Source organism: Chryseobacterium viscerum (genome assembly GCF_002899945.2).
GTDB lineage: Bacteria > Bacteroidota > Bacteroidia > Flavobacteriales > Weeksellaceae > Chryseobacterium > Chryseobacterium viscerum.
Window position 1 is genome coordinate 1 of record NZ_PPEG02000016.1, and the last position, 40,688, is coordinate 40,688.

Sequence of the window (40,688 nt, forward strand, 5' to 3'; positions counted from 1 at the left end):
AAAGCAGTGGCACATTGTCTGAAAATACAACAGTAGGACAGGGTATCCATACTCTTGCATTTACTTCGGGTGCTACCAATGGTTTTTCTGTAGATGGTGCAACTTTCTCTGTAGATGCTGCTAATGACCGTTTGGGAGTTGGTACAGTTTCTCCAAAGGTAACGCTTGATGTAGCGGCCAGAGCGACTGATGGTTCAGCTGCTGAAGGACTTAAGGTTCCTATGCTTACAGGGAATGCACTGTATGCTGCGGCAACCAACGGAAAGTATACTTCTTCACAAGATGGTGCTATTGTACACGTTACGACAGCAGCAGATTTAAGCAAACGTACGGGACAGACCGAATACATAGATTCTTCGGGGCTTTACTATTTCAATGTAGTAGAGGGGACTTCTGGAAAATGGATTAAGTTGGGTTCAGGAACAACTACTGCTTCAGTTATGGTAGATTGTAATGCGAATGCCTTTGTTGGCAATTATAGCAAAGGAATTGCAATGATGTCATCTAACAAGTTTTCAGTAACAATTACCAATAACACATTTTCAACAGCGAGTATTGCATTTCAAGCGTCTGATTTATCACTGAGTGGTGTTTCGGGCATTACGGTGGTATCTGTAACACCAGTATCTGCATCTTTGAATGGCGGGCAATCGCAATTGGTAGAATATACTTTGAGTGGTACACCAACTTCTTCCAGTTTATTAACAGGTGAATGGAGAAAATTGTCCCTAAACTGTGTAAAAACAGTTCCTGTAATCGATCCTACTGTTACTTCATTTAATTGTTCTGGAGCTACGAATACTGGATCTTTATCGTCAGGGGTTTCTGCCAGTGGAGTGAGTTCAGTTATTTCGTATACAGGAGGTAATGCTGGTGTTTACAGCGGTCAATCGGTAAGCTCTACGGGTGTTACAGGGCTAACAGCAACTTTATCCTCAGGAACATTAGCAAATGGTAATGGTAGTGTAAGCTATACAATTAGTGGTACACCATCCGGATCAGGAACAGCGAGCTTTTTGATTAGTATCGGTGGTCAAAGCTGTACATTCACGAGAACAGTTGCACTTTCAGGTGCTATCAGTTCTCTGAGTTGTTCTGGAGCTACGAATACTGGATCTTTATCGTCAGGGGTTTCTGCCAGTGGAGTGAGTTCAGTTATTTCGTATACAGGAGGTAATGCTGGTGTTTACAGCGGTCAATCGGTAAGCTCTACGGGTGTTACAGGGCTAACAGCAACTTTATCCTCAGGAACATTAGCAAATGGTAATGGTAGTGTAAGCTATACAATTAGTGGTACACCATCCGGATCAGGAACAGCGAGCTTTTTGATTAGTATCGGTGGTCAAAGCTGTACATTCACGAGAACGGTAATATCACCTATTCCTGCCAATATTACTTTGGCACAAAACAGGATGTATATGGTAGCTTCAATCTATGACAAGGATTATTTACCTTATACAGCACCAGCAGGCGCTGCAACAAGTTCTACACAAGCAGCTGATGGAACCAATGAATCAGTAACAGTAAACGTACAGGGGAATATTACAACAACAGGTGTAATGGTTACCATACCGGTCACTGCCACAGGGAGTGGCACCTTATCTGCATATTCAACCACAATTACAGTATCTGCAGATAAGACCGAAGATGGCATCAGCAGAGATCTAATGTTATCTTGGACATCACAGGCTTACACTTCAGTAACTACATCAATTACTGCTACAATTAAAGCCATAGGTGGTACATTAAATGCTAAAAAACTGGATATCAATGCCGGTATTGGTAATGACACTTTGGGAATATTACTAGGGCAGTTTATGTATCCTTATAACAATGCAGGGAATATTACCAACTATAATATAAGGGATATTGCTGGCATCCCGGATAAAGTGTTTGCTACGCCTCAACAGCGCAGGATGTTGTATTTACCGATTGTGGCAGAAGATGGAAATATTTGGTTAAACAACAATTTAGGGGCTTCTTACAGTAATGTCGATCACCCCAGTTTCAATCTGGCACAACAAGCCACTTCTTCTTATGATTTACTGTCATATGGCAGCCGATTTCAATGGGGTAGGAGACCTGATGGACATGAGTTAATTGATTGGATTAATAATAGTCCTCCAGGAGCGTATGTAGGAAAGCTTCGATTTGGTACAAGTACCTTTAGAAGTGATCTGCCAACCAATGTCTTCTTTATCATTAATGCTTTATGGAATGGTGATTGGAGAGTTACGACGGATCTTACGCTTTGGGCTTCAGAGTCAAGTCCTAACAATCCCTGTCCTTTAGGTTTTAGAGTGCCTAAGTATGAAGAATTCAAAAATTTATTTAGTTATTTAACAATCAATAATTATCCTATAGATGCAGCTTTTAATTCAACTTTGAAAATTTCCGTGGGGCCCAGCGTAACACATGAATATGGTGTTTTATCTGGTAATAACGGTTATTGGGCTAGCAATACACTAAATGAAGGGCAGAATTTTTCTGCATTGATGTATCTTCAACAACCATTTCCAGCTATGCAAATTGCAAAAGAACCGCGTGCAAACGGATTGGCAGTTCGTTGTATCAAAGATTAACCCTGAGCTCTTTTGTTGAGTCTGTCGAAATTTACATAATGGTATTGTACTTAAAAAAACAAATAAAAAATGAATAAAATACTGTATTTACTTTTATTTATAAGCAGTTATTCTTTTTCCCAGAAAATAGAAGGCCGCTTTAAAAATCTCAAAAACAATGAAATTGTTCTATCAGGCTATGATGGTACAAAAGAAAAAGAATTGGTAAAGGCAACCACCGATAATGATGGCCGCTTTATGCTCAATTATCCTCCTAATTATATTGGTGCAGCAATGCTTCAAACCAAAGGAATAGGTAGTGTCATCGTACTGCTCAACCACGAAAACTTTACGATGCAATGGGAAAACCCGCAGGATTTCAATACGCTTACTTTTACAGGTTCACCAGAAAATAATGCTTTTGCTCAAGGAATAAGTATCAATCAGGAAACAGAACAGAAGCTGACTGGATTAAAGTACCTGCGGCCTTTGTACAAGAATCAGACCGAAAAATTAAAATGGCTGGAAGATGAAATAAAGATTCAAGACCTTGTTTTTGAAAACTATTTTCACTCTTTGTCTAATCAATGTTATGCTGGAGAATATCTGAAGTTGAGAAAGCTTCTAGTCGATATGCATCTTACCCAAACCAGATACAAAGAGCTTTCCCGGGTAAAAGAACATGAAGAAACTTTTGAGAAAATAGATTTTACCAACGTGGCTTTATGGTACAGTGGTCTTTTAAAAGAGATCTTAACGGATTACTATCAATTATTAGAAAATTATAAAGATGAAAAAATAATTACAGAACATTGCATAGAATCCAACAATGTATGGCTGAAATCTTTGGAGAAAGAAGCTTCTAAATTGCAGGAAATAGCAGAGTTTTGTTTTACGATGCTGGAGAAAAAGAATCTAACCAAAGCATCAGAACACATTGCATTGGCTATCCTTAATAAAAAGAATTGTCAACTAACCGATAAACAATCCAATTTATTTGAGCAATACCGGAATCTGGCACTGGGAAAGATAGCTCCCAATATCAATCTAAAAAATAAAAGTACTCTTAAAGATCTGAAGAACAAATATAAACTTGTAGTATTTGGAGCAAGTTGGTGTCCGAACTGTCAGAACGATTATCCTTCTTTGTCAGGCAAATATAAAAAGCTTAAAGAAACGCATGATTTGGAAACAATTTATGTCTCAATTGACACAGAAAAAGTGGCTTTTGAAAACTATTATAAAGAAGCTCCTTTCAAAATGTATTTTGATGGCAAAGGCTGGGATACCCAGGCAGCAAAAGATTACCACGTTTTTGCAACACCCACTTATTTTCTACTTGATAAAGAGATGAAAATTATAGCAAAACCTAAGAATCCGGAAGAATTGGAAGGTTGGCTGATGAATATTAATTAAAAAATTAAGTGAGTTAAGAAGAAGACTTAATATAAGTTTGATTCATTAATTATTTTTTACGTTTTGTGTTTTCCGGGAAAGGAAGAATTTATAAAAAATGGTTTCATAGTGGTATCCTTTCCCGGTTTTATTAAAAATAGTAATCAATAAAGAATTTATATAGCGTTTGGGTGATTTAATTTAAGATTATAGCATTTTAAGGCTAGATGGAAAGATGAGAAGAATAAAGTAAGTATTATAAAAATAAAGCAAGAGTAAGAATCAGTCGATAACCCTTTTTTGACTTTATATATGTGAGATAGCAACAAATTCCCTTTTGTTCTCATTAATATATAAGTTGTAAAAATGGTTTCTAGAAACGCAAGTGTTTTATGTTTCTGCCTGGATAATTTAAGGCAACAACTTGTTATCCGGGCATTTTAATAATAAATATATGACTAAAGAAATAAAAGAAATCCATATCGGTGAGATACTTTTAAGAGCCGTTAAAGAGAGAGGAATCCATGAAGAACGAATTTGTAAATTCTTTGGATGTAGTAGTTCAGAAGTTTCAGAGATGTATATCAATAGGAGTATTAATTCTGAACTTCTTTTAAGATGGAGCAAGCTGCTGGAATACGATTTTTTCAGGATTTACAGCCAACATCTTATTTTGTATTCACCACAGGCGGCTATGATTACAAAGAATAAGACATATACCACCCTTCCAAAGTTTCGAAAAAATATATATAGTCATGAGGTAATAAAATTAATTTTAGAAATCATTAATACCGGTGAAAAGACCATTCAGCAAATAGTATCAGAGTATGGAATTCCGAGAGCTACAGTATATAAATGGATGAATAAGCATAGGTCTTTAATAGAACAATAAGAGTATCATTAATAGTAGTACATACTATATTTCTTGCTAAACTCGACGTTTTACACCAATAATTATTGCCTAAGAGTGATGATAATTTCATCAATACATACAGGAAAATATTTTATTATCCAGTGTTTATTGAATGGATCTATTATACGGATGAAGTAGTGTGTGAAAATAAGATTTATTAGTTTATGTGTTTTTGGGAAAATATTGTTATACAGGTAAATTTTATTAAGTTATGGGAATTTGCAAGCTAATTAAATTTTTAGAGAATCGTTTCTTGAACCATAAATTTTATAAGGATGAGTTCAAACAAGAATACTGGAAGGATGTAAAACGCAGGAGATATTATATTCGAATTATTAAGGAGAATCCTGAGTTTAGGGGTAAGACTAGATCGGAGATAGAATCTTATTTCGGGAGTAATGAATGTAAGCATCTGTATACCAATCGGTGGACGTATTTCATAATGATTAAGAGAAGAAAAGAATATATACTGGCTTTTTATTTTGAAAATAATGTTTTGATTGATATCCGGTATGAATACAAATATATCAAATGATTTTTTATACTATCTATTGTATGATCCAATATATGGATTTACAGGACAGTTTCTTTCTTGAGATTAAGATAATCCTCCCGTTATGAATCTTATACTGTGATCTTGCGTGAAGTTGTAGTTTTAAATAAACTCAGAATCAATACCGATACAGGAGGCAATTACTTAATCAGTGGAAAATTGCCTATTTAATTCAGTTTGAGATTAATGAAATAAAGGAAGTAATTAAAAAAATATGGATAATGAACGTTTTGTAACTTCTATTATGGATGAGTAGAGTGAATATAATTTTTTAACATATAAAGAAATAATAGATGATCGGATAGCTGATCTTTTTTAAACTTATAACAATGAAACATACACCTAATTACCGAAAAATTTACGAGGACATGATCTCAAAAAAATATCCTGAAAAGGCAGATGCTTGTAAAAGTATTTTAAGTAAGGAAATGCTTAAAGTGATAGATGTTATAACGTTAAATAACATCATTGTAGGATTTAATGAGCATCAGATAGAAACCAATCAAAAGCTTAAGTCCTATGATAAAGATACTATTTTTGATATTTTGCTATATCAGAAAAAACATCGACTGAATAATGTTCAGACAGCTAAGCATTTTAATCTCAGCCGCAATACATTGACCAGTTGGAAGAAAAATTTCATTGTTGGATATAAAACAGGATTACCAAAGCTATAGAATTAATTATTTATAATAGAGGAAAAGGGAGATTTGATCTCACATTTATACGCTTTTGAATGATTACAGAAGTATGGAATAAAATGTTATTTCACTTCTTGTGTTTATGATTTTAAATGCAAGAAGGGAGGGCTGCTTTATTTATAAAGTATAAAATTTACCCCTATTTGATTAGTTTACCCCAGTTTTTAATCAAGTTGAGAGGAGAGTAAGCAAATAGTAAAAAGTAGGCCTTTTCTTGGTTAATCAATATTAATAATAAGATAGACAGGGTTTATCAAGAATTTTTCATAGTTTTTTAAGTTGCTGGAGGAAGGTTTAAAAATACAAATGTTAAGTTAAAGAGTACTTCCTCCGGTTTTTATTGAAGAAGAGATAGGTATTGTGAGGGTTTTGATAAACAGCAAAATACATCTCCGATGTCTGGATATTTATAATACCCGAAAAGCGGATTCTCTAATTTCACTTTCAGCAATATATTTTTCCTTCATATAGTGGAAAAAACCAATTCAATGCTTAATGTATTTAGACAGGTACTCGGGGCTTGCTTATATTTTGAAGGTGAGGTCTGGGATATTCAGATTGTAAAAGATTATTATGTTTCTGCAATACCTACTTATTTTCTACTTGCTGAAGATAGGAAAGACCCAACAATCCAAAGAAGTGTAACATTGGCTGATGAATATTAATTAAAAAAAATTAAATAATGTAATTGAAGATTTGATAGTTAGCTGATTCATTACTTAGTATTTATGTTTTACGTTTCCGGGAAAGATAAAATTTATAAAAATTCATTTGATAGCAGTATCCTTTCCCAGTTTTATTAAAAAAATAATCAATAAAGAACATATGGAATTGTTAGATATTTAATTTCTGTGTTTGGTATGTACTTAAAGGTTGTAGCATTTAAATGTTACTTGGAAAAATGAGAAAAATGAAACTAGATAAGAAATAAAAATTGCCCTTTTTAGCTTATACGCTTGAGATCACCACAAATTCTTTCTTGTTCTCAGTACTTAAAACTTATAAGAAAGTTGTTAAAGGCGCAAATGTCTTTTTGTATCCGGCCCCGGATATTAGGTTAATAATTTGTTATCCGGACATTTTTAAACAATAATTAAAAAAAATAGAAAATTTATGACCCTTGAAATGAAAGAAATTCACATTGGAGAAATGCTTTTGCGGGCAGTTAAAGAGAGAGGAATCCATGAAGAACGAATTTGTAAATTTTTAGGATGTAGTAGTTTAGAAGTTTCACAGATGTATACCAATAGGAGTATTAATTCTGAGCTTCTTCTAAGATGGAGTAAACTACTGGAATATGATTTTTTCAGGATTTACAGCCAACATCTTATTTTGTATTCACCACAGGCGGCTATGATTACAAAAAATAAGACATATACCACAATTCCTAAGTTTCGGAAAAATATATATTCCCATGAGGTAATAGAGTTTCTTTTGGAGCTCATTAATACCGGAGAAAAGTCCATTAATCAAGTCATATTGGAATATGGAGTTCCTAGAACTACCATATATAGATGGAAGACTAAGCATGGATTTTGAAAAGAAGAAAAAATACTTTAATAGCCGTTAAATTAAATTAGGTTCTTAAAAGAGATCAATTTTATTGTTAATAGCAAGGATAAATTAATAGAGGTAGATTATAATGGAATTAAATATTATCTAAATATATGATTTGTTATTTGAGAAGAGTCAATAGAGAAAAAAGGATTCTTTCTCTTATCTATCAAAAATGGGCTGCTTGTATTTGATTTCATTCTTAGACTGTATTTTGTCCATCCATGAATTTCTAAAAAGGATAAAACATGATATGAGTAAAATAGATAAAATCATTAGCAGTCCGAATATGTTAATCAAGTATATAAAAATTTATAATGGAAAAAATTTCTATCCTTATCGTAAATTATAATAATGGAAAATATTTTGCTGATTGTTATTATTCTATAATAAATCAGACATATGATAATTGGGAGGTTGTTATCATTGATGATGCTTCAACTGATGATTCATTGGAGATTATACAGAAAATTATAGGGAGTGATTCTCGATTTAGGTTATACAAAAATCAGGTAAATAAAGGCTGTGGAACCGTTAAAAGAAAATGTATTGAATATGCAGTCGGGGAAATTGCTGCTTTTCTTGATCCTGATGATGCACTTTATCCGACAGCTTTGGAAAGGTCAGTTCAATCTTATAGTAAAAACGGGAATATTGTGGCTACATATACTCGTGTTATGATGTGTGATGAATATCTAAACCCACAGAAGCCTATGAAAGGTATCAAGCAGGTTTATAATACTCCTTATTTCTTCAATTGCCCCATCCAGGTCTCACATTTTTTTACGTTTAAAAAAGAAACATATTTAAAAACTCAAGGAATTAATCCTGATCTTAGAAATGCGGTAGATCAGGATCTATACTTGAAAATTCTTGAGCATGGGAACCCTCTATTCATTAATGAAAATCTTTATTATTACAGGTGCCATTCTAAGGGAATCTCTCAACATAAATCAAAACATAGCGCAAAAGAATCATTTGCTCGTGTTATATATGAAAGTATGGTTAGAAGAAATATAAATAAAATTAATTATAGTAAAATACCAGATAGATATAATAATTCAGCAGAAATTTATTCGCTCCTTAATTATCAACAAGATTTTTTTTACAGGTTGAAAATAAAATTTAAATTTTATTTTCAACAAAGGGGGCTCTTAAGTATTAGCTCTCTAATCCGATATTGCAGCGAAAAATTACAAAAAAATAGAAATAGTGAGTGTTGTGATTAAAGTTAAATATTTATTTATAAAGTTAATGAAATATACATTATATAAGTATGAAAATAAATAAAAATTTTATTAAGATAATTTTGATCAGTATCTTTACAACTATTATTATAGTTGCAGGTATTGCTATCTTTTTTCAGATAAGTCCTTGGCCTGATTCTATTTTGATTCGTCATACATTTAACGAAAATGGCAGGCGGGTGTCTGAAGAAATAGAGCCTTTTCTTCCTTCAGAAATTGGTAGCTTGTATGATCTTGAATATATTGAGAATGATAAAGATGCTCTTCTAGATGTTCATTTCCCTGACTCTATTTCAACCACTGGTCAAATGCTTCCTACCATTGTTTGGATTCATGGTGGGGCATGGGTTTCAGGAAGTAAAGAAATTGTTGCTAATTACTGCAAAATGTTGGCTGGTAAAGGCTTTACTGTCGTAGCGATAGATTATTCGGTCGCTCCTGAGTATACTTACCCAACTCCTGTTATTCAGGGTAACAAGGCACTTGATTACCTCAATAAAAATTGTGCTGACTTACATATTGATCCTTGCTCAATTATTATCGCAGGAGATTCTGGAGGCGCCCAAATTGCAGCCCAGTTGGCCAATATCATTTCTGAACCTTCTTATGCGGCTAAGTTTGATATAAAAGCTGCAGTGAAAAGAGAGCAGCTCCTTGCTGTATTGTTGTTTGGTGGGGCATATGATCTCAATGATATGAAGCTGGCTGATCTGGAAAGTTCTGATAATGGTTTTCTGAGAACCGTATTATGGGCTTATACCGGGAGTAAGAACTTTAATGATGATCCTGAATTGATAAGTGCTTCTGTTTCCGATTACGTTACTGATACATTTCCTCCTGCATTTATAAGTGTGGGAAATGGAAATCCTTTGGCCAGCCAGTCCTACATATTTGCAAGAAAGCTTGCAGGATTGAATGTTAAAGTTGATACTTTGTTTTTTTCAAATAACTATAAACCATTACTCTCTCATGAATATCAGTTTGATTATAAGACAGCAGATGGCAAAATGGCATTTGGAAAAAGTGTTGCTTTCTTGTCTTCAATAGTTAAGAATCACCGTGACTGAATTTATGATGCCTATTTTGCTTTAATTTTGAGTAATTTCTCTTAGAATAGATGTTCAGTCTTTTATCTAAATTTGAAAAATGTTTGCATTCGTGTCTATAATCTTTACATTCTTCAGTGATTTTGATAGCATTATGCAGGTCAGTCTGTAGAATCCTGCGAAATTGACCACCTGAAAAAGTGGTAAAGGGGCTGTCTTAGACATAACTTCGCAAAAAACGATTTATGGCTAACAAAAACTTTTCCTGTCTATAAAGGTTGACCATTCCGGTTTAGATAATGCCTGTAAAACAGCTTTGGGATATGAGATTATACGTCGGGCTTTCAAAAGAATTTGTGGCAATATCATGGCACAAATAATTTTGAAAGGCTGAAATGGTTTTAGTTGGGTAAATTCAAATCCCTCACTCTCCGTAGTTACCTTAGAACGGTTTTAATGGCGATGTGGTGGTGATCCGCTTATCCTTGAAAATGGGCTAAAACCAATTGTACAAGCCAATTTTCCTGCAGGTTTTGCGGGCCTTATGCTGATGATACTGTGTAGCGGAAAATCAGGCTCCTTTTCTGTTAAGCAATGGCTCATCCGCTCATATAAGGGCATAGTACCTCCCAGTTGTTTAACAAAATTCAGGATGCCTGTTCTGGCAGCAAGATTGGTAGGAAATAATTCTGGTATATGAAGGAATAAAGTGAGCTCAGGCGCGCTATGAGGCAAGGTTTTATAGCTCGCTCCTAAACTTAAGTCATTAAATTTTACCGAACCGGAAATACTGGACAGTGCATTAATCAGTAGGGGCAGCTGACCTGGGATTTCAGCTGTCAGAAGGAGCTGATGTAACCCTAGCGGATCACTCCGTTCTATTTTAAAATAGTACTCTCTTACATCAGGCATTCCCGGCACTAAACCAAGAAGCATTGGCCTCAAATATTTAAGATCAGGTAATCCCGGAATGCCCTGCATCATCTCCTTTTTAAAATGGGCATACATTGCGGGAACAACTTCCTGGTAGACCTTAAAAGCCTTTGTACTACCTTTGTGGCGCACGCTGACCCAGCTTCCGAAACATTGCAAGGGCTGTATCATCAGCGTTTCCAAAAAAGAATGGTCCTTGGGAGTAAAATAAGGAATCAGCTTTTGAATAAACTGGTATTTCTCTTTTGTTTTTCCATTGAAAAGCCCGGGTTCGGCGGTATAACAAATGTCATTTGAATCCGAGCTAAATGAAAATTCAAAAGGTAAGCCACTTGGAGTAAGCAGGCTCCCTGATGCCGGAAGCCCAGCGCCTGTAGCCTCCAGCCAGGGCTTACAGAATTTCTGCAGCATCGGCTGGATAGAAGATACAAGCACCGGATAGATTTCGGCTATTTCATTTATTGCGGTAACAAGCTCGGGTATTAACTGTTCTTTAGTTTTGATAAGCACTGTATTATTTTTGCTGCTCCTGTAAAGCTGGTTCCTGTTTCTGTTGAACTGAGGCAGAAGCTGGAATATCGAAAACTACATCCGTAAGGTTGCTGAAAGCTATCGTTTGAACCTTACTGTTACCGGCGATATAATTTACCTTACAATCGTAGCTTACGGTATTTCCATGCTGGATAGAAAGCGTCTGGAATTTATTTCCCATCTCTCCCTTGTTCCATGTAAAGATCTGTTGCTGATTGACGCCGGTTCCGTTGTTATCCGGAGCTGTCCCCTGAGCTACTGTTTGTGTGATCAGTACCTGTACAGAACTAAAATCTGCCTTATCCCAATCAATAGCCGAAGGATCAATTTCGAGCGTGTAATAACGTTGTTTTGGCGTTACCATGATAGAGGGTTGCGAATTCTGGATCTGCTGTGAATTGATGTCAATCTGACCACTGGCGCAATTGATAGATGCAGAATACATTAATGGCTGATCTCCGGAAAGCAATCCGGTAAATAACGCTCTTTTAAACAAACCTCCTGATGGACTTACATCCGGAGTGATATTGAATACCGCAGGAGAGGCTTTAGTTGGCTGGTTACTGCTATATCCGGGAGGCAAAGCAGGTGCTGTTTCATACCACATGTTTACAGTTGCGTCAAATACGGGGTCAGTAGCTGCATCCGCAGGGGAAACAAATACAATCAGGTTGCAGGTATGTACCGCATTGACTGCCGGTAAAATTTGCAAAAAGCCATTCTGATTTTGTACCAGCGGTGCATCAAACTTTACAATGCCTGGAAAGATGTAGGAGACCTGATAGTTATAGGTTGTACTAACGGGCATTGATTGCAAAGAGCTGATAGTTGTTTTCTTTAAAGAATCGCTGGCGAGTATTTTTACCACCTGCCGGATGGATTTACTCAACGGCTCGTCGGCATTTACATAGCTGAAATTGACATCCAGTTCAACAGGATTGGTGCCTTCCGACGTAAACGCCTGTGAGGCGTCAAAAACGACTGTCAGGATCCCGGCTTCCTCAACCTTAAGGTCAAATGAACCGCTGGTGATATTTTCTACTTTGCCGTTTACGGTAGCCATGTTGGGGTCTTCATAGTCTACAGCATATTCCAGCGACCAGGCCGGGCCTGCAACGGGTGAATAATCAGCAACAAATGTTTTGCTGCTATTACTTGTAAAGGTATAAGTTGCATTGGCCTCCGACAGGGTAGGGTACTGAAGCGTAACGGTTACACTTTTTACAAATGCAGGTTTTGAAAGTCCGTCTACCAGTACTGTTGGCACTGTTGCGATCTGATCCTGGCTGTCTGACGAAAAAGGAAGATTAGTGGCAACGGTCATTTGTTGTTGCTGCTCGTTAACGATACCGACAAAATTGTCAATATTGAGGCCCATATCTGTAAAAGTAGGCAAAGAAGCTGTAGGTTCGATCAGCCAGTCGACCACTACATTGTCAACAAAGCTGAAGCTGAAATTACTTACTTCATTGATGCTGAAATTCTTATCGCTCTTGGTGCTTTGCAGCTCAATTACTTTCTGCACTTCTGCAGAAACCATATTGGCCAGGGTAGAATTGGCCCAATCGGTAACAGACTGTATCAATTCGGCAGGTGGGTTAGCAATGCCCCATGTGAGCGTTACCTTGGAGGCAGCCGACTCTTTGAGCATTTTCTCTACAGATCCGGGGCTCGTTTGATCTCCCCAGCTGTTGTAACTCGGTTGGGTAACCTGGTATTGATAAGCGATGGAGGAATCGAAGTTGAGCAGGGCACTAACCCCTTGTAGTCTGGCCGGAACAGAAAGGTAATATTTGATGTCAATAGCACCACCGCTATTGGAGAAGTCGCCTTTTAGGGTATCTAATTGTTCCTTAGTTAGATCAATCAGAAAGGTGGCGACATTACTGCCAAAGTCAGAGGCAGTTGTGTAAATGGACGTGGTTACCCCGGCGCATAGAAAATCAAAACTCACGCTCGAACCTCTGTTGAGGGCCAGTGAGGTAAAAACCGGCTCGGAAACGTTGGGAAACCTGGTTGGATTAGCTTTAATTGCTGAAGCAATAGCCGCTTCTATTTTTTTGGGGACAGACAATTCTACATCGAAGCGGCAAGAACCACTGCCATTATCCGAACCATCTGTATGATAGGTAAGCATATGATAGGCTGGATTTCCGGCATTATCGACTACAAACTGAGGCTTGGGGATAATATAAAATGTATTCGGGTTTGGATTCGGATCGAGCTGATCATCACGGTAATAATCCCAGCTGTAGCCGGTTTCGTCTTTATAGGTTCCTTTTAATGCGAAATTTAACATGATAGTGATTTTTAAGAGCGTTAAAAAAATGGGTTGTTGGAAAATCGTTTTTAAGTTGTCATCAGGTTTTGTGCAAAATCTGCAAGTTGTTGCCACTGCCTTTGTGCGACCTCAAAATCAAGTTGTTTGAAACAACTTGCATAATCGTCGTCGGCTGCATCATTCAGATCTGAAATTACCAGCTCGAACTTTTTGTGGGTAATAGCCCAGGCATCCAATATGTTTTGTACTGCCAGCTGAGACAACCGCATATTGCCAAGCTGATTTTCCAGAATTGCTTTTGCGTAAATGATCGTAATCAAAGCCGGGTTAATATTTAAGCCACTCACTTTCAGAGAAATATTCATATTGATGTTCACGATCACACTGCATGGACCTAAAATGTTGTTATCAATAAAATTTTCTCCGATCACAGCCGTCATTTCAGCGACCGATTTGGCGCCATCTAGAAATTTCGAGGTTGCAATACTCAGATCGTTAGCCAGCATCTGCTGATTGTTGTTGACAGTAGTGACATAGGCACTTACCGCACTTAGGGTTTCTGTTACGTTTTTTTGCTGTGTGTTTACCTGTGCGAGGATGTCGCTGAGCAGGTCTGTTACCGATTTACGTTGTGCAATGGTCGGTTTGCCACTGGGCTGTTTACTGATTGCACCGAAGATATTCCCCAGGTTATGTCCGCTGCGCTGAAACTGTCCGTTAAAGTCGATAATGGTCTGAGGGATTTGCCTGGAAATACGTGGACAAATCTGGCTGATCCAGTTTCGTGAATTTCCCTGAACGGTCTTGATATCTGTATTTATCGGTACATACCAATCAGGCATATTCCTCAATACAGGAACAGCCGTAATCGATGCTTGTGCATAGTTGGTTACAACAGTCGCAGAAGAAGCGGTCTGTTTCAGATCTTCCTGCGAAATATCAGGATTCCTGAAGTCTGTATTCGTATTAACTATTTGTATCATGTTGAGAGATAGGAATAAATTAAAAGAATGGACTTAAATATGGTTATGCTGCCTTAGGATTTTTGACATCAATTACCTGGTTCTGAATCGTTGTAACGGTAGTCTGCATACCGCGTGCAAAACTTGCGAAGTCTGCCCAGTCTTTTTTTGCAACTTTGATATCCATTTCGAATTCCTCCCAGTCAGGTTTTACTTTTTTAGGATCACCCGAATGAATAGCTTCTGCGGCCTCGTCCAGATCTTTCTTTACACTTGTCAGTTTTGTTTTCATCATTGCCCACCAGTCAGCTATGTCAACAAGCGACTGGGCCATATCTTTATTCAGGTCCACAAGTTTGGTAATAGAAGTGTTCATTACGGTTAATGAAGCGAGTTGTTTTTGTTCTTCATCCAATTCTGCAGTATCGCTATTTAGCTTGTTTTGGGCATCCGCGAGTCTGCCTGCGTAAATAGATATCACTGTTGCCATTTCAGCGATAGAGCCAACAATGATAAAAGCACCTATAACCATCGCAACCGGTGCACCAGGCCCTGCTGATACAGCACCCAATCCTACTACAGCAACACCAACAAACAGGCCGATACCCCCTGCAAGACCGGAGGCTAAAATAACGGCATTATCTTTGGCAATTTCGGCATTCTGCTCCGCTATGTCGGCCGTAAGATCGTTAATAATCCTCTGATCATCGAGCTGAGCGGCCTGGATACTGTTATTTCCTGTGGTTAGATTTGTAAGATCAATACCTGCATTTACCTGAAATTCTGTAAACTGACCTTGCAGCTCGCTGATGTTCTTCGCTTGCTCATCGATGTGTTTTAAAATCCAGTTGAAATCTTTTTGGATCGTTTCTATTTGTTCGCTGGTTGGGTTGTCATGAGTTTCATCCAAGACCTTTAACATGCTGTCTGTGCCGACATCAAAACGGTTACCAATATCTATTATTGCCTGAGGGATCGTAGAAGTAATGGCAGGTTCCAGTACGTTAGTCCACATCTCTGCATGCTTTCGGGCCTCGCCCAAATTTGTATTCAGGGTGTTGAACCAGGAAGGAGGCGGATTAAGGATGGTGTGGATTTCTGTTTGTGTTACTGCAATGGAGTAAGCGCGTATTTTGGTTAGAATTTCTACATGGTTGGCCAGTAGGTCTTTTTGTCCGGTTACGTCTTCCGGAGCGAGAGATGCAATGATTCCCATAGTTTTGTTTTTTTGAGAGTGAAAATTTAATTAAGATTAAGAACACCACCGTTTGACATGCCGATGGCTGATTTTTGAATGTTAACAGCTGTTTGTGCAATCGTACTCCATGCATCGGCAGCTGCAGAAAAGGTTTTTATTTCAGGTATTGTTCTAAAATTCATATCACTGAAATTCTTCATGTTGTCAATTACCTCGCTAATTTTCTCAGTTTCTGATTTCCAGATTGGCGTAATATCTAAAGCTGTATTGACACTGAGTAGTGAATTTTCTACATTTTGGAGCATGACTTTAATATTTTGCAGGATTGCAATTGCCTGATTTTCTATCAATAATTTTCCCTGAAGTACTTTGATTTCCCTTAGATTATCTACGACTTTGCTCGAATTTATTGCATTGACAATAGCTGCATAAGTAAGTCCTCCTACAGCAACAACCATACTCACTACCGGAATGGCCGGATTAACTGTTGTTGCAACTGTAAATCCATATGATAACAAAGCAAATGACAAAGAACCACCGGAAGTAGCTACGCCAATCATCCCGTGACTTGCCTTTTCCGTTTCACCTGCAATATCCTGGTACAGTTTATTGATCTTATCAATAAAGACCTGTGCCTTCGCTTTGTCTTCTTTGATATCATTTTCTGCATCAGCTAATGATTTTTCGATGATGGTCTTGTAGGGCTTGAAGCTGTTGGAAAAACCGATTACAAATCCCTGTAATGTTTCCGTATCAGCAGGATTGTCTTTGATCCGTTTTTGAAGCCATTTAAAATACCCGGTGACTTGCTCTTTAGTAGTAGCAGTTTTCATATTCTCAGCAACAACCTGCATGCTGTTACTATAGCTGATAAAGTTTTGTGGGATCTGAGAAATCACCAGAGGGCCCTTGTTGATCAGCCAGTCGTTGGCAAGTTGCTGTGCTTTTCCAAGATTTTGTTCCAACTCCGTCATCCATTGTGGAGCCGGTTGAAGGGGAAAGAATTGCGATTGTTGGAGCGATATTGCCGCCAGTGTGATCGATTGATAAGACTCGAACAGGTTCAAAACCAGTTGATCCACGATCGTTTCATCGGGTGAGAGCATAATGTGAGCGTTAGATGATTAATTAAGATTCCATCAAATTTATTACTTTTGTTTGTTAATTAATTAGGTGTAAATACCTAATTATTGAAAAATACACAACATAATTACCATTCAGGCTAATTGTTTACTATTTGCTAATACTGGTGACCATACGATTGCCCTCATCTTTATAGGTGATGTCCCGTACAGGTATCCTATTATTTCCAGGAATTTTATGTTAAGACACGACAATGAATTAAAACCTATCCTTTAATCACCTATGAACACGCCATCAAAGAGAGAATATTTAAAGAGAGGTTAGATCAGCTGCGGGCAATGTATCCATCTGGCTAAAAACGATTGAGAAAGAATTCAATTAAAGTATTAGTCTATATTCTCACTTCGAAAAATGGGCAGCCATTGTAAACAATTATCTAGTTTCAAAGAACTCCAAGCAAAATCGTTCTGATCGATGTGGTTGTTAGAGACTTGTGATGTGACGCTATTACTATAATCTATTCATAAATTAAACTGCATCATATTGTACTGAAGACATTAGAGGTCAAATAAAGCCACAGGAAGCCAAATAGCATCAATTTAAGTGGTGTAATAGTATTTTGCAAGCTCTTACCAATATTGGTGATTATTCTCAAACCGACAAGTCTCAAATGCTGCTATGAGAAAGAAAAAGGACATTACTAAGTCTACTGCGGGGCCACATAACGTAAAGGACCTCGGGCATTTAATAACGATCAAAGAGATTCCGTTAGAAAAAGCCATGGACTTATTGCATAATGTCGGTATTGAGGTTGAGAAGGATGAAGCCGAAGAAATTATGGCATTTCTGTATTTATTAACTAAAATAACTTTAAAAGAATTTTTCTCACCTAAATGATATTTAGTAACTTAGCCATGAAATGTTGAGTACAATTGTCACAAATTTACCTATCCAAACTACATCTACAGCATACTAATCCACAGATCATTCGCTCACATTTCTTTCACTCTAATTTTTAACAAAATTTTGTATTATGATAATCGCCGATTTATACATCAGGGTTTCTACTGATGAGCAGGCGGATAAAGGCTATTCTCAAAGAGATCAAGAGGAGAGGCTCCGCAAGCATTGTTTCACACATAATATTACGATAGGAGAGGTTATAATTGAGGACCACTCAGCTAAGACTTTTAGTCGTCCAAAGTGGATTGATTACTTAAAATACCTTAAAAAGAGAAGTACTAAAACTAAACTGTTATTATTTACAAAGTGGGATAGGTTTAGCAGGAATACGAGTGATGCCTATCAGATGATTAGTCAATTGCATAAACTTGGTGTTTCGGCGCAGGCTATTGAACAACCTTTAGACATGTCTATTCCTGAAAACAAGCTCTTACTAGCGATCTATTTATCTACACCTGAGGTAGAAAATGACCGTAGGGCATTGAATGTGTTTTATGGAATGCGACGAGCCAAGAAGGAAGGGAGAATGATGGGGACTGCACCGTATGGCTATTTAAACAGAAGTATGGAAGATGGTAAGAAGTATGTTGCTGTAAAGGAGCCTGAAGCATCAAATATGATTTGGGCTTTTAACGAGGTCGCAAAAGGCTCTCTACCTTCAGAACACATCAGAATTCAAATGATTGAAAGGGGAGGACGGCAAATCACAAGAAATTCTTTTATTGAAGCGTTAAGAAACCCTGTGTATTGTGGCAGAATATATATTCGGGGACACAAACAAGAGGATGAATATTATATAAAAGGAAAACATGAAGCTTTGATTAGTGAAGCTTTATTTTACAAAGTTCAACAGGTTATGGATAGCAGGAAAAAGGTTGAAAGACCTGGCGGGAGAGTTTTATCGAATGAACGCTATCCGCTAAGGGGATTATTATCTTGTCCTAAATGTGGAAATAACTTAACTGCAAGTGGTTCTAAAGGAAAAGCAAAAATTTACCACTATTATCATTGCAACTGGAAATGTGGATTTCGTGTAAGTACAGAATTACTAAATGTAGCATTTGAAAAAGAGCTCTTGAAATATGAGTTTAATCCTGGTATTAAAGAAATATTAAAAACTCTATTATTAAATAATTATAAGGCTTTTACGGGAGGTATTGATGATACCAAGAAAGTAATAGTTCAAGAAATTGATGCGCTTAACGGAAAGATTACAAAAGCTAGGGATTTATTCCTGTCAGATAAAATAGATGAGGAGGATTATCGAGAAGTAAAGAAAGGCTGTAAAGAGCAGATTGAGCAATTAGAAGATAAAATTAGTTTTGTAACTACAGAATCAAAGCAACTTAATATACCTGCAAAATTAGATAAAGCATTAGATGCTATTGCAAATATATCAAAACTTTATGTACAGGGGGATTTGGAGACGAAAAGGAAAATCGCGTGTTCGATTTATCCTGAAAAAATGGTTTTCGACGGAAGTGTATTTCAAACACCCAAAATCAATACGATTGCAAATTATATTTTTATGATAAACAAGGAGTTAGGTAAAAAAAAAGACCGACAGAAAAATTTTAAAATTTCTACTGTCGGTCGTGTGAGCGCGAAAGGATTCGAACCTTTGACCGTCTGCTTAGAAGGCAGATGCTCTATCCAGCTGAGCTACGCACCCATTGAGTAGTTTTGAGAAAACTACTAAAACAGTCGGGGCGGCAGGATTCGAACCTGCGACCTCCTGGTCCCAAACCAGGCGCGATGACCGGACTACGCTACGCCCCGAGGGTGTCATCAGTAACGAATTTTACTTCGTTTTTGCGGTTGCAAAGGTACAATACTTTTTCAAATAAAAAAATAAAATGAAGAATAATTTTTAATTAATTTTTCATGAATACTTTTTCATTACCTTTACCTGATTAATAACCATTGACTTAACTTGTTTTAAAAATGATGAAAAATTTTTCATTTTTTTCCTCCTTTTTTCCCTTTTTGAAATTTGAAACCGTTTGTTCATGGTGTTTTGTTTTTAAAATAATAGACCATGAAAAAAGAGGATTTTTATAAAATATACCTTCCCGCACTGGAAAAAGCATTTCAGAATGATTCCATTAATTTCGGTTTTTATGTAAAATCTCCAGAGGATTATCTGGATGATGAACCGGCAGATAAAATTGAGCAGTATTTGAAAGAGCATAAAGCTGAATTTCCGGAAAAAGGCGCCTATTATTTTGATGCAAAATCTCACAATTTTCCTTCTGTTCAAGATCTTTCAATTGATTGCTATAAAGCTGACCTGATGGCAGAAATATCAAAGATCAAAAAGGAGTTTTCAATTAACTGAAAAAATCATTATTACAATGAAATATAAAAATATAAATGTGAAAACCGGATATTATTTTTCCCTGTTAAGCTGTCTTTTAATCCTATTATCATCCTGTTGTAAAAATCAGGAATTTGTTAACCATACTATTGTCAACGTATCACTTAGTTTGCCTAAATCATTTGCCATTAAGCAAGAACGCGCCGAAGATTCACGGGTATATAGCATCAATACTGGAAATAAATGTATTGGCTATATTTATTATGGTGATTATAAACCTTTTGAAGAAAATTCTTTTTTCATTACTGATGATAAAGAATTATATGAAAAATATAAAAACAGAGAGTTAAAAGCTTATTTCTCAAAAAATTCTGATAGAGATTACAAAAATGGAATTTATAATGTTAATTACTATTACTACGATACCCTCAATAAGCACAGGGCTCAGATTATGCTGCCTAAGAAAATGAATAAAGGATCCATCGGGATTCATTTTGACAGTGTGAATGTTTACAAAAGTAAGATGGCTATTATTGTTAACGACATTAGTGAAGAGAATAAAGAGGTATTTTTAAAAGTCTTTAAAACCATTAAAATCAATCCGTAAACATTAAAATTTATGAAATTAGGGTTATCATTTCTAAGTTCTATTATTACGCTTTTCGCGGTGTTTTGTTTTCTTGTTTCCTGTAATAAGGAATACTCAAGTTCATACGGATACGATCATGGTAAAGTTTATGAATATAATAAAAAGCCTTGGGACTCTGACGCTTCAAAAAATAAATTATACCTAAGTGAAGTATCTGACCAAGACCGTATTCTTTATCCGAAAATAGGAAAATTGAATTTTACCCTTATAGATTCTTTAAAGCCCAGCCAGAAAATTGACTCAATACTGTTTAAAGGAAAGTATGAAGAATACTTTCCAAGACCAAACTGCCCGGCGGGGAATAATCATATCTTACTATTTTACAAAGAAGGTATTTTAAAGTATGTTGCTAAGTTTAGTGATTATTGTGATGAGTGTTTTTTAATCAACCATAGTACAGGCCAAAGACATTATATGAAACTTGGTTATAATGACTTTATGAAGCTGGTGAAATCTGATCAATAAATACTAAAAGTCGATTATAATTAAAATTTTTAAACTTAAGTAAGACATGATCATTACTAAACTACATATAATTGATTGGTATGATGATATTATAACGTCGGTTATTTCATTTGAAAATGAGAGGTATATATTTAACTGTATTCAGAAAAATAGTAATGGAGGCAAAACATATTATTGTGTGAAAATAGATGAAGAATCGTTTAAACAAATTGGAAATATAATAGATAACAAGATTCTTACTAGAAGTGATTGGAATATTATAAATCTGATTTTTGAAAATAACAATAAAAAGGATAGTGTCTTTTTACTAAATACAGAATTATTATTTGTTGGGCTGGATATTATTTTTAGCAAAGCAGGGAATTCAGATATCATAGATATAAAGTTTCCTTTTGATATTTCAACGCTATATACTTGTCCGGGTATTAAAGATTTGTAAAAGCAGATAGCTGCTGACTAAAATAAGAATTAATGAAAGATATATTTGAGTTTAAGATTGTTATTCATGAAAATCTGTCGGAGAATCTAGTAAACTGTTTCCTTGCTTTTATTGAAGATCATTCTGTGTATTGGGGAGGCGGTTATGCTGACAATCAGATCAATGGAGGATTGTATACTGATGAGAGTGTAATAATTAATATCAATGATTTTGTGAAAGAATTTATTGCATTTTTTTTACATCTGGAAATTACGATCCATAAAATTGAGATTAATATGGAAGATTTTTATTTTTATCGTTTTGACCATGATGCTTTTGTTGAAAATTATTCTTTCCTACCTATAAATATTGGCTGTTGGGAGTTATAATTATTCCAGCGAAAACGGAAATAGCCACCAAAAAAGCATTAATGTTTTATGAAGAAATATAGAGATATCCATCATTATTACCTATTGAAACTTTTTAACTGTGAAGAACTCATTTATGATAGTTTTTGGTTGTTTTATAATCAGAAGGATGGAGTTCAAATAGCTGATCTTTTCCCTGACCAAAAGGTTTATTCTTTTTTATGGGAATATGCAGATACGGATATTTTAATAAAAATAGATGAATGGAAAAGAGCTTTCAGAAGAAATAATATTGAAATCACAAAAGAATCTAAACTGCATACTCAGAACTACTTATCAGCTGATAGAAAGGTGTATCTGGATTGTCTGGAAACTGATCTTACAGTTGCTGATAAAAAATTTAAAGATCTTACAGCATATGATATCGGACAACGCTTTGTTCAAATTGTGACTGATCAAAATATATCTTTTACTGATATTGATTTAGATTTTCTGGAATTAACAGATAGAGTTGATAAATTCAAAGCATTTATCAGGATTTTAGATAAAGAAGGTATTCAGTCATTAATTTTAAATGGCTATCGTCATCGTGGAGAATTACTTAAAGTCTGCATTGTTAAAACTGATAAAACTGACTTAAAAACAGTAGAAGCTTTACCCTTAAATATTTTTGAAAATACTTATGTAGCCATGCCATTTAACTGGTAAAATTAAAATGATAGCTGGCGTAAAAATTAGTCTCTGATGATGGGTGTTTTATCTGACAGATACAATGTTTGAAGTGTTTTTGTTTTTATATAAATACTATCCTAAATCCCTATATTTGGACCTTACCAACAAAAGATTTTTTATTCAATCCTATAAAAATTAAATAATTGTAAAATGAAATTTAAAATATTTCTAGTCATAATCATATCATTAGGAGTTTTCTTTGTTATAAGAGTTTTTCTGTCAGATTTCTTTGCAAATAAGCATGAGGTTCATATTGTTGATAAATATTTTGTAGTAGAGATTAACGGAGAATATAATTTAATGCATAAAGAGGAACATGGATATAGTTTAATAGTTCCAAGTGTTTTAGATGTATATATCAAACAAAATGAAATTATTGCTATATCAAGTTTAGAAGGAAATAAATTCATAAACAATAATTATAAAAATCAATATGTAACTCGTGATAATACTTATTATTATCATGTAAAACAATACAAGGTACAAGAGGTTAGTGAGGAACAATTTTTAAAACAAAAAAAAATGTATAGTTTGATATGGCAATTAGAATAAATAATAACATTAAAAATACGAGCTCCACAAAGTCTCTTGACTTTGAGGCAAAAAAATAAAATAGTTCAATTTGACATAAAAAAAACCTAGCATTTTTGCGAGGTTTTTTTAATTAACAAACCCCACGAATCCCTATATTTGCCGCATGAAACGATTAATGCTGCTGTACGTACTTTTCCCTGTATTCCTATTCTCACAGACAACCGGAAAAGTGATCAAAATTTCAGACGGAGATACCATTACTTTACTGCTTAAAGGAAACCAACAAAAAAAGATCAGACTGGCCGAAGTCGATTGTCCGGAAAGCGGGCAGGCATTTGGGAAAAACGCCAAACAGTTTACTTCTGCTCAGGTATTTGGGAAAACGGTAAGTTTTGTTGAAACCACTACAGACCGTTATGGAAGGTCTATTGCGAAGGTGTATTATGACAATGGAAAATACCTTTCCAAAGAGCTTATCAAAGCTGGATTGGGATGGTGGTATTTCTCTTATTCTAAAGATACTTCTTTGGGGAAGCTTCAGGAAAATGCACAGTATAGAAAAGCCGGTCTTTGGCAGGATGCTAATGCTGTAGCTCCTTGGGAATACAGAAAAATGAAGCGTGAGCTTAGAAAACAAAAATACGAAGCATCCAAAAACGAAACAAAAGTAAAAGGTGCCGCTTAAATATTCGGGTTAGGAAGCTTTAAAATGGGAGTTAATTGACATCAATTTCATTGGCCTAATACTTCCATCCTCCAGCTCCCATCTTCTATCCTTTTATCCCCCTTTCTTCCTTATAAAAAGATAAAAACTAGTGACCATGAATATAAATAGGGCGGCTATGTTAACATAATCCATTCTTTCAAAAGCAATATTTTCGTTCAGAAAATTCTCCATTGATCTGTACCCTCCGATATAAATCAAAAAATCGGCGGATTCTTTCTCATGAATAATCGTAGTAAAGAGCAGCATGAATACTCCAAATCCGATAGGATAAATAAAGTTTTTGAAAAGAAGACTTAACGTAAGCTGAACCATTGAGATCGCAGAAAGGGTAGTGAAAAATTTCAGGAAAACATAAAATAGTACTTCCCTGAAGTCATAATTCTGAAAGCCAAGTTGTGGAAAAGCGATACCTAAAAGATATCCGCTTAGAAGTAAAGCGAGATAAGATAAAAGGACAGAGAAAAAAACAGTTAGCTGTATGAATACTGCTTTTGAAAAAAATATTTTCGTCTTGGAGACGGGAAGGGTAAAAAGAATTTTATAATTATTATTTCGGTATTCCACATCACAGCAGGCATGTACAAAAAGGGCAACCAAAATAGGAAATAGCAGATAAAAGAACATAAAAACAGTTCTTCCCAATGTCGATTTCCATGGATTGACGGTTCCTTCTGCGGTTTCAACCCCTGAGCGGATGACATCATACGAAATATAGAAAGCAACAGCAAAGATGATGAGAACAGGAATAAGTAATATTCCGAAAATCTCTTTGTTTTTGGAAAGTTTATATTGCTCGGACGAAAAAGCTTTTAAAAAAGTATTGGTATTAGTCATTTTTTTTAGAAATTAAATTAATGAAGATCTGCTCAAGATTGGTGCTTTGAGATTCTATATCATAGACCTCAATGTTGTTTTGAATCAGATTTGAGAGGAGTCCATTGAATTCTTTGTCATCGTTGATCTTTACAGAGATTTTGTTCGGACTGTTTAGAGCTGCAGAAAAAGATTCATGGAGAAGAGATAAAGCTTTTTCGGTATCATTCACTTTCAGAACAACCTCTTTCTCAACCTGGCTTAGAAGTTCATTCTTTGTCCCCTGAAAAACCATTTCTCCACCTTCAATAATTCCGATATGGGTAGCTGTTTTTTCAAGTTCACTCAAAATATGACTCGAAAGAAAAATGGTTTTTCCCTCTTCATTCAGATGCTGGAAAAGTTTTCTCATTTCAAAAATTCCCTGTGGATCAAGCCCGTTGAGAGGCTCATCCAGAATCAAAAGTTTCGGATCATGAAAGATGGCCATGGCAATTCCCAAGCGCTGCTTCATCCCCATCGACAGGGCGCTTGCCTTCTTTTTCTTTTCGTTATGCAGATCTACCAGTTCCAGCACCTCATCGATTCTTTTGTTTCCTTTTCCATAGATAATATCCAGATATTTCAGATTTTCAAAAACAGTAAGTTTGGTATAGAAGCAGGGGGATTCAATCAAATTTCCTGTATTGGCAAGAATCTCTGTCCGGTTTTGTTTTAAACTTTTATTCTGAATAAAAATAGAATCTCCCCTGGATTCCAAAAGTCCTAAAAGAAGTTTGATAGTCGTAGATTTTCCAGCTCCATTTCTCCCCAGATACCCGTAGATACTGCCTTCAGGAATATTGAGATTGATATTGTTCAGAATGGTTTTAGAACCTATCATATAGCTGAGATCCTTAGTTGTAATGCTTTCCATTATTGGGTGGGTGTTAAAAAAGTATTGGTATCGATGTAAAATATTCCGTCAAAAAAATGGCTCCAGACTTTTTTCTGGTCTGTTCCCTGATTAATGGTGGATACAAATTCCTTTTTTAAGACAGAATTTTCCGGAATAGTTCTTAAGTTGATAAAAAAGTAAGGGGTTTTCATGGCGTGAAATGTATTTTCAATCGCCAGTTTTCCAGGTTTATCAGTGAGATTTTTCGTGGTGTTCAATTTGGCATAAGATGAAAAATCAATCATGTAGGAGGCGTTTCCATATTTACTTTTGATATAGGCTCCCAACGGCAGATAACCTTTGTTGTATCTGTTGGCAAAAGTGTGAATATTAGCGCTCCATACAATTATCTTTTTGCCCTGATAAACGGAATCAATCTGGTGAATAAGATTTTTAGCCATCAAAGAATCTCTGAACTGCATACTCTGCATAGATCCGGCTTTATATTTCCATTTTTTATCAAAGTTATTCCTCATGTCGTACAGGTACCGGGCATAGATGTCATTCTCAGGATTTTTTTTCAGCTTTAAAACTGCCTGTTCAAGCTTGCTGATTTCCGTAAGAAATTCTTTTTTTTGGTTTCCTGTCAAAGTTCTCTTAACAAAACCATCGTACATAAAATAATTAAGCTTATCAATATATTGAGTCAGGATTGGAAAGCGTTTGAGATCAATATCATTTTTATGTAAAAAATCTTTCAACAGTTTACCACGTCGCTCATACATAATATCTCCTGAAAACTGAATGTCAAATCCGCCCAGTTCTATTGGGTTTGCTAAGGTTTTCGTTTTTTGATAATAACTGATCAGGGGTTGGGTTTCCTTATTGTTCCACCAGAATTCGAAAAGACCAAGTCCGCCTATAGAATCTGCAGGAACTTTCATATTGTGGTTTTTCATTTCCTCATTCATGATCCAAGAGTCATATTGCCCGGCTTCGTAGAGTACAACGTGATATCCCAGATTCTCATGAAGGTATTTTATCAGCCTGCTTTTGGCCTGCATGGTAGCACCATCATCATGAACGTTTTCTCCAAGCATCACAATTCTGTTGCCCTTAAGTACAGAATCCAGAATCTTCAGGTCGCTGTCATCCGGGTATTCCATAGAAATACTGTTGATGGTATGTTTATACTGCCGGACATCCTTCAGAAGTTCCTGTTTTTCTTTTTCGGGTATTTCTTTGAAAACAATGGTATTCAGAATTAAAATTGCAGCAATAGAAATTATAAAAATGTAAAATATTTTTTTCATCCATTCAAAATTACACAGTTATTGAATATCTATTTACTATTTTGTTTGGTTTTAAATATAATAGTAAATATTTGTTTTTCATGAAAACTATTTACTGTTAGGTCGAAAATAATGCCATTAGTAAAATGGTGTCATTTCGTCACTTTTGTCCTGATGTTGGGATATATTCTGATCTTCTATTGCATGAAAAATGAAAGTTGTCTCAAAAAAATAAGACAGACAGATTGATAACTCTTATAAAAGAAAGAATAGGGAAGTGCTATTTATGAAAAAAGAAAAAACCTCACAGCAAAGTTGTGAGGTTTTTAAGTTTAATCGAACTGCCCAGTTCTTTGTTATAAGAACTTAATAGGAGATCGAAAAGTATTTTTTAAGGATTAGATTTCACAGCATCGTACATCATTGAATCTTTTTGCTGATCGGTGTAATCGTATTTGTAATTATAAAATGAAGATTCCCAGTCTCCGTAACCTACATTGGGAATGATAATGAATTTTTTACCGAAATCATCTGCTGAATTTTTCACAGCAGCAGATCGTTCCGTCTCCGATTTTTTGTCAAATATAGCTGAGAAGTCGGCAAGATTATCTCCTAACAGTAAAACAATATTGTAATTTTTAGCAATATCCTTTCTTCTGTTTTCCTTACTGCTTTCTTTTGATCTAAGGATAAGGTTGGTATCGTTTTGAAGGGGAAAATTGTATTGTTTTAAGTTCTTCAGGGTTCCTTCACGTTCCTGTTCAATACGATTGGTCACATAAAAAACCTGAATTCCCTTGCTTGCAGCATACTGATAGAATTCCTGAGAACCGGTAAGGGGCTTGGCAATCCCTTTTGCTGTCCATTCTTCCCATGTTTTCTGATCGTAATTCTTTCCCATCTTTGAACGTTCAACAGCGTAATAAGAATTATCTAAAAAAGTCTCATCAATATCTGAAACGATTGCTAAAGGTTTCTCTGATTTTTGAGCTAGAGCTTCATCCAGACGAAGTTTTGCAATGTTGTATGCCTGAAGACACAAGGCTTCATATTCTGCTGCTCTTTGCTGATAAAATGCAGCATATATTTTTCCGTCACGTCCAAGGTTTTGATAGGGCGTGCTTTGGATGGAAGCTGTTGAAACTGGAGCTGTTGACGTACACGATAGTATCGAGATAAAGAAACAGCTTGCGATAATGAGATTAAAATTTTTCATTGAATTTGAATAGGAAAAGCAAAATTATAACAATTTGATTTTTATTACAACTATTTGTAGAAGTAAAAAGGAGACCGGTCATAAGAATATGCCGACCTCCTAAAAATCAAATATATCTTTTAAAATTTTGTCTTTCTACTTTAAATCTTTCTTTCCCCCATTTTGCCAAGACTTTCTGTAATACTTCTAAGCCATGGTTGACTTCCAAATAATGATGTAATGAAAGTAAAAGAGCATTCAATTTCTCAACAGGAATTTTTTTGCGGTTCTTACTTTCAAATAGATGTTGTGCTCCTCTTCTGGATAAGATAAAATCATTCAGATAGGGCTGGTCAGGTTGAATAGGAAATATAGAAAGAATGCCTAACAGACTTAAATATTTAAACTTAACAAGCTTATTAAAACTGGTTTTAGCATCCATTGATCTATACAGCTCCTTAAATATTTTAGTAGGAATGATTTCTGCTTGATTGGATAGGAGGGTATGATGATTTCCAAATTCCTGTATCCAAAGAATATATTCCTGTATATCCCGGCATATGACAATTGCTTTGGAGTCGCTCAGCTCAGAATATTTGTGATGCTCACCCAGTCCTGCATTCTCTTTTATGGCAGGGATATTTTCCAGAAACCATTCCTGAAAAACCTCATAATGAGTACTTATATTTTCCCATTTCCAGACCTCATTATTGCCAGTGTTGAAATACATCTTTCTAAGCAGATTCCATTCATAATTGGGATGTTTTCCAATATAGGAGTATAAAAAAAGCAGCCAGCATGCATCATCTGTTTCGCCATTCTGAAAATACTGAACTGCTAATTGTAACGGATCAAATGATGTGCTTCCAGGATCTGAAAATTTTTGATCAATAGGATGTTGATTGGTTGTTTCCGATACTTTTTTTATCTCATGGGCCTCAAAGGTCATTAATGATACAAAATATTTCAGCTCTTCTGCATTATTTCCTATACTGATCGGGTGTACATTCTGATGGAATGACCTTATTTTTTGTTCTAGTTGTAGTCCAAATTCACCCCATAATACCTTCTCATTCTTTTCCATAATATTTTTCACCCAATTTTATTTTCTCTCTTCCATTTTCTAGTCTCCATTTGTTGGTATCCCGTAAAGAATAAGCACAGCCACAATATTCCTGCATGTAGAATTCTTCTTCTTTACTTATTTCCAGCATTCGTTTTGAGCCGCCTTTTTTCCTCCAGTTATACGTCCAGTATGTAATTCCTTCATAATGGCTGGCTGCCTGTATACCGGAATCGTTGATTTGTTCCATATTTTTCCATCGGGAAATTCCCAACGAGCTGGAAATGATGTCAAACCCGTTTTCGTAGGCATATAATGCAGTACGTTCAAAGCGCATATCAAAACACATGGTGCAACGGATTCCTCTCTCAGGTTCCCATTCCATCCCTTTGGCTCTGGCAAACCAATCGTCAACATCGTAATCAGCATCAACAAAAGGAATATTATGCTTTTCTGCAAAACGGATATTTTCTTCTTTCCTTAGTTCATATTCTTTCTTTGGATGAATATTGGGATTGTGGAAAAAAATAGTAAAGTCAATATCCGAAGCGATTATGGCTTCCATGACTTCTCCCGAACAAGGAGCACAGCAGGAATGCAGAAGAAGCTTTTTACCCCCTTCCGGTAACACTAATTTCTCTCTTTCAAAATTCATTTTCTTTATTATTCTCCTTTAAAATCAGGACTTCTTTTTTCTATAAATGCTCCAATACCTTCATTGTGGTCTTGCGTATCAAATAATTCTCCGAATAAAACGGCCTCCTGTTGTAAGCCTTCTGTAATATGTAATTCAATCCCTGTATTCAATGATTGCTTTGCTTTTGCTACAGCTACAGGACCTCTTGAGGCAATCGTTGCCGCTAGTTTGTGAGCTTCATTCAATAGTTCTTCAGGAGTAATAACACGGTTTACAAATCCAAATTCTCTACAAGCTTCTGCTGAATAGAACTCACCGGAAAATACCATTTCCCTTGCTTTGTACAATCCGATGGCTCTTGGCAAGCGCTGGGTTCCCCCAAAACAGGGTAATAGCCCAAGGGTTACTTCCGGTAATCCGAACTTAGCTTTTTCGCTTGCCAGAATAATATCACAAGACAATGCCAGTTCACAACCGCCGCCCAATGCAAAACCATTTACAGCTGCTATAACAGCGAACGGTAATTCTTCAATGGAATTGAAAGCGGTTTGAGCCATAATCGAGAATTCTGTTGCTTCTTTTGGAGTCATACCCTGCATTGCTTTGATATCAGCTCCTGCAACAAAAGCCTTTTCGCCTGATCCGGTAATGATCAAAACACGAATATCTTTGTTCAATTTGATTTGATCGGCAAATGATTTCAGTTCTTTTAAAACCGTTTCATTCAAAGAATTCAAAGCTTGTGGACGGTTTATGGTTAATGTGCCGATATGTCCTTCCTGCTGATATAGTAATGTTTCAAAATTCATGATTATTGATGTTTGTTTAAGAATTGAATAATGCTCGAAAAATCAGTTGTACCATTTCCGGCTTCACTCCATATTCTATAGAGGTTTAAAGCAGCATTTCCCAATGGAGTAGAGGTTCTGGTTTCCAGCCCTGCTTCTGCTGCCAATCCTAAATCCTTTGTCATTAAGTCTACTGCAAAACCTCCCGAATATTCTCTTGAAGCGGGCGCATTTTCCATAACTCCAGGGTATGGATTGTAGACTTCCAGCGACCAGTTTCTGCCAGAGCTCTTCTGCATTATTTCACTTAATATTTTAGGGTCTAAACCATGACGGACTCCTAAGTTGATGGCTTCAGAGGTTCCAATCATGTGTACAGCCAATAACATATTGTTACAGATTTTGGCAACCTGTCCCGCTCCAGAATCTCCTGCATGGAAAATATTCTGTCCCATACATTTTAATATCGGTCTTGCTTTTTCATAGTCTTTGGTCTTGCCCCCTACAATAAAAGTCAAGGTTCCAGCCTGAGCTCCTGCGGTACCTCCGGAAACGGGTGCATCAATCATTTTACAGCCTTTTGAAGCTGCCAGCTGAGCAACAGAACGGGCGGTAACAGCATCAATCGTACTGCTGTCAATCAATAAGGTATCGGGTTTCAGCTGGCTGATGAATTCTTCAGAATACAGTTCAGCAACGTGTTTGCCAGATGGCAGCATAGAGATCACCACATCTGCGTCTTTAGATGCTGCTAAAGCTGAATCGGAGATGCGCCCGCCTGCAGAAACCAATGCTTCTAAAGCAGAGCTGGAAAGGTCAAATCCAATAACGCTGTGACCATTTTTTACCAGGTTTGCGGCCATTGGGCCACCCATATTTCCTAATCCTATAAATGCTATGTTCGCCATATTTATTCTTTTTTTCCTAAATTTTTTAATGGATGTTCTTCGTGAGACCAAAGTGGAGTAAAATAAGTGTCTACCCATTCTTTCGTAACATCATTTAATGTAGCCGGGTGCCATTGTGGAGATTGGTCTTTATCTACCAATAAAGCTCTTACGCCTTCTGCAAAATCAGGATGAATGCAGCATTGACAAGACAAGTTCAGTTCGGATTGAAATACTTCCTCCAAACTTATATTTTCACCTTGCTTCAATTGTCTGAAGATGATATTAGTTGAACTTGGAGAGCCCGCTTCAAAGCTTTTAAATCCATGATTAATCCAATCATCTTTGTCAGGATGATTGACCAGTATTTCGCTGAATTCTTCTAAAGAATTAACATCTTCAAATTGTTTAATGAAGGAATGGTGTAGCTGTGCCTGTGATTCCGGAATATCTGTTTCTTTAGAGATATTTTCCAGGATAGCAGAAATGGTTTGATGATTATTTCCATTCCATTGAGCTTTTTCAAGAGCATCAAGGATGATTTCTTTTGCAGAAGACGGCATGTAATAATCTGCCAATCCCAGAAACTTACAGTCTGCACCGTCTAATCTTGCTCCAGTTAATCCTAAATAAATTCCATAGGCGGAGGGCATTTTATTTAAAAACCAGGTTCCCCCTACATCCGGATACAAACCAATGGTGATTTCCGGCATTGCCAGTTTGCTTCTTTCTGTAACAATCCGGTGTGATGCCCCGACCATAATTCCGATTCCGCCCCCCATAACAATTCCGTGTCCCCAAACGATGATCGGCTTCGGATACGTATGAATGGTATAATCTACCTGATATTCTTTTGAAAAGAAATCAAAACATTGCTGAGGTACTTTTGTTCCATCATTGCTTTGTTGTTCAATAATAGCATCGTGCAACTTTCTTACATCTCCTCCGGCGCAGAGGGCTTTTTCACCTGCTCCCTGGATGAATAAGCAGGCTACTTCATCGGATGTTTTCCAGTCTTCCAAAACGGTTTTCAGTTCTTCGATCATTTCTAATGAAAGAGAATTGAGTGTTTTTTCGGAATTCAGGGTAATAATCCCGACTTTATTTTTTATTTCTGTTAGTATTAAGCTCATTTTTAATCTTTTGAATTAACGGATTTGTGATATTTCCCCTTCTTCTAAAATCTTTCTTGAAATTACCAGTTTCATAATTTCATTGGTTCCTTCTACCACCTGATGAATTCTGGCGTCACGCATAAGGCGTTCTACCGGGAAATCCTGGGTACATCCATATCCACCCAATATTTGCAAGGCTTCATTACAGATATTAAAGCACATATCGGTGGCCAGACGTTTTGCCATGGCACAGTAAGTCGTGGCATTGGGATCTTTGGAATCTAATTTGAAAGCTGCTAAATGGACCATTTGTCGGGCGGCAACCAGTTCTGTTGCCATATCAGCGATCTTAAATTGCATCGACTGAAATTGTGCCAGTGATTTTCCGAACTGCAGTCTTTCATGCATATATTTTCGGGCCTGATTGATCGCTCCCTGTGCTGCTCCTACAGAACACGTTCCGATATTAATACGTCCGCCGTCCAAACCTTTCAATGCTATTTTAAATCCTTGTCCCAATTCACCTAAAAGGTTTTTTTCATCCACTTTCACGTGATCAAAGAAAACAAATCGGGTAGGCTGAGTGTTCCACCCCAGTTTCTTCTCTTTCTCACCGAAACTGATCCCTTCAGTATCAGCATGTACAACAAAAGCACTGATCCCTTTAGACCCGGAATCTCCTGTACGGGCCATGACAATAAGTATATCACTTTCACCTGCTCCGGAAATAAATGCTTTAGTCCCGTTGATGATATAGTTGTTATCTGCTTTTACGGCGTTTGTTTTTAAGGCTGCCGCATCTGAACCTGAACCCGGTTCTGTAAGGCAATAGGAACCTAATAATTTTCCTGAAGCCAACCCCGGGCAAAGTTGCTTTCTGATCTCATCATTTCCAAATTCATCAATCATCCATGAGACCATATTGTGTATCGTAATGTAGGCGGTAGTGGAAGGGCAGGCTGCTGCCAGTTCTTCAAATATAATGGTTGCGTCTAATCGTGATAATCCCAAACCTTCTGCATCTTCACTGGTGTAAACACCACAAAAACCTAATGCTCCGGCTTTGGCAATCGCTTCTCTTGGGAATATCTTTTGAGCATCCCATTCCGAAGCATAAGGTGCCAGTTCTTTTTCAGCAAATTTTCTTGCTGCGTCCTGAAACGCCAGTTGATCTTCATTTAGGTTAAATTCCATGGAAAATTATTTTAAACTGATCGTCATATTCAAATCGCCTGCAGGGATATCTTCTTCAAACCAACGCGCTGTAATGGTTTTGGTTTCCGTATAAAAACGAACGCCTTGTTTTCCGTAAGAATGCAGGTCACCAAAGAAAGATTTTCTCCATCCTGTAAAAGAGAAAAACGGTAATGGAACAGGAATCGGAAGGTTTACCCCAATTTGTCCCACTTCAATTTCGTGCTGAAATTTTCGTGCTGCCGCTCCTGAATTCGTGAAAATGGAAGTTCCGTTTCCGTAAGGGTTTGCATTGATTATTTTAATGGCTTCGTCTAATGTTTCCGCCTTTAACAGTAATAAAGCAGGTCCGAAAATCTCTTCTTTATAAATGTCCATATCTGTTGATACGTTATTGAACAACGTTGCACCTACAAAATATCCGTTCTCGTAACCTTCTACTTTACAATCACTGCCATCCAGTAATACTTCGGCACCCTGATCATAAGCACTTTGTATCAATCTTAAAACTTTATCTTTTGACTGTTTATTGATCAGTGGACCAAATGCTGCAGATTCATCAGACCAGACTCCCGGTTTAATGGTGCTTAGAGCTTTTTTGATATCATCTACCCAATTTTGTGCTTCCCCTACCAAAACAGCCACACTGATTGCCATACAACGCTGTCCGGCTGCCCCGCAGGAAGCTCCTACCAGGTTGTTAATGACCTGTTCTTTATTGGCATCCGGCATGACTACCATGTGATTTTTTGCTCCGCCAAAAGCCTGAACTCTTTTCAGGTTATCTGTCCCTGTACGATAAACATGTTCTGCAACAGGAACGGAACCCACAAACGAAATAGCTTTGATTTCCGGATGGTTCAGAATATGATTTACCTGATCTTTTGATCCGTGAACAATATTCAATACGCCTTTAGGAAAACCTGCCTGTAAAAATAATTCTGCCATTTTCATTGAGGTCATAGGGGTTTGCTCAGAAGGTTTCAGGATAAAGGTATTTCCGCATGCAATGGCCATAGGGAACATCCATAAAGGGATCATTGCCGGAAAGTTGAAAGGGGTAATTCCTGCACAAACACCCAGTGGCTGGATATAGCTGTAGGTATCAACACCTCTTGCAACATTTTCTACCGTTTCTCCCATCATGAGCGTCGGAATATTGCAGGCATGTTCTACGACTTCAATTCCGCGCCATACATCTCCCATTGCATCAGGAAAAGTTTTTCCGTTTTCTTTGGACAGGATTTCGGCAATTTCTTTTTGATTTTCCTTTAAAAGCTGCTGGTATTTTAAAAAGAACCTTGCTCTTTCCGGAGTCGCAATCTCTTTCCATATTTTGAAGGCTTCTTTGGCTGCTTCTATGGCTTGGTCTATTTCAGACAGTTCAGTCAGGGGGACTTCTGCAAGAATTTCCTGTGTAGCAGGGTTTTCTACGGGAAGATAGTCTGTAGCTTTACTTTCTATAAAATCCCCGTTGATTAATATTTTTACTTTTTGTGACATGTTTTTTAAATTGAGAGTGAAAAGCTGAGAGTGAATTTTCATTTTCACTCTCAACTTTTTATTATTAAATTACCAGTAAGTCAACAAACTCGTTGACATCGAGATTCACCAGGGTGTCATATTCTAATGAGTTTTCTAGTACAATTCTCTGTTGTTTTTCAGGGAATATTCTGGCAAGATTTACTTTATATTTCTTGATCAATTCCGGAATACCTTCATCTCTTCTGCGTTTGTGGCCAATTGGGTATTCTACAACGATTTCGTCTAAAACAGTTCCGTCGTTTAGCTCTACAGTTAAAGCATTGGCAATAGAACGTTTTTCAGGATCATGATAATCTGTGGTGAACTGTACGTCTTCTACACACTCAATTTTATCACGAAGAATGTCGATTCTTGGATCTGATGCTACGTTATCTTCATAATCAGCTGCTGTCAATCTTCCGAAAATCAAAGGAACTGCCAGCATGTACTGAATAGCATGGTCACGGTCAGCAGGATTGTTCAATGGTCCTTTTTTATCAATGATGCGGATGCAGGCTTCGTGGGTACGGACTGTTATTTTTTTGATGTCTTCAGATGATTTTCCTGATTCTTTTAATTGGTGATGTAAAGTCATTGCAGCTTCTACAGCCGTTTGGGAATGGAATTCTGCAGGGAAAGAAATTTTAAACAATACATTTTCCATTACATAAGAACCATAATCTCTCTGGAATTTGAATTCATTTCCTTTGAAAGACACATCATAGAAACCCCATGTTTTGGCAGTCAGTACAGATGGGTAGCCCATTTCGCCTGTTTTAGCAATTAATGCCAAACGTACAGCTCTTGATGTGGCATCTCCGGCAGCCCATGATTTACGACTTCCTGTATTGGGAGCATGACGATATGTTCTTAAAGATTGTCCGTCAACAAATGCTAATGAAACGGCATTGATCAACTCATCACGGGTCAAACCAATTAACTTTCCGACAACGGCAGTAGATGCTAATTTTACCAATAATACATGGTCTAACCCTACTTTGTTGAATGAATTTTCTAATGCGATAACTCCCTGAATCTCATGAGCCATAATCATAGCCTCCAAAACCTGTTTCATTTTTAAAGGAGACTTTCCTTCTGCAATATTTGTTCTTGAAAGCCAGTCAGCTGTCGCTAAAATTCCTCCCAGGTTATCTGAAGGGTGTCCCCATTCGGCAGCTAACCAGGTATCATTGAAATCCAGCCAACGGATAATAGCACCGATGTTAAAAGCTGCCTGTACGGGATCTAACTGAAATTGTGTACCCGGAACTTTAGCACCATTCGGAACTACTGTTCCTTTTACAATAGGTCCTAAAAGCTTAGTACATGCTGGATAAGTCAACGCTTCCAATCCGCATCCGATGGTATCTAATAAACAATAATGAGCTGTTTTCCAGGCTAATTCATTTTTAATTTCATAGTTTAATACATAGTCTGCAATATCTACTAATACCTGATCTGGTTGTGGTCTTTCGTTTGAAATGTGTGATGACATCTTTATTTTTTAAGTTTAATTATTAATTGAATTTTTTATTATCTGTTTTCGATGGAGACAAAGTCTTTATTTTCAGGACCTGTATAATTGGCGCTTGGACGGATGATTTTCCCATCCTGTCTTTGTTCAATAATGTGGGCGCTCCATCCTGTAACTCTTGAAATAACGAATAACGGCGTGAACATCAAGGTAGGAACTCCCATTTGGTGATAAGATACTGCGGAGAACCAATCTAGATTAGGGAACATTTTCTTTTCTTCCCACATGACACTTTCCAACCTTTCAGCGATGTTGTATAACAGCATATCTCCGGCTTCTTCGGAAAGTTCTTTGGCTACTTTTTTTATGACTACATTTCTTGGATCTGATATTGTGTAAACAGGGTGCCCAAATCCAATAATGACTTCTTTGTTGGCAATACGTTTTCTGATATCTTCTTCAGCTTCATCAGGAGAATGATAACGGCTTTGTATTTCAAAAGCCACTTCATTGGCTCCTCCATGTTTTGGACCTCTTAAAGCTCCGATAGCACCTGTGATACAGGAATAGAAATCTGAAGATGTACCAGCAATAACACGGGCCGTGAAAGTAGAAGCGTTAAACTCATGTTCAGCATACAGATTAAGAGATATCTCCATTGCTTTTATCCATGAATCAGGAGCTTTTTTGCCATGTAACAAATGAAGGAAATGTCCACCGATAGTATCGTCATCAGTCTCAACATCAATCTCTTTACCATTGTGGGTATAGTGATACCAATATAACAGTCCGGAACTGAATGATGCTAATAATTTATCAGCAATATCTCTTGCTCCTGCGACATTATGGTCATCTTTTTCAGGCTGAATACTCCCAACCGCTGAAACCATTGAACGCATAACATCCATTGGGTGCGCCGCTGCCGGAATACTTTTTAAGATATTTCTTACAGAATGAGGAAGACCTCTCAAAGATTTTAATTTGGCTTTATAGTTTTTCAACTGTGCTTCGGTAGGTAACTGACCATAAATAAGAAGGTAAGCCACCTCTTCAAATTGTGTTTTTTCTGCAAGATCCAAAATATCGTAACCTCTGTAATGAAGGTCATTTCCGCTTTTCCCGACACTGCAAAGAGCGGTATTGCCTGCTGTAACCCCGGAAAGAGCTACACTTTTTTTAGGTTTAAATGTTGGTTCGCTATTCGTTGACATGAGTATTTTGTTTAAAAAGATTATCTAATTTTTGTTCATAATCGTGGTAGCCGATACTGTGGTAAAGTTCTTCTCTTGTTTGCATGGTATCCAGTACGTTGGCTTGTGTTCCGTCTTTGCGGATATGATTGTATACATTTTCTGCCGCTTTATTAGCAGCCCGGAAGGCAGAAAGAGGGTAGAGGATGAGCCCGACACCTGCGTTTTTTAGTTCTTCTACCGTGTACATTTTAATCATCCCAAATTCCGTGATATTCGCAAGCACAGGAATTCCGGTAGCATCAACAAATTTTTGATAAAAATTTAAATCGGGTACTGCTTCAGCAAAAATGAAATCTGCACCCGCTTCTTTATAGGCCACGGCTCTTTCTAAAGTTTTTTCCAGTCCTTCATTGGCAAAAGCATCTGTTCTTGCGCCGATAACAAAGCTTTCATCGGTACGGGCATCTGCAGCAGCCTTAAGACGGTCTACCATTTCTTCTTTGCTTACGATTTCTTTTCCAGGCCTATGTCCACAACGTTTTGCACCCACCTGATCTTCGATATGTACCGCCGCTGCTCCGGCTTTGATCAATGATTTAATAGTTCTGGCGACATTAAATGCGGAAGGTCCAAAACCTGTGTCGATATCTACCATAAGTGGCAAATCACAAATATTGGTAATACGCTGAACATCTATGAGCACATCATCCAGAGTGGTAATTCCTAAATCAGGAATTCCTAAAGACCCTGCTGCAACACCTCCTCCTGAAAGATAAATGGCATTAAAGCCAGCCTGCTGTGCCAATAAAGCATGGTTTGCGTTAATGGCTCCAACAATCTGAAGGGGATTTTCTTTTTCCATTGCCTCCCGGAATTTCATGCCGGGAGATTTCCAATTTTCATTTTTGGTCATTATAATATTTTATTGTTGAGTTGAAATTTGTTTGCGAATGAGCAGAAGAGCTGTAGAAGCTTATCTTTTTAGTAAAAAAGGAAGGGTAGGAAAGTATTTTAGTAATCTTAAAATCACATTGATATTGAGAATTTTGCAAAGTTATTGCTGTACAGGTCTGTAAAATAGAACTGTTGTTACTGCATGAATAATTAAGATTGTTTCGGTACACCTTATAACTTTTTACATTGATTAAACCTTATAAAAAGTTCTCAGTAAACTTCGCGGTGCTTTATTAGAAAAGAAAAATTACGGAAAGGGGGATACGAATTTGAGCCATGGAATAATGAGAACAACCTAATGCTCACTCGTAATCCATCTCAAAAAGTAATACAGATTGACAAAACAGTTTTATCACACTATATCCATAACGTATCATACCTGACTATAAGCTTCAAATCGCGAAAGCATCGTCAATGCGAAATAGGCAGGTCTCCTGACTTGTAACGGTTTTTATCATCCTTCCCATATATGAAATATACAGTGGATATCAATTGATAAAAACTTTATGTGTTACTTACAGTTGCGCGACAGTTCGTGATTTGCACACGATTCCCTTTTAATGCACACCTAAGTGTAACCAATTTCGGTTGATAAAGAAGGTTTTAAGAACTCCTTGGTGGTAAATATAGGTATTTTATAATAACGAAAAAGATATTTTATGTAATCAATAATTGTTTTGATTTAATGTGCTGATAGCGTTGTTGTTATGGAGTTTATTTATGAGATAAATGGATTAATTATATTGTTAAATTGATATAAAAGATGACCGGAAAATTAAAGATAGTTAATAAATTTGTTATTCTTTTTTCATTTTACTAATTTTATTAACTAGACATAATTGACCAATGATAGACATTATAGAATTTAAAAAAAACTTAGGTTTGGGAGAGATTCCTGTAGAACTTGAGAAACTGATCTATTTCCAGAATACTATTTCCTCGTTTGGAAATTATTCACAAGATTTTGGTGTTTTAATCGATAGTAAGTCCGGATTGAAAAGCTGGAGTGATGATGAAAGTTTTTTGAATAGTATGTTGCCTTTTGCTCAGGCAAATGGTTCCGGTTCATTCTATGCAATCTGGAATAACGGAACAGATCAGCCTTTAAATAAAATGCCAGTTGTTGTTTTTGGAGATGAAGGTGGTGTTCATATTGTTGCTGAAAATATTTTACAGCTTTTACATTTACTAACTTTTGATACTGAGATTTCAGTAGAGTTTGATGAAGCTTATTTTTATAAAGATGAAGATGATTATGAAGAGAGTGAAGATTTAAGTAAATATTTGACTTGGATGAAAGGAGATTATGGCTTAAGCCAGATCGAAGAACCTGATTTACTGATTAAAAACGCTCAGGCTCAATATAAAGAAAGTTTCGATCAATGGTTTGGGCAATATTTTACAGATAATTAATTCTTGTATTAAGAGCCTGTTTAAATTTTGTTCAATAATATTTTAATAGCTGATAGTTTGACCATATTTTCAGAATTTTCCATTAGCAATTCATAATTTCGGCAAAGTCTTCTGTCATTATCAAACCAAGAAAAAGTT

36 protein-coding genes, 2 tRNA genes, 2 pseudogenes and 1 riboswitch are annotated in these 40,688 nt (G+C 36.5%); of the genes and pseudogenes, 19 read left to right on the top strand and 21 right to left on the bottom strand.

The genetic code is table 11. From position 1 onward, the window contains the following. The 8 genes and pseudogenes from C1634_RS25145 to C1634_RS25180 form a co-directional block, all read left to right on the top strand. Positions 1–2,582: pseudogene (locus C1634_RS25145) on the top strand (hypothetical protein); the annotation flags it as partial. Positions 2,583–2,651: 69 nt separating this feature from the next. Then, positions 2,652–3,977 (top strand): TlpA family protein disulfide reductase, encoded by a 1,326-nt coding sequence (locus tag C1634_RS25150; RefSeq protein WP_109739349.1) that lies wholly within the window; start codon positions 2,652–2,654, stop codon positions 3,975–3,977. Positions 3,978–4,410: 433 nt separating this feature from the next. Next, positions 4,411–4,848, top strand: coding sequence for a helix-turn-helix domain-containing protein (locus tag C1634_RS25155; RefSeq protein WP_109739350.1), 438 nt, complete (start codon positions 4,411–4,413; stop codon positions 4,846–4,848). A gap of 903 nt (positions 4,849–5,751) precedes the next feature. After that, positions 5,752–6,099 (top strand): helix-turn-helix domain-containing protein, encoded by a 348-nt coding sequence (locus C1634_RS25165; RefSeq protein WP_103232487.1) that lies wholly within the window; start codon positions 5,752–5,754, stop codon positions 6,097–6,099. A gap of 512 nt (positions 6,100–6,611) precedes the next feature. After that, positions 6,612–6,788 (top strand): hypothetical protein, encoded by a 177-nt coding sequence (locus C1634_RS26195; RefSeq protein ID WP_165835405.1) that lies wholly within the window; start codon positions 6,612–6,614, stop codon positions 6,786–6,788. 448 nt (positions 6,789–7,236) lie between these two features. After that, on the top strand, positions 7,237–7,662 hold the full coding sequence (locus C1634_RS25170) for a helix-turn-helix domain-containing protein (RefSeq protein WP_103232486.1): 426 nt from the start codon (positions 7,237–7,239) through the stop codon (positions 7,660–7,662). A gap of 332 nt (positions 7,663–7,994) precedes the next feature. Further along, positions 7,995–8,906 carry a glycosyltransferase family 2 protein gene (locus C1634_RS25175; protein ID WP_228410170.1) on the top strand — a complete coding sequence of 304 codons (912 nt, stop codon included), beginning with the start codon at positions 7,995–7,997 and terminating at the stop codon, positions 8,904–8,906. Between the two features lie 47 nt (positions 8,907–8,953). Then, complete coding sequence (locus C1634_RS25180) at positions 8,954–9,991, top strand: alpha/beta hydrolase (RefSeq protein ID WP_103232484.1); 1,038 nt, start codon at positions 8,954–8,956, stop codon at positions 9,989–9,991. Positions 9,992–10,423: 432 nt separating this feature from the next. Here C1634_RS25180 and C1634_RS25185 read toward each other — a convergent pair whose 3' ends face one another. The 5 genes from C1634_RS25185 to C1634_RS25205 are packed head-to-tail and all read right to left on the bottom strand — an operon-like array spanning position 10,424 to position 16,981. Next, the gene (locus tag C1634_RS25185; RefSeq protein ID WP_109739351.1) at positions 10,424–11,413 is read right to left on the bottom strand and encodes a hypothetical protein; all 990 of its coding nucleotides are present in this window, start codon (positions 11,411–11,413) and stop codon (positions 10,424–10,426) included. A gap of 4 nt (positions 11,414–11,417) precedes the next feature. Further along, on the bottom strand, positions 11,418–13,733 hold the full coding sequence (locus C1634_RS25190) for a hypothetical protein (protein ID WP_103232482.1): 2,316 nt from the start codon (positions 13,731–13,733) through the stop codon (positions 11,418–11,420). Between the two features lie 50 nt (positions 13,734–13,783). Next, the gene (locus C1634_RS25195) at positions 13,784–14,698 is read right to left on the bottom strand and encodes an HBL/NHE enterotoxin family protein (protein ID WP_103232481.1); all 915 of its coding nucleotides are present in this window, start codon (positions 14,696–14,698) and stop codon (positions 13,784–13,786) included. Positions 14,699–14,741: 43 nt separating this feature from the next. Then, a complete protein-coding gene (locus C1634_RS25200) occupies positions 14,742–15,893 on the bottom strand; it encodes an HBL/NHE enterotoxin family protein (protein ID WP_109739352.1) in 1,152 nt (383 codons plus the stop codon). A gap of 26 nt (positions 15,894–15,919) precedes the next feature. Then, positions 15,920–16,981: an alpha-pore-forming cytotoxin MakB gene (locus tag C1634_RS25205; protein ID WP_123921585.1), complete on the bottom strand. Its 1,062-nt coding sequence runs from the start codon at positions 16,979–16,981 to the stop codon at positions 15,920–15,922. A 655-nt stretch (positions 16,982–17,636) separates the two neighbouring features. On the opposite strand from C1634_RS25205, the gene C1634_RS25210 reads away from it, so the two are divergent. Together C1634_RS25210 and C1634_RS26390 are read left to right on the top strand one after the other, a co-directional pair. After that, positions 17,637–17,855, top strand: coding sequence for a hypothetical protein (locus C1634_RS25210; RefSeq protein WP_103232478.1), 219 nt, complete (start codon positions 17,637–17,639; stop codon positions 17,853–17,855). A gap of 136 nt (positions 17,856–17,991) precedes the next feature. Further along, positions 17,992–18,927: pseudogene (locus C1634_RS26390) on the top strand (recombinase family protein); the annotation flags it as partial. A 592-nt stretch (positions 18,928–19,519) separates the two neighbouring features. Here C1634_RS26390 and C1634_RS25220 read toward each other — a convergent pair. Both C1634_RS25220 and C1634_RS25225 read right to left on the bottom strand, forming a co-directional pair. Next, positions 19,520–19,593 (bottom strand) — tRNA-Arg (locus C1634_RS25220). A 32-nt stretch (positions 19,594–19,625) separates the two neighbouring features. Continuing rightward, positions 19,626–19,700, bottom strand: a tRNA-Pro gene (locus C1634_RS25225). 259 nt (positions 19,701–19,959) lie between these two features. Between C1634_RS25225 and C1634_RS25230 the strand changes: the two genes are divergently transcribed. The 8 genes from C1634_RS25230 (at position 19,960) to C1634_RS25265 (ending at position 24,089) form a co-directional block, all read left to right on the top strand. Then, entirely contained in the window at positions 19,960–20,259 is a 300-nt protein-coding gene (locus tag C1634_RS25230; RefSeq protein ID WP_103235492.1) for an apurinic/apyrimidinic endonuclease family protein, read from the top strand. A gap of 16 nt (positions 20,260–20,275) precedes the next feature. Next, positions 20,276–20,845, top strand: coding sequence for a hypothetical protein (locus C1634_RS25235; protein WP_103235491.1), 570 nt, complete (start codon positions 20,276–20,278; stop codon positions 20,843–20,845). 12 nt (positions 20,846–20,857) lie between these two features. Next, a complete protein-coding gene (locus C1634_RS25240) occupies positions 20,858–21,352 on the top strand; it encodes a hypothetical protein (protein WP_103235490.1) in 495 nt (164 codons plus the stop codon). A gap of 46 nt (positions 21,353–21,398) precedes the next feature. Next, the gene (locus C1634_RS25245) at positions 21,399–21,791 is read left to right on the top strand and encodes a hypothetical protein (RefSeq protein ID WP_109739353.1); all 393 of its coding nucleotides are present in this window, start codon (positions 21,399–21,401) and stop codon (positions 21,789–21,791) included. 32 nt (positions 21,792–21,823) lie between these two features. Beyond that, positions 21,824–22,159, top strand: a complete 336-nt coding sequence (locus tag C1634_RS25250; RefSeq protein ID WP_103235488.1) for a hypothetical protein — start codon at positions 21,824–21,826, stop codon at positions 22,157–22,159. A 48-nt stretch (positions 22,160–22,207) separates the two neighbouring features. After that, positions 22,208–22,846, top strand: coding sequence for a hypothetical protein (locus C1634_RS25255; protein ID WP_123921587.1), 639 nt, complete (start codon positions 22,208–22,210; stop codon positions 22,844–22,846). Positions 22,847–23,020: 174 nt separating this feature from the next. Then, on the top strand, positions 23,021–23,422 hold the full coding sequence (locus tag C1634_RS25260; RefSeq protein WP_109739355.1) for a hypothetical protein: 402 nt from the start codon (positions 23,021–23,023) through the stop codon (positions 23,420–23,422). Between the two features lie 145 nt (positions 23,423–23,567). Further along, entirely contained in the window at positions 23,568–24,089 is a 522-nt protein-coding gene (locus C1634_RS25265) for a thermonuclease family protein (RefSeq protein ID WP_103233362.1), read from the top strand. Between the two features lie 93 nt (positions 24,090–24,182). Here C1634_RS25265 and C1634_RS25270 read toward each other — a convergent pair whose 3' ends face one another. From C1634_RS25270 to prpB, 14 genes are all read right to left on the bottom strand, one after another. Then, positions 24,183–24,965, bottom strand: coding sequence for an ABC transporter permease (locus C1634_RS25270; RefSeq protein WP_103233361.1), 783 nt, complete (start codon positions 24,963–24,965; stop codon positions 24,183–24,185). Next, positions 24,958–25,860 (bottom strand): ABC transporter ATP-binding protein, encoded by a 903-nt coding sequence (locus tag C1634_RS25275; RefSeq protein ID WP_103233360.1) that lies wholly within the window; start codon positions 25,858–25,860, stop codon positions 24,958–24,960. Before C1634_RS25275 ends, C1634_RS25270 begins: the two co-directional genes overlap by 8 nt. Next, the gene (locus C1634_RS25280; RefSeq protein WP_109739356.1) at positions 25,860–27,134 is read right to left on the bottom strand and encodes an erythromycin esterase family protein; all 1,275 of its coding nucleotides are present in this window, start codon (positions 27,132–27,134) and stop codon (positions 25,860–25,862) included. The genes C1634_RS25275 and C1634_RS25280 overlap by 1 nt, the downstream gene beginning before the upstream one ends. Before the next feature lie 370 nt (positions 27,135–27,504). Then, positions 27,505–28,329 (bottom strand): 5'-nucleotidase, lipoprotein e(P4) family, encoded by an 825-nt coding sequence (locus tag C1634_RS25285; protein WP_109739357.1) that lies wholly within the window; start codon positions 28,327–28,329, stop codon positions 27,505–27,507. A gap of 106 nt (positions 28,330–28,435) precedes the next feature. Next, entirely contained in the window at positions 28,436–29,392 is a 957-nt protein-coding gene (locus C1634_RS25290; protein ID WP_109739358.1) for an alpha-glutamyl/putrescinyl thymine pyrophosphorylase clade 3 protein, read from the bottom strand. Continuing rightward, on the bottom strand, positions 29,379–30,026 hold the full coding sequence (locus C1634_RS25295) for an epoxyqueuosine reductase QueH (RefSeq protein WP_103233356.1): 648 nt from the start codon (positions 30,024–30,026) through the stop codon (positions 29,379–29,381). The genes C1634_RS25290 and C1634_RS25295 overlap by 14 nt, the downstream gene beginning before the upstream one ends. A gap of 8 nt (positions 30,027–30,034) precedes the next feature. Continuing rightward, the gene (locus tag C1634_RS25300) at positions 30,035–30,817 is read right to left on the bottom strand and encodes an enoyl-CoA hydratase/isomerase family protein (protein WP_109739359.1); all 783 of its coding nucleotides are present in this window, start codon (positions 30,815–30,817) and stop codon (positions 30,035–30,037) included. Positions 30,818–30,819: 2 nt separating this feature from the next. Further along, positions 30,820–31,704, bottom strand: coding sequence for a 3-hydroxyisobutyrate dehydrogenase (gene mmsB / locus C1634_RS25305; RefSeq protein WP_228410171.1), 885 nt, complete (start codon positions 31,702–31,704; stop codon positions 30,820–30,822). Positions 31,705–31,706: 2 nt separating this feature from the next. Then, a complete protein-coding gene (locus C1634_RS25310) occupies positions 31,707–32,816 on the bottom strand; it encodes an enoyl-CoA hydratase/isomerase family protein (RefSeq protein ID WP_109739360.1) in 1,110 nt (369 codons plus the stop codon). A 15-nt stretch (positions 32,817–32,831) separates the two neighbouring features. Beyond that, a complete protein-coding gene (locus C1634_RS25315) occupies positions 32,832–33,992 on the bottom strand; it encodes an acyl-CoA dehydrogenase family protein (protein WP_103233352.1) in 1,161 nt (386 codons plus the stop codon). 6 nt (positions 33,993–33,998) lie between these two features. Further along, positions 33,999–35,495 carry a CoA-acylating methylmalonate-semialdehyde dehydrogenase gene (locus tag C1634_RS25320; protein ID WP_109739362.1) on the bottom strand — a complete coding sequence of 499 codons (1,497 nt, stop codon included), beginning with the start codon at positions 35,493–35,495 and terminating at the stop codon, positions 33,999–34,001. A 64-nt stretch (positions 35,496–35,559) separates the two neighbouring features. Next, positions 35,560–37,011: a bifunctional 2-methylcitrate dehydratase/aconitate hydratase gene (locus C1634_RS25325; protein WP_103233350.1), complete on the bottom strand. Its 1,452-nt coding sequence runs from the start codon at positions 37,009–37,011 to the stop codon at positions 35,560–35,562. 38 nt (positions 37,012–37,049) lie between these two features. Next, entirely contained in the window at positions 37,050–38,201 is a 1,152-nt protein-coding gene (gene prpC, locus C1634_RS25330; protein ID WP_103233349.1) for a bifunctional 2-methylcitrate synthase/citrate synthase, read from the bottom strand. Next, the gene (prpB, locus tag C1634_RS25335) at positions 38,188–39,096 is read right to left on the bottom strand and encodes a methylisocitrate lyase (protein WP_109739361.1); all 909 of its coding nucleotides are present in this window, start codon (positions 39,094–39,096) and stop codon (positions 38,188–38,190) included. The genes prpC and prpB overlap by 14 nt, the downstream gene beginning before the upstream one ends. A 448-nt stretch (positions 39,097–39,544) precedes the next feature. Next, a riboswitch (cobalamin riboswitch) is annotated at positions 39,545–39,735 on the bottom strand. A gap of 248 nt (positions 39,736–39,983) precedes the next feature. Here prpB and C1634_RS25340 point away from each other — a divergent pair. Beyond that, positions 39,984–40,550 (top strand): hypothetical protein, encoded by a 567-nt coding sequence (locus C1634_RS25340; RefSeq protein WP_103235571.1) that lies wholly within the window; start codon positions 39,984–39,986, stop codon positions 40,548–40,550. The last annotated feature ends 138 nt before the right edge of the window (positions 40,551–40,688 follow it).

What these genes read in the sequence shown, in the direction of transcription:
- C1634_RS25180 (WP_103232484.1), top strand. Translation starts at nt 8,954, where the DNA reads ATGAAAATAAATAAAAATTTTATTAAGATAATTTTGATCAGTATCTTT.
- C1634_RS25285 (WP_109739357.1), bottom strand. Translation starts at nt 28,329, where the DNA reads ATGAAAAATTTTAATCTCATTATCGCAAGCTGTTTCTTTATCTCGATA.
- C1634_RS25245 (WP_109739353.1), top strand. Translation starts at nt 21,399, where the DNA reads ATGATCATTACTAAACTACATATAATTGATTGGTATGATGATATTATA.
- C1634_RS25320 (WP_109739362.1), bottom strand. Translation starts at nt 35,495, where the DNA reads ATGTCACAAAAAGTAAAAATATTAATCAACGGGGATTTTATAGAAAGT.
- C1634_RS25155 (WP_109739350.1), top strand. Translation starts at nt 4,411, where the DNA reads ATGACTAAAGAAATAAAAGAAATCCATATCGGTGAGATACTTTTAAGA.
- C1634_RS25210 (WP_103232478.1), top strand. Translation starts at nt 17,637, where the DNA reads ATGAGAAAGAAAAAGGACATTACTAAGTCTACTGCGGGGCCACATAAC.
- C1634_RS25295 (WP_103233356.1), bottom strand. Translation starts at nt 30,026, where the DNA reads ATGAATTTTGAAAGAGAGAAATTAGTGTTACCGGAAGGGGGTAAAAAG.
- C1634_RS25270 (WP_103233361.1), bottom strand. Translation starts at nt 24,965, where the DNA reads ATGACTAATACCAATACTTTTTTAAAAGCTTTTTCGTCCGAGCAATAT.
- C1634_RS25275 (WP_103233360.1), bottom strand. Translation starts at nt 25,860, where the DNA reads ATGGAAAGCATTACAACTAAGGATCTCAGCTATATGATAGGTTCTAAA.
- C1634_RS25205 (WP_123921585.1), bottom strand. Translation starts at nt 16,981, where the DNA reads ATGCTCTCACCCGATGAAACGATCGTGGATCAACTGGTTTTGAACCTG.
- C1634_RS25170 (WP_103232486.1), top strand. Translation starts at nt 7,237, where the DNA reads ATGACCCTTGAAATGAAAGAAATTCACATTGGAGAAATGCTTTTGCGG.
- C1634_RS25280 (WP_109739356.1), bottom strand. Translation starts at nt 27,134, where the DNA reads ATGAAAAAAATATTTTACATTTTTATAATTTCTATTGCTGCAATTTTA.
- C1634_RS25200 (WP_109739352.1), bottom strand. Translation starts at nt 15,893, where the DNA reads ATGGGAATCATTGCATCTCTCGCTCCGGAAGACGTAACCGGACAAAAA.
- C1634_RS25235 (WP_103235491.1), top strand. Translation starts at nt 20,276, where the DNA reads ATGAAATATAAAAATATAAATGTGAAAACCGGATATTATTTTTCCCTG.
- C1634_RS26195 (WP_165835405.1), top strand. Translation starts at nt 6,612, where the DNA reads ATGCTTAATGTATTTAGACAGGTACTCGGGGCTTGCTTATATTTTGAA.
- C1634_RS25190 (WP_103232482.1), bottom strand. Translation starts at nt 13,733, where the DNA reads ATGTTAAATTTCGCATTAAAAGGAACCTATAAAGACGAAACCGGCTAC.
- prpC (WP_103233349.1), bottom strand. Translation starts at nt 38,201, where the DNA reads ATGTCAACGAATAGCGAACCAACATTTAAACCTAAAAAAAGTGTAGCT.
- C1634_RS25315 (WP_103233352.1), bottom strand. Translation starts at nt 33,992, where the DNA reads ATGGAATTTAACCTAAATGAAGATCAACTGGCGTTTCAGGACGCAGCA.
- C1634_RS25340 (WP_103235571.1), top strand. Translation starts at nt 39,984, where the DNA reads ATGATAGACATTATAGAATTTAAAAAAAACTTAGGTTTGGGAGAGATT.
- C1634_RS25310 (WP_109739360.1), bottom strand. Translation starts at nt 32,816, where the DNA reads ATGAGCTTAATACTAACAGAAATAAAAAATAAAGTCGGGATTATTACC.
- mmsB (WP_228410171.1), bottom strand. Translation starts at nt 31,704, where the DNA reads ATGGCGAACATAGCATTTATAGGATTAGGAAATATGGGTGGCCCAATG.
- prpB (WP_109739361.1), bottom strand. Translation starts at nt 39,096, where the DNA reads ATGACCAAAAATGAAAATTGGAAATCTCCCGGCATGAAATTCCGGGAG.
- C1634_RS25300 (WP_109739359.1), bottom strand. Translation starts at nt 30,817, where the DNA reads ATGAATTTTGAAACATTACTATATCAGCAGGAAGGACATATCGGCACA.
- C1634_RS25290 (WP_109739358.1), bottom strand. Translation starts at nt 29,392, where the DNA reads ATGGAAAAGAATGAGAAGGTATTATGGGGTGAATTTGGACTACAACTA.
- C1634_RS25230 (WP_103235492.1), top strand. Translation starts at nt 19,960, where the DNA reads ATGAAAAAAGAGGATTTTTATAAAATATACCTTCCCGCACTGGAAAAA.
- C1634_RS25150 (WP_109739349.1), top strand. Translation starts at nt 2,652, where the DNA reads ATGAATAAAATACTGTATTTACTTTTATTTATAAGCAGTTATTCTTTT.
- C1634_RS25260 (WP_109739355.1), top strand. Translation starts at nt 23,021, where the DNA reads ATGAAATTTAAAATATTTCTAGTCATAATCATATCATTAGGAGTTTTC.
- C1634_RS25165 (WP_103232487.1), top strand. Translation starts at nt 5,752, where the DNA reads ATGAAACATACACCTAATTACCGAAAAATTTACGAGGACATGATCTCA.
- C1634_RS25250 (WP_103235488.1), top strand. Translation starts at nt 21,824, where the DNA reads ATGAAAGATATATTTGAGTTTAAGATTGTTATTCATGAAAATCTGTCG.
- C1634_RS25240 (WP_103235490.1), top strand. Translation starts at nt 20,858, where the DNA reads ATGAAATTAGGGTTATCATTTCTAAGTTCTATTATTACGCTTTTCGCG.
- C1634_RS25195 (WP_103232481.1), bottom strand. Translation starts at nt 14,698, where the DNA reads ATGATACAAATAGTTAATACGAATACAGACTTCAGGAATCCTGATATT.
- C1634_RS25255 (WP_123921587.1), top strand. Translation starts at nt 22,208, where the DNA reads ATGAAGAAATATAGAGATATCCATCATTATTACCTATTGAAACTTTTT.
- C1634_RS25265 (WP_103233362.1), top strand. Translation starts at nt 23,568, where the DNA reads ATGAAACGATTAATGCTGCTGTACGTACTTTTCCCTGTATTCCTATTC.
- C1634_RS25325 (WP_103233350.1), bottom strand. Translation starts at nt 37,011, where the DNA reads ATGTCATCACACATTTCAAACGAAAGACCACAACCAGATCAGGTATTA.
- C1634_RS25175 (WP_228410170.1), top strand. Translation starts at nt 7,995, where the DNA reads ATGGAAAAAATTTCTATCCTTATCGTAAATTATAATAATGGAAAATAT.